Annotated in this window: 44 protein-coding genes and 2 pseudogenes; 27 read left to right on the forward strand and 19 right to left on the reverse strand. The window is 68.0% G+C overall.

The window, feature by feature from the left end:
• The 5 genes from P3H15_RS39660 to P3H15_RS39680 all read left to right on the forward strand — a co-directional run.
• The coding region (locus P3H15_RS39660) for an SDR family NAD(P)-dependent oxidoreductase (protein WP_276142274.1) at nt 1-2,549 on the forward strand (2,549 nt) is incomplete at its 5' end.
• The gene (locus P3H15_RS39665) at nt 2,546-4,564 is read left to right on the forward strand and encodes a beta-ketoacyl synthase (protein ID WP_276142275.1); all 2,019 of its coding nucleotides are present in this window, start codon (nt 2,546-2,548) and stop codon (nt 4,562-4,564) included. The genes P3H15_RS39660 and P3H15_RS39665, both read left to right, overlap by 4 nt.
• Nucleotides 4,561-6,129 (forward strand): PfaD family polyunsaturated fatty acid/polyketide biosynthesis protein, encoded by a 1,569-nt coding sequence (locus P3H15_RS39670; protein WP_276142276.1) that lies wholly within the window; start codon nt 4,561-4,563, stop codon nt 6,127-6,129. Before P3H15_RS39665 ends, P3H15_RS39670 begins: the two co-directional genes overlap by 4 nt.
• Complete coding sequence (locus tag P3H15_RS39675) at nt 6,126-7,574, forward strand: aminotransferase class V-fold PLP-dependent enzyme (RefSeq protein WP_276142277.1); 1,449 nt, start codon at nt 6,126-6,128, stop codon at nt 7,572-7,574. The genes P3H15_RS39670 and P3H15_RS39675 overlap by 4 nt, the downstream gene beginning before the upstream one ends.
• Nucleotides 7,571-8,218, forward strand: coding sequence for an N-acetyltransferase (locus P3H15_RS39680; protein ID WP_276142278.1), 648 nt, complete (start codon nt 7,571-7,573; stop codon nt 8,216-8,218). The genes P3H15_RS39675 and P3H15_RS39680 overlap by 4 nt, the downstream gene beginning before the upstream one ends.
• 67 nt (nt 8,219-8,285) lie before the next feature.
• On the opposite strand, the gene P3H15_RS39685 is transcribed toward P3H15_RS39680, so the two are convergent.
• From P3H15_RS39685 to P3H15_RS39705, 5 genes are read right to left on the reverse strand one after another with little or no spacing between them, the layout of a single operon-like run.
• Nucleotides 8,286-9,119: a carbohydrate ABC transporter permease gene (locus tag P3H15_RS39685; RefSeq protein WP_276142279.1), complete on the reverse strand. Its 834-nt coding sequence runs from the start codon at nt 9,117-9,119 to the stop codon at nt 8,286-8,288.
• Nucleotides 9,109-10,068: a carbohydrate ABC transporter permease gene (locus tag P3H15_RS39690; RefSeq protein WP_276142280.1), complete on the reverse strand. Its 960-nt coding sequence runs from the start codon at nt 10,066-10,068 to the stop codon at nt 9,109-9,111. Before P3H15_RS39690 ends, P3H15_RS39685 begins: the two co-directional genes overlap by 11 nt.
• Before the next feature lie 10 nt (nt 10,069-10,078).
• Complete coding sequence (locus tag P3H15_RS39695; RefSeq protein ID WP_276142281.1) at nt 10,079-10,963, reverse strand: metallophosphoesterase; 885 nt, start codon at nt 10,961-10,963, stop codon at nt 10,079-10,081.
• Nucleotides 10,960-12,336 carry an ABC transporter substrate-binding protein gene (locus P3H15_RS39700; protein WP_276142283.1) on the reverse strand — a complete coding sequence of 459 codons (1,377 nt, stop codon included), beginning with the start codon at nt 12,334-12,336 and terminating at the stop codon, nt 10,960-10,962. Before P3H15_RS39700 ends, P3H15_RS39695 begins: the two co-directional genes overlap by 4 nt.
• 49 nt (nt 12,337-12,385) lie before the next feature.
• Nucleotides 12,386-13,519 (reverse strand): ABC transporter ATP-binding protein, encoded by a 1,134-nt coding sequence (locus P3H15_RS39705; protein WP_276142285.1) that lies wholly within the window; start codon nt 13,517-13,519, stop codon nt 12,386-12,388.
• A 255-nt stretch (nt 13,520-13,774) separates the two neighbouring features.
• On the opposite strand from P3H15_RS39705, the gene P3H15_RS39710 reads away from it, so the two are divergent.
• Nucleotides 13,775-15,193 carry an MFS transporter gene (locus tag P3H15_RS39710; protein ID WP_276142286.1) on the forward strand — a complete coding sequence of 473 codons (1,419 nt, stop codon included), beginning with the start codon at nt 13,775-13,777 and terminating at the stop codon, nt 15,191-15,193.
• Here P3H15_RS39710 and P3H15_RS39715 read toward each other — a convergent pair.
• Genes P3H15_RS39715 through P3H15_RS39725 form a run of 3 tightly spaced genes read right to left on the reverse strand, consistent with a single transcriptional unit; the run spans nt 15,148 to nt 17,787 of the window.
• The gene (locus P3H15_RS39715; protein WP_276142287.1) at nt 15,148-16,041 is read right to left on the reverse strand and encodes an alpha/beta fold hydrolase; all 894 of its coding nucleotides are present in this window, start codon (nt 16,039-16,041) and stop codon (nt 15,148-15,150) included. The genes P3H15_RS39710 and P3H15_RS39715 overlap by 46 nt on opposite strands.
• A complete protein-coding gene (locus P3H15_RS39720) occupies nt 16,041-16,589 on the reverse strand; it encodes a YiiD C-terminal domain-containing protein (protein WP_276142288.1) in 549 nt (182 codons plus the stop codon). The genes P3H15_RS39715 and P3H15_RS39720 overlap by 1 nt, the downstream gene beginning before the upstream one ends.
• Nucleotides 16,590-16,629: 40 nt before the next feature.
• Nucleotides 16,630-17,787 (reverse strand): acyl-CoA dehydrogenase family protein, encoded by a 1,158-nt coding sequence (locus P3H15_RS39725; protein WP_276142289.1) that lies wholly within the window; start codon nt 17,785-17,787, stop codon nt 16,630-16,632.
• Between the two features lie 215 nt (nt 17,788-18,002).
• Between P3H15_RS39725 and P3H15_RS39730 the strand changes: the two genes are divergently transcribed.
• Nucleotides 18,003-18,959: a PDR/VanB family oxidoreductase gene (locus P3H15_RS39730; RefSeq protein ID WP_276142290.1), complete on the forward strand. Its 957-nt coding sequence runs from the start codon at nt 18,003-18,005 to the stop codon at nt 18,957-18,959.
• On the opposite strand, the gene P3H15_RS55885 is transcribed toward P3H15_RS39730, so the two are convergent.
• Nucleotides 18,857-19,960 carry a MurR/RpiR family transcriptional regulator gene (locus P3H15_RS55885; RefSeq protein ID WP_369426224.1) on the reverse strand — a complete coding sequence of 368 codons (1,104 nt, stop codon included), beginning with the start codon at nt 19,958-19,960 and terminating at the stop codon, nt 18,857-18,859. The two genes, P3H15_RS39730 and P3H15_RS55885, sit on opposite strands and share 103 nt — an antisense overlap.
• Nucleotides 19,961-20,370: 410 nt before the next feature.
• Here P3H15_RS55885 and P3H15_RS39735 point away from each other — a divergent pair, with 410 nt between their 5' ends.
• The 4 genes from P3H15_RS39735 (at nt 20,371) to P3H15_RS39750 (ending at nt 24,520) form a co-directional block, all read left to right on the forward strand.
• Complete coding sequence (locus P3H15_RS39735) at nt 20,371-21,270, forward strand: polysaccharide deacetylase family protein (protein ID WP_276142291.1); 900 nt, start codon at nt 20,371-20,373, stop codon at nt 21,268-21,270.
• A 547-nt stretch (nt 21,271-21,817) separates the two neighbouring features.
• Nucleotides 21,818-22,195: a phage holin family protein gene (locus tag P3H15_RS39740; RefSeq protein WP_206016282.1), complete on the forward strand. Its 378-nt coding sequence runs from the start codon at nt 21,818-21,820 to the stop codon at nt 22,193-22,195.
• Nucleotides 22,196-22,951: 756 nt separating this feature from the next.
• Nucleotides 22,952-23,338 (forward strand): hypothetical protein, encoded by a 387-nt coding sequence (locus P3H15_RS39745; RefSeq protein WP_276142292.1) that lies wholly within the window; start codon nt 22,952-22,954, stop codon nt 23,336-23,338.
• Nucleotides 23,339-23,347: 9 nt separating this feature from the next.
• Nucleotides 23,348-24,520, forward strand: coding sequence for a cation:proton antiporter (locus tag P3H15_RS39750; protein WP_276142293.1), 1,173 nt, complete (start codon nt 23,348-23,350; stop codon nt 24,518-24,520).
• Nucleotides 24,521-24,570: 50 nt separating this feature from the next.
• Here P3H15_RS39750 and P3H15_RS39755 read toward each other — a convergent pair whose 3' ends face one another.
• Together P3H15_RS39755 and P3H15_RS39760 are read right to left on the reverse strand one after the other, a co-directional pair.
• Nucleotides 24,571-24,798: a hypothetical protein gene (locus P3H15_RS39755; RefSeq protein ID WP_276142294.1), complete on the reverse strand. Its 228-nt coding sequence runs from the start codon at nt 24,796-24,798 to the stop codon at nt 24,571-24,573.
• 45 nt (nt 24,799-24,843) lie between these two features.
• Nucleotides 24,844-27,507 (reverse strand): LuxR C-terminal-related transcriptional regulator, encoded by a 2,664-nt coding sequence (locus tag P3H15_RS39760; protein WP_276142295.1) that lies wholly within the window; start codon nt 27,505-27,507, stop codon nt 24,844-24,846.
• A gap of 55 nt (nt 27,508-27,562) precedes the next feature.
• Here P3H15_RS39760 and P3H15_RS39765 point away from each other — a divergent pair, with 55 nt between their 5' ends.
• Nucleotides 27,563-27,691 carry a GNAT family N-acetyltransferase gene (locus P3H15_RS39765; RefSeq protein ID WP_276142296.1) on the forward strand — a complete coding sequence of 43 codons (129 nt, stop codon included), beginning with the start codon at nt 27,563-27,565 and terminating at the stop codon, nt 27,689-27,691.
• Nucleotides 27,692-27,765: 74 nt separating this feature from the next.
• Here the strand turns inward: P3H15_RS39765 and P3H15_RS39770 are convergent, their stop codons facing one another.
• Both P3H15_RS39770 and P3H15_RS39775 read right to left on the reverse strand, forming a co-directional pair.
• Nucleotides 27,766-27,981 (reverse strand): hypothetical protein, encoded by a 216-nt coding sequence (locus tag P3H15_RS39770; RefSeq protein ID WP_276142297.1) that lies wholly within the window; start codon nt 27,979-27,981, stop codon nt 27,766-27,768.
• Nucleotides 27,982-28,119: 138 nt separating this feature from the next.
• Nucleotides 28,120-28,860, reverse strand: coding sequence for a hemerythrin domain-containing protein (locus P3H15_RS39775; RefSeq protein ID WP_276142298.1), 741 nt, complete (start codon nt 28,858-28,860; stop codon nt 28,120-28,122).
• A gap of 505 nt (nt 28,861-29,365) precedes the next feature.
• Between P3H15_RS39775 and P3H15_RS39780 the strand changes: the two genes are divergently transcribed.
• The 3 genes and pseudogenes from P3H15_RS39780 (at nt 29,366) to P3H15_RS39785 (ending at nt 30,315) form a co-directional block, all read left to right on the forward strand.
• A complete protein-coding gene (locus tag P3H15_RS39780; protein WP_276142299.1) occupies nt 29,366-29,557 on the forward strand; it encodes a hypothetical protein in 192 nt (63 codons plus the stop codon).
• An 11-nt stretch (nt 29,558-29,568) separates the two neighbouring features.
• Nucleotides 29,569-29,625: pseudogene (locus tag P3H15_RS55580) on the forward strand (hypothetical protein); the annotation flags it as partial.
• A gap of 333 nt (nt 29,626-29,958) precedes the next feature.
• Nucleotides 29,959-30,315: a DUF732 domain-containing protein gene (locus P3H15_RS39785; protein WP_276142314.1), complete on the forward strand. Its 357-nt coding sequence runs from the start codon at nt 29,959-29,961 to the stop codon at nt 30,313-30,315.
• A 344-nt stretch (nt 30,316-30,659) separates the two neighbouring features.
• Here the strand turns inward: P3H15_RS39785 and P3H15_RS39790 are convergent, their stop codons facing one another.
• Nucleotides 30,660-31,253 (reverse strand): hypothetical protein, encoded by a 594-nt coding sequence (locus P3H15_RS39790; protein WP_276142300.1) that lies wholly within the window; start codon nt 31,251-31,253, stop codon nt 30,660-30,662.
• A gap of 626 nt (nt 31,254-31,879) precedes the next feature.
• Between P3H15_RS39790 and P3H15_RS39795 the strand changes: the two genes are divergently transcribed.
• Nucleotides 31,880-32,083: a three-helix bundle dimerization domain-containing protein gene (locus tag P3H15_RS39795; RefSeq protein ID WP_276142301.1), complete on the forward strand. Its 204-nt coding sequence runs from the start codon at nt 31,880-31,882 to the stop codon at nt 32,081-32,083.
• A gap of 557 nt (nt 32,084-32,640) precedes the next feature.
• A pseudogene (locus tag P3H15_RS39800) lies at nt 32,641-33,106 on the forward strand (histidine phosphatase family protein).
• A 709-nt stretch (nt 33,107-33,815) separates the two neighbouring features.
• On the opposite strand, the gene P3H15_RS39805 reads toward P3H15_RS39800, so the two are convergent.
• Nucleotides 33,816-33,989 carry a hypothetical protein gene (locus P3H15_RS39805; protein WP_276142302.1) on the reverse strand — a complete coding sequence of 58 codons (174 nt, stop codon included), beginning with the start codon at nt 33,987-33,989 and terminating at the stop codon, nt 33,816-33,818.
• Between the two features lie 122 nt (nt 33,990-34,111).
• Between P3H15_RS39805 and P3H15_RS39810 the strand changes: the two genes are divergently transcribed.
• Complete coding sequence (locus tag P3H15_RS39810; protein ID WP_276142303.1) at nt 34,112-34,369, forward strand: hypothetical protein; 258 nt, start codon at nt 34,112-34,114, stop codon at nt 34,367-34,369.
• 543 nt (nt 34,370-34,912) lie between these two features.
• Nucleotides 34,913-35,398 carry a hypothetical protein gene (locus tag P3H15_RS39815; RefSeq protein ID WP_276142304.1) on the forward strand — a complete coding sequence of 162 codons (486 nt, stop codon included), beginning with the start codon at nt 34,913-34,915 and terminating at the stop codon, nt 35,396-35,398.
• Nucleotides 35,399-35,824: 426 nt separating this feature from the next.
• On the opposite strand, the gene P3H15_RS39820 is transcribed toward P3H15_RS39815, so the two are convergent.
• Nucleotides 35,825-36,433 carry a hypothetical protein gene (locus P3H15_RS39820; RefSeq protein WP_276142315.1) on the reverse strand — a complete coding sequence of 203 codons (609 nt, stop codon included), beginning with the start codon at nt 36,431-36,433 and terminating at the stop codon, nt 35,825-35,827.
• Nucleotides 36,434-37,827: 1,394 nt separating this feature from the next.
• On the opposite strand from P3H15_RS39820, the gene P3H15_RS39825 reads away from it, so the two are divergent.
• Together P3H15_RS39825 and P3H15_RS39830 are read left to right on the forward strand one after the other, a co-directional pair.
• Nucleotides 37,828-38,010 (forward strand): hypothetical protein, encoded by a 183-nt coding sequence (locus P3H15_RS39825; protein WP_206015633.1) that lies wholly within the window; start codon nt 37,828-37,830, stop codon nt 38,008-38,010.
• Nucleotides 38,007-38,198, forward strand: coding sequence for a hypothetical protein (locus tag P3H15_RS39830; RefSeq protein ID WP_276142305.1), 192 nt, complete (start codon nt 38,007-38,009; stop codon nt 38,196-38,198). Before P3H15_RS39825 ends, P3H15_RS39830 begins: the two co-directional genes overlap by 4 nt.
• Before the next feature lie 232 nt (nt 38,199-38,430).
• On the opposite strand, the gene P3H15_RS39835 is transcribed toward P3H15_RS39830, so the two are convergent.
• Entirely contained in the window at nt 38,431-39,687 is a 1,257-nt protein-coding gene (locus tag P3H15_RS39835) for a hypothetical protein (RefSeq protein ID WP_276142306.1), read from the reverse strand.
• A gap of 269 nt (nt 39,688-39,956) precedes the next feature.
• Here P3H15_RS39835 and P3H15_RS39840 point away from each other — a divergent pair, with 269 nt between their 5' ends.
• The 4 genes from P3H15_RS39840 to P3H15_RS39855 are packed head-to-tail and all read left to right on the forward strand — an operon-like array spanning nt 39,957 to nt 44,585.
• Nucleotides 39,957-40,544: a hypothetical protein gene (locus tag P3H15_RS39840; protein WP_276142307.1), complete on the forward strand. Its 588-nt coding sequence runs from the start codon at nt 39,957-39,959 to the stop codon at nt 40,542-40,544.
• On the forward strand, nt 40,541-41,224 hold the full coding sequence (locus P3H15_RS39845; RefSeq protein ID WP_276142308.1) for an ABC transporter ATP-binding protein: 684 nt from the start codon (nt 40,541-40,543) through the stop codon (nt 41,222-41,224). The genes P3H15_RS39840 and P3H15_RS39845 overlap by 4 nt, the downstream gene beginning before the upstream one ends.
• On the forward strand, nt 41,221-41,934 hold the full coding sequence (locus P3H15_RS39850) for an ABC transporter ATP-binding protein (protein WP_276142309.1): 714 nt from the start codon (nt 41,221-41,223) through the stop codon (nt 41,932-41,934). The genes P3H15_RS39845 and P3H15_RS39850 overlap by 4 nt, the downstream gene beginning before the upstream one ends.
• Nucleotides 41,931-44,585, forward strand: coding sequence for an ABC transporter permease (locus P3H15_RS39855; RefSeq protein WP_276142310.1), 2,655 nt, complete (start codon nt 41,931-41,933; stop codon nt 44,583-44,585). Before P3H15_RS39850 ends, P3H15_RS39855 begins: the two co-directional genes overlap by 4 nt.
• A gap of 1,493 nt (nt 44,586-46,078) precedes the next feature.
• Here P3H15_RS39855 and P3H15_RS39860 read toward each other — a convergent pair.
• Nucleotides 46,079-46,780, reverse strand: coding sequence for an MspA family porin (locus tag P3H15_RS39860; protein ID WP_206015643.1), 702 nt, complete (start codon nt 46,778-46,780; stop codon nt 46,079-46,081).
• A 546-nt stretch (nt 46,781-47,326) separates the two neighbouring features.
• On the opposite strand from P3H15_RS39860, the gene P3H15_RS39865 reads away from it, so the two are divergent.
• Complete coding sequence (locus P3H15_RS39865; RefSeq protein WP_276142311.1) at nt 47,327-48,139, forward strand: polysaccharide deacetylase family protein; 813 nt, start codon at nt 47,327-47,329, stop codon at nt 48,137-48,139.
• A gap of 156 nt (nt 48,140-48,295) precedes the next feature.
• Here P3H15_RS39865 and P3H15_RS39870 read toward each other — a convergent pair whose 3' ends face one another.
• Entirely contained in the window at nt 48,296-49,591 is a 1,296-nt protein-coding gene (locus tag P3H15_RS39870; protein WP_276142312.1) for an esterase family protein, read from the reverse strand.
• A gap of 357 nt (nt 49,592-49,948) precedes the next feature.
• On the opposite strand from P3H15_RS39870, the gene P3H15_RS39875 reads away from it, so the two are divergent.
• Nucleotides 49,949-50,323: a hypothetical protein gene (locus P3H15_RS39875; RefSeq protein ID WP_276142313.1), complete on the forward strand. Its 375-nt coding sequence runs from the start codon at nt 49,949-49,951 to the stop codon at nt 50,321-50,323.
• The last annotated feature ends 313 nt before the right edge of the window (nt 50,324-50,636 follow it).

Genomic DNA, 50,636 nt, shown 5'->3' on the forward strand with positions numbered 1-50,636 from the left:
TTGACTCGATCAAGCGGGTGCAGGTCCTCGGCGCGGTGCAGGAGCGGTTCCCGCACTTGCCGAGCCTGGGTCCCGAGCAACTCGGCACCCTGCGCACCCTCGACCAGATCGTCGATCTCCTCGTCGAGGGGAGTGATGTCCACCCAAAAGCTGAAGCCGCGGCCACCGCGCCGCGGCACCTCGTCGAACTCGTCGCCCTGCCCCCGATCGACCACCAGGACAACACCTTCGCCGACCACCCCCACGCGGTAATCATCGAACTCGGACCCGACCAACACAACAGTGACGGCGTCGCCCTCGCCCACGCCCTCACCGACCATCACTGGACGGTCCGCCGACTCCACCTCACCGGCACCCTCGACGACATCGACACCACTCTGGCCGACGCTCTCGACGAGCCCACCGACCTGTGCATCGTCACCGTGGGCCACACCCACGACTGGACCGACGCGACCCGGGCACTCGGCGCCACGATCCTCGCCGCCAAACACACCCACCCCGCACTCGGGAACACCGCACGCACGGGCACGCGGGCCGCGTTCGTCACCGTCACCCGGATCGACGGCGCACTCGGCTTCGTCGGCGACGGCGACCCGGTCGGGGCACTGGCCGGCGGTGTCGGCGGCGTCGTCAAGACCCTCGGCGTCGAGCACCCGGAACTGTTCAGCCGCGCCCTCGACATCCACCCCGCCCTCGACGGGGACCGGTTCACTGCTGCCGTCCTCGCCGAACTCCACGACAGCGCCATCGACACCCCCGAGGTCGGAGTCGGCGAACTCGGCGACCGGCAGACCCTAGTCCCCGGTATCCACGCCTGCTCCGCCGAACCGACCAGCGTGCACCTTGACACCCCCGTCGAGATCGCCGCTCTGACCGCCGACGATGTCGTCCTCGTCACCGGCGGCGCCCGCGGCGTCACCGCCCTGTGCGTCCGGGACCTCGCCCGCCACTGCGACGCCCGCTTCATCCTGCTCGGCCGCACCGAACTGGTACCCGAACCGCAGTGGGCACACGGTGTCGAGGACCATGATCTGCGCCGGGCCGCGATCGCCGGACTCGGCGGCACCGCCACCACCCCACGGGAAATCGCCCGCACCTGCGCGGCGATCACCGCGAACCGCGAAATCCAGGACACCCTCAGAGTTTTGGGGGAGCGCGGACGCTATATCGCCGCCGATGTCACCGACACTGCCGTCATCGAGGCCGCGCTCGGCGCCGACCGCGACCAGATCACCGCCCTGGTGCACGGGGCCGGTGTCCTCGCCGACGCACTGATCATGAAGAAAACCGCCGGCGAGATCGACCGGGTGCTCAGCCCCAAGATCGGCGGGCTGGCCGCGGTCCTCGGCGCCCTCGGTGAGACGCCGCCGCTTCGACACCTGGTGTTCTTCACCTCCGTCGCCGGGCTGTACGGAAACTCCGGGCAGGCGGACTACGCGGCGGCCAACGAGGCCCTCGGCCGCTTCGCCGCCACCTGGAAACAGCGGCACCCCGACCATCATGTGACGGCCATCGACTGGGGCGCCTGGGACGGCGGCATGGTTACCCCGGAACTGCGCGGATACTTCCTCGACCGCGGCATCACCCTGCTCGACCCCGATGTCGGCGCCCGGGCCTTCACTGAACAGTTCACCACCGCACGCCGCGATGACGTCGTCATTTTGATCGGGGAAGCAAGATCTCTGGCGACCGGTCAGCCGTCGCACCGATCCGATACGCTGGTCCGCCGCAGTCTGCGGGACCTGCCTGCGCACCGCATCATCGCCGCCCACCGCATCGGTGACCACACCGTGCTGCCCGCGACATTCGGGCTCGGCGCGATGATCAACGTCGTCGAGCGAGCCCACCCCGGGCTGTGCGTGACCACGGTCCGCGACTTCCGCGTGCACAAGGGCATCGTCTTCGATCACCCGATCACCGATGTGTCGATCGAGACCACGCACACCGCCGACACCGAACCGGTGCGCGTGCACGTCCAGGTCTTCGGGACCGACAACGACAGACGGGTACCGCACTACGCGGCCACCTTCGAACTGTCCACCACTCCGGACACGGCACCGGTGATCCCGGTCACCTGGCCGGCCACCGGTGTGGACGCCGAGATCCTCTACCGGGACGCGACCCAATTCCATGCCCCACCGTTGCAGGGCATGCGGCGCATCCTGCGTGATGACACCGACGCCCTCGTCCTCGAATGCGCCCTGTCCGGTGCGCCGGTCGCGCTCGGCGCCTTCACCGGTGTCCTGCACAATCCCGTCCTCGCCGACGTGATCCTGCAGGGACCCCCGGTGGCCGGTCACCGGGCACTCGGATCGGCCTGCCTGCCCCTGGGCGTCGGCCGCATCGACTACTACGACACCCTCCCCGACGACGAACCCTTCGTCCTGATCGTCGACAACGCCCGCCCCGGGCCGGTGGACGCACTGGTCGATGCGTGCGCAGTCACCGCGAACGGCACTGTCCTGCAACGGTTCACCGACGTCGCCGTCGTCACCACCCCCGACCTGTCCGAGAAGTTCCGTGAATCAGTGAGGCAGTGGAGCGCATGAACCCCGTGCCGACGACCACCCCCGACGCCCTGTCCTTCGACGGCGTCCCGTTCAACCCGGTCCCGATCACCCCAACCATTAACCCGACGACCAGCCCCGCACCTGTGCCGAGTGCACCGGCGCGCGCACTGCCGGCCACCGCGGTGACCCCGCTGGCCGAGATCCGCGCCGGGCTCGTCGCCGCCCACCGCGCCGCTCTCGCCGCACAGACCGCGGTGCAACGGCGCCTGCTCCGCCACGCACTTACTACCACCACGCAGGTCACACCCCCCACCACGGAGGTCATCCCGCCCGCTACCGGCAGGCCGGTCCTCGCCGTGGCCGCGGCCCCGGAGGGGGCGTTCAAACCCCTCGCCCGCACCGGCGTCGACCGTCTCGACGCCGCCGCGCTCGACCTGCTCACCCGCGGGCAAATCCCCGCCGTGTTCGGGCCCGCCTATCAGCAACTCGGCGCCAACCCCGACATCCGCCTCGCCGACGACTCTCCGCTGCTCCTGCACAGTGTCAGCGAAATCGGTTTGCGCGACGGCGCACTCGGCCTCGGACGCCTGCGCGCCCGCTACACCGGCAACCCGGCGGCGGCCGCCGTCCAAGCCGGGCAGGTCTTCGCCCTCTACGCCGGACTGCACCTGTGCTTCGCCGACGCGCACCTCGACGCCGCCGCCTCCGCCACCGCAGCGACCGATGCATCGACCGAATCCGACCTCGAACTGATCGTCACCGACATCGACCTCGTCCCACGCCCGCACCTGACCGCCGAAGTCCTGTGCGGCGGATCGAGCGTGCCGGTGTCGGTCACCGTCACCGAAAACCCCGCCGCCGTGATCGGTCCCGGCGCCGGCGGCACCCTCGACACCTGGACCGGACGCATCACCGCAGCAGGAGAAAAGGCGCTGCTCAACGAATTCCACATGGCCCATCTGGCCCGCGGTGACCAGGGCATCGCACTCGGACCCGAATTCGCCCACTACACCGGGATCCGGGCCACCCGCGTGCCCACCGGCGGACTGCTCCTCGTCGACCGCATCACCGACTTCGACGGCACCCGCGGCACCCTCGACCAACAGCTCAGCTACCGCAGCGAGTACGACTCACCCGCCGACTCCTGGTACTACGCCGACACCGCGAACGAATCCATGCCGCACTTCGTGTACATGGAAACCTCGCTGCAGGCCGCCCTCCTGATGGGCTACTACCTCGGACCCACACTCACCGAACCGAACACCACCCAAAGCCTGCGCAACCTCGGCGGAACCGCCACCGTGCTCCGCCGCGTCGACCTGCGCGACAAGACCATCAGCCAGACCTCCCGGCTGCTGTCGACCACCCTGCTGCCTGGGTCCTCGCTGCAGAGCTTCGACTACACCCTCTCCGTCGACGGCGAACCGTTCTACCAGGGAGAGACCATGTTCGGCTACTTCAGCGACCAAGCACTGGCCAACCAGACCGGCCTCGACGCCGGCCGCCACCGCCCCACCTGGCTCGCCGAGCACCCCGACCAGGGGAGCACCCGCCGCATCGACCTCGACGCCCGCCGCCGCAACCCCGGCGACCGGCTGTGCAACCGCCGCACCCTGGCCCTGCTGGACTGGATCGACGTCGTCGACGGCGGGGGAGCGTTCGGCAACGGCTACCTGCACGCCCTGCGCCGCATCGACCCGCAGGACTGGTTCTTCTCCCGCCACTTCCACCTCGACCCCGTCATCCCCGGATCGCTCGGGGTGGAATCGGTGATCCAGGCCCTGCAGGAGTGGGCCGCCGACACCGGACTGGCCGACCACCTGTCCGACCCGGTGTTCTCCATCCCCGCGAACATCGCCTTCACCTGGAAATACCGCGGACAGTTCCTGCCCACCGACGGCACCTGCGAACTCGAGGTCCACATCAAGACGGTGACCCACTCGGCCACCGGAGTCGTCGTCACCGCCGACGCGTCGCTGTGGAAACCGGGTCTGCGGATCTACGAACTCGAAGACATCGCCATCGAATTGACCGAGCGGAAGGCCCCGGCATGACCATTCCCTCCGTGACCACACCGGCCCGCGACCTCACACAGGTACGAGCAACCCTGCTGGACCTGACCGCACCGTGCTGGGTGGTCCACGGTCCCGACGGTATCGACATCACCGCCGACGCCGGTCTCGCCACCCGCACCGAGGTGCTCACCGCCGTCGGACCCCTCCCGCCCCACCTGCTCGGCGATCACACCTTCGGCGCCTTCCACGGCGTCCGCTACGCCTACGCGGCAGGGGCCATGGCCAACGGCATCGCCTCCCCGGCCATGGTGACGGCGCTGGCGCGGGCCGGGTACCTCGCCTCCTACGGCGCCGCCGGAGTGGTCCCGGCACGCGTGGACGCCGCCCTCGCCGAACTTGCCACCACCCTGGGCGACCTTCCCTACGCCTGCAACCTCATTCACAGCCCGAGCGAACCCGCCCTCGAACGGGCCATCGTCGACGCGTGCCTGCGGCACCGGGTGCGCTGCGTCGAGGCCTCCGCGTTCATGGACCTGAGCCCGGAGATCGTCCGATACCGACTGACCGGACTGTCCACCGCCCCCGACGGCACGGTGATCCGGACGCACCGGGTCATCGCCAAGGTCTCCCGCGTCGAGGTCGCCGAACTCTTCCTCCGACCGGCACCGGCGGCACTGGTCCGGCAGCTCCTCGACCGCGGCGACATCACCACCGAGCAGGCACGGCTCGCCCCATCGGTACCGATGGCCGACGACATCACCGCCGAGGCCGACTCCGGCGGACACACCGACCGGCGCCCCCTGATCGTGCTGCTGCCCGACCTGATCGCCGCCCGCGACCGCATCCACCGCGAATTGCCTGCGCTGGAGCAGGTCCGCATCGGCGCCGCCGGCGGCATCGGCACCCCGGCCGCGGCGGCCGCCGCGTTCGCCCTCGGTGCCGCCTACGTCGTCACCGGCTCGATCAACCAGGCCACCGTCGAAGCCGAGCAATCCGAGGCGACCAAAACCCTGCTCGCCGGGGCCGGCGTCGCCGACTGCACGATGGCCCCGTCGTCGGACATGTTCGAACTCGGTGTCCAGGTCCAGGTCCTCCGCCGCGGCACCATGTTCGCCACCCGCGCACACCGCCTCTACGACACCTACCGGGCCTACACGGGCATCGACGCGATCCCCGCCGCGCGGCGCGAGGACCTCGAATCGGCGGTGTTCCGCCGACCGCTCACCGAAGTGTGGGACGACTGCGTCACCTACTTCACCGAGCGCGACCCCGCCCAACTCGCCGGCGCCGCCGACGACCCGAAACGCAAGATGGCACTGATCTTCCGGTGGTACCTCGGACTGTCCTCGGGGTGGAGCATCCGCGGCGCCAACGACCGGACTGCCGACTACCAGATCTGGTGCGGGCCGGCGATGGGCGCCTTCAACAACTGGGTCGCCGGCACCCACCTGGCCGCCCCCGCCCACCGCCGGGTCGCCGAGATCGCCCACCACATCCTCGAAGGCGCCGCCTACCTCACCCGCGTCGGCCAGCTCCGCACCGCCGGCGTGCGGCTGCCCTCCGAGATCGCCCGCTACCTCCCCACACCCCGGGAGGAGCGGTGACCGCCGCCGACACTCGCGGGGCGACCGCGAACCTTCTCCACACGATCAGCGACTACAGCGCGAACTACCTCCAGGATCCGCGCACCGAGCACACCGGCTCCGCCGTCGACCGGAGCGAACTGCGCCGCCGACTCGCCGCGCCGCTGCCCCGGACCGGCGCCGACGCGGAAACCGTGCTCGAGCACCTGATCGCGCACGGCGAACCGGGACTCCTGCACTCGGGGGCACCGACCTTCCTCGGCTTCGTGATGGGCGGCGCCTATCCGGTGGCGGTGGCGACCGAATGGCTCACCTCGGTATGGGATCAGTGCGGGGCACTCTACGCCACGAGCCCGACCGCGTCGGTCGTCGAAGAAGCGGTGTCCCGCTGGCTGATCACCCTGTTCGGGCTGCCGTCGCACACCTCGGTCCGCATCACCACCGGCTGCGCGATGGCGAACCTCACCGGCCTGGCCGCCGCCCGCCACCACGTGCTCGCCGGTCAGGGCTGGGACGTCGAACGCGACGGCCTGATCGGTGCCCCGGCGCCCTCGATCCTTCTCTCCCGCGGATGCCACGTCACCGTGCACCGAGCCCTACGGCTGCTGGGGCTGGCCGGCCAGGTACGCCTCATCGACACCGACGATCAGGGCCGGATGCGACTGGACGCCCTCGAGACCGCCCTCGCCGCCACCGGCGGACCGAGGATCGTCTGCGGACAGGTCGGCAACGTCGACTCCGGCGCCATCGACCCCATCGCCGATATCTGCGACCTCACCCACGACCGCGGCGGCTGGGTCCACTTGGACGCCGCCTTCGGCATGTGGGCCGCCGCCAGCCCCCATGTGCGCAACCGGGTCACCGGAATCGAACGCGCGGACTCCTGGGCCACCGATGGCCACAAATGGCTCAATGTGCCCTACGACTGCGGCATCGCGTTCTGCGCGCACCCGGTCGCGCACCGCGCCGCCCTGCGCACCAGCGCCGACTACCTCACCCCCGCATCCGAGGGCGGCCGTGACCCGGTCGACTTCACCCCCGACATGTCCCGCCGGGCCCGCAGCCTCGTTCTGTGGGCCACCCTGCGCCACCTGGGATCCGACGGCGTCGCCGAGCTGATCGAACGAAGCTGCGCCCTCGCCCGACGCCTGGCCGCGGGACTGTCCGCCGTCAGCGGGATCACCGTCGTCAACGACATCATCCTCAACCAGGTCCTCGTCGCCTTCACCCCCACCGCCGACACCACCGACGCGGCCCACCTCGAGCACGTCGTGTCCGCCCTCCAACGCGGCCCGGTGGGGTGGGCGAGCCCAACCACCTGGCACGGCCGGCCCTGCCTGCGCCTGTCGGTCTGCAACTGGCAGACCACCTCCGCCCATATCGACGCCTGCATCGACGCGATCGTCTCCGCACACCGGGGCGCGGGCGCGCCGGCGCGGACCACCACCATCGAGGAGCTGGTATGACCCTGTCCGACGCGTCGACGACCGCCCCTGTCGTCACCGCAGACCCCGATCTCGATGCCGTGGTCGACACCCTCGTCACCGCGTTCCGGGACGACCCGATCATCGAATGGGCGATCCCACCGAACACCCTCGGGCGCGACTACCACCTCGCCGCGTTCTTCGCGTCCACGACCGAATTCCTGCTGGACCACGGCGGGATCGTCGCCGCGCCGGAAGACTATTCGGCAGTCCTGGTCTGGTCACCGCCGGGTGAACCCGCCGTGTCCGACGCCGAGAACCGGATGTTCCTCGACCGGCTCGCCGCCTCTACCGGTGCGTGTGGGCCCCGGGTACGGGCGCTGATGGAGGCACTCGACGCGCACCACCCCACCGACCTTCCACCGCATTGCCACGTCATGTTCGCCGCCGTCCGGCCCGAACACCGGGGCACTGGTGTGCGGGCGGCACTGACCGACGCGCTGCGCGCGATGCGACTGCACGACGGCATCGGGGTGTACGCCGAAGCGTCCAGCACTCGCAATCTGCGGCTGTGGGAACGCCTCGGGGGCAGGCGGATCGGCGAGGAGATAGTCCTGCCGGATGGTGGACCGTCGCTGTACCCGATCTTATTCGGTCGGCCGCCCGAATCGACCGACACACCCTGAAATACGTTGTCGACCGTGGAGCCGGCGCCCGAATCGGTGGGCGCCGGCTCCGTGGTATGCCGAAATCCTATTTCAGACCGGATCGAACGAACGCATTGACAATGTGCCGCTGCAGCACGACGTAGAGCGCGAACACCGGCAGGCATGCCAGCCCGGCGACGGCCATCATCGGCCCCCAGTCGTTGCCCTCGGTCCCCATGAAACTCCGCAACCCCAACTGCACGACCGAGTTGCTGCGCTGCAAAACCACCGCCGGCCAGAAATACTCGTTCCAGGCATTGATGAACAACAGAATCGACAGCGCCGCCAGCGCGGGACGCAGATTCGGCACCACGACGGTCCACAGGATCGACCATGAGGAACGGCCGTCCAGCTTCGCCGCCGCAACCAGTTCCTTCGGGAAACTGGCCATGTGCTGGCGGAGCATCAGGACACCCAGCGCGGAGCACAGCGTCGGCACGATCACCCCGGCAAGGTTGTTGATCAGTCCCAGCTGGTACAGCAGCACGTAGTTGGGGAGCATCGTGACCTGGAACGGCACCAGCCAGGTGCCGACGAACGCGAGATAGAGCAGCCGTTGGAAGCGGAACGAATACATCGCGAACGCGTACGAGGCGAGCAGGGCCACGAGAAGCTGACCCGCCGCCGAGACCGCCGAGACGGCGAACGTGTTGGCGAGCAGCCGGATCACGTCGACCTTCTCGGTCGCGTCCACATAGTTGCCCAGTGACAGCGGCCACGGAAAGGGGGAGAGGGAGCCGACGTCCTCGGGCCGTCGCAGTGACGTCGCGAGCAGCCAGTAGATGGGAAAAATGCACACGACTGCGGTGGCAATGAGGACGGCATGTCCCCGCGCCCGCCGCCACAACGGTTCGGGTACGACTGCCTCGCTAGTCGTCATGGAACGAGATCCTTTCCGAGATCCACACGAGCACACCCGCAACGAGACCGAATCCGACGAACAGCACGATGCCCGCGGCGGCACTCAGGCCCGCGTCGAAGCTGTGGAACCCGTAGTCCCACAACAGGTAGTAGATATTGGTCGTCGCCTGCGACGGTCCGCCCTGGGTCAGGGTGTCGATGAGCGGGAACGTCCACTGCGCGCTCAGCAGCGCGGTCATGAGTCCGAGGAACACCAGCGTGGGCGACAGCAGCGGCAGCGTGATCCACCAGTCGATCTGCCGCCGCGTCGCGCCGTCGACCCGCGCCGCCTCGGCGTAATGATCGCTCACCCCGGCCATTCCGGCCGAGACCACCAGCACCGCGAAACCCATGAAATGCCACCCGGTGATCAGCACGATCACCCACTGGGCGGTGCCCGGTTCGCGGATCCAGTTGGTGTCCGAACCCAGAACACGGTTGATCACCCCCGCGCCGGGGTCCAGCAGCCACTGCCACACCGCCGCACTGGCCACCGGGGCAACCAGAAAAGGCGCGAAGATCAGGCTCTGGTAGATCGCCCGGGTGCGCCCGCGGATGCCGCGTGTCGCGAAGGCGACCACCACCGGCATCACCAGGGTGAACGGCAGCAGACCGACGATGAGAACCACGGTCCGCCAGACCGAGTCCCCGACCGCCGGCAGCTCCAGCAGCCGCTGATAATTGTCGGCACCCACGGGCACCATCGGGGTGGTCGGCAGCAGATTCCACGAATACGTGGACAGCTGGGCGGCCTGGAGCAGCGGCCGGTAGGTCCACACGATCAGCAGCGCGACCGCCGGCGTGAGATACAGGTAGGGGGCGGCCGCCCGCGCCACCCTCCGCAGAGGGTGGACACGGACGGCCGGGACCACGACCGGCGCCTGCGCGGGTACTGCCGCGTCGGCGAGATCCGGTACGGCAACAAACACGATCGCCTCCTCAGCCCGCCTCGAGCGCGAGCGCGCGCAACCGGTCGAGCATGTCCTGCTCGGGGATGTCGTAGACCACCTCGGCCGGGGTCGCCTCTACCGCGGTGGCGACCACGGCATCGCCGAGGACGTCGATCCGGGTGAATCCGTATCCGACATGGCCGCGGTGACGGCCGACCGGGGCCATTGGGTCGACCCGGTACGACAACGCCGGACCCACCCACACCGGAATCCCCGCCACCGCACCGGTACCGGTCAGGTGCGCGTGCCCGCAGAGGATCATCCGGACATCGGAGCCGGCCAGGACCGCCGCGAGCCGGTCCGGCTCCTGCAGTCGCAGGTAGTTCACCGTCGTGACCGGCGACGGAATCGGTGGATGGTGCAGGACCAGGAGCGTGCCGCGCGCGCTCGGCCGGGACAGGGTGCCTCTGAGCCAGTTCAGTTGGTTGTCGGTCAGCCAGCCCTCGTGCCGGCCGGGGGTGGTGCTGTCGAGCACCACGATCCGCAGTCCGTGTACCTCGTGCACGGCGTCGTACGGTGCGGTCAAACCACCACCGTCCTTGGTGCTGCTACGTCCGCACAGTTCGGTGCCGAACGCGGTCCGCTCGTCGTGATTGCCCATGGCGTAGACGATGCGGGCACCGAGGGCCGCCGCCGCCGGTTCGACGACCGCACGCAGCCGCCGATAGGCCTCCGGCGCTCCGTTGTCGGTGAGATCGCCGGACAGGACCAGCGCGTCGACCCGTCGACCGGATCCGACGATCCGGTCGAGCGTGTGGCGCAACGAGTCCAGGGTGTCCACGGCGTCGTGGACGAGCGTCCCGCCGGCGGTGATGTGGGTGTCGGTCAGTTGCACGATCGTCAACTGGTCGGACGGGCCTGCGGTGGTGCTCATTCGGCGGGCAGAAGCGCGGTGGCCTGCTTCTGGGCGGCCTCGAGGGTGGACTTCGGGTCGGCGTCCTGGTACACGCTCGCCTCGACGGCATCCATCATGCCGTCGCGGATCTGCAGATAATTGTTGCCGGGCATGGAGATCCACGGCTCCATCAACTTCAGCTGCGCGAGGTTGGGGGCGAGAAGCGGATTCTTCTGCGCCCAGTCCTGCAGCCCAGCCGGGTCGTCGACCAGCCCCGTCCGCAGCGGCAGGTAGCCGATACCCTGTGCGATCTTCGTGTAGGCCTGCTCGCTCGTGAGGTATTTGATCAGCTCCCACGACGCCCGCTGCTTCGCGGGGTCCGAGGCGAACGTGAACAGGGAGGCACCGGAGTTGGTCGGCACCGTGGTCTTGGCGGCAAAGGCGGGCATTGTGGTCGCGCGCAGATCCCACTTGTCCTTGGCGCCCTTGATGAATGTGCCCTGGATCGCGCTGGTTTCGAGGATCATGCCGAGGTCACCGCGGGCGAACGCCTCATAACCCTGCTGCTGGCTCAACTTCGGGGTGGCACCGGAGCGCACCAGATCCTGGGCCATCGCGGTGACCTGCACCGCCGGGTCGTCGGCAAAGCTCAGCGTGGACCGGTCGTCGGAGATCACCTGCCCGCCGTTCGAGCGGACCAGGCTCTGGAAGCACCAATCCTTGGCGGTCTTGGTCAAACAATCCAGGTACACCCCGCCCTTGCCGGTCTTCGCGGCGATGGCCGCCGCGGCATCGGCAACCTGATCCCACGTGGTCGGCGGCTGCGCGGGGTCGAGCCCGGCCTGCTCGAACAGGGTGGCGTTGTAGTAGAACACCGGGGTGGAGAAGACGAACGGAACACCGTAGGTGGTGCCCTCCCAGTCACCGAGGGTGCGGGCCGTTGGCGCGTACGGGTATTTCGCGCCGTCGAAGTTCTTCTGCACGGCCTCCGTGCCCACCAGGTCGTCGAGCGGCTTCGCACCCAGTTGATGAATCGTGAAGTCGAGGTCACTGAACCCGAGCTGCGCAACATCGGGTGGGGTTCCCGCGACCGTCTGGCTCTGGATGCTCGAGATCGTGTCGGTGGCCGGGTTCGGGCTGTTGCCCTGAGGCTTTTGCGCGGTGACCTTGATGTTGGGGTGCAACGTGGTGAAGTCGGCGATCAGCGCGTTGAAGGTGTCGGTCCACGCTCCCGCCATTCCGTAGTTGTAGCTTTCGAACACGATCGACACCTGCTGGTCCGGTCCCAGTTCCGGGACCGGACCGGAACCGCTGGCCGAGGACTCCGTGGTGGTGGTGCCCAGGCCGCCGCAGGCGGTCAGGGCCGCGGCGCTGGTCACGAGCGCGACCAGCGCGGGCAAGGTCTTCTTCACTGTTTTCTCCTGTGACGTGTGAAAGGCGAAGCGGGATCGGGTGGCCGGTTCAGGCCACTGAAAGGGCGGAGGCGCCGGGGACCGATGCCTCGTGCTCGTGTGGTGGTCGCCAGAGAAGGCGGCGTCCCGTGCCGGATTCGAACAGGTGGAGGTCGCGGGACTCGACACCCAGTCCGACGGCATCGCCGGCCCGCACCGGCACGGGCCGAGGGGCCCGCACCGCGAGGCTGGTGACGCCCACGCTGATGTGCACGATTTCCTCACCGCCGAGGTTCTCGATGGCGGTGACGACACCGCGCAGGCGGGCCTCTGGGGCGTTCAGACGCAGCCGTTCCGGCCGAATCCCGACCGTCACCGTCCGTGACCCCGAAGCCGCGCCGACAGGCAGTCCGAGCGGTGCATCCAGGCCGTCGGCCACCACATGCAGCTCGCCGGCCCGGTCGACGATCGCCGCGTCGAACAGATTCATCGGTGGGGCACCCAGGAACGCGGCGACGAACGTCGACCGCGGCGCGTCGTACAACTCGGACGGGGTTCCGACCTGCTCGACCCGGCCCCCGTTGAGGAGTGCGATCCTCGTGGCCATGGTCATCGCCTCGACCTGGTCGTGGGTGACGTACAGGAACGTGGTGCCCAATCTGCGGTGCAGCCCGGTCAGCTCGGTCCTGGTGGCACTGCGCAGCGCCGCATCGAGATTCGACAGCGGCTCGTCCATCAGAAACGCGCCCGGCTCGCGCACCATCGCCCGGGCGAGCGCGACTCGCTGACGCTGCCCGCCGGACAGGGCGCCCGGCCGCCGGTCGAGGTGCTCGTCCAGGCCGAGGGTCGCCGCCACGTCGGTGACCTTCTCGCGGATCTGCTGCCGCGAGCGGCCTCGGGCGCGCAGCGGGAAGCCGATGTTCTTCGCGACGGTCAGGTGGGGATACAGGGCGTAACTCTGGAACACCATCGCCACGTCCCGCTGCCGCGGCGGCGTCGCGGTGATATCGCGGTCGTCGAGCAGGAGTCGCCCCGCCGACGGCGACTCGAGTCCGGCGATCATCCGCAGTAGCGTCGACTTGCCGCACCCGCTGGGCCCGAGCAGGACCAGAAACTCACCGTCCGTGATGTCCAGATTCACCTCCCGCACGACCGGGGTCGTGCCGAACCGTTTCGACACCCCGTCGAGTCTTATCCGTGCCACCCACGTCTCCTCACATCCGTTGTCGTTCCGGCGGAACGACAACAGTTGCCGGTGACTGCCCGGTGAACGCCGCGCAGCCGGCTCATGTTGACCCGCACCCGCGGTAACAGCGGCCTGCACCAATAGGAGAACATCACCGGTGCGATCGACAGTTGCGATCACCCGGACTCCGGAGGCGATAGGCGATGTCTATCGCACAGACCGAAAAACAGTGCATGCGAGCGTGTTTGACGGCACCGAACTTAGCCTGATTCGGTGACTTCGCATCCAGACACCGGCCCCCGCTCGACGCTGCTGCTCCTCGGGATCTGCGCGATGACGTTCGTCGTCTACCTCGATACCAGCATCACCCCGGTCGCGCTGCCGGACATCGTCGGCGACGTGGGCGGCGGCACCGCCGCCCAGTGGATCCTCGACGCTTATACCCTCGCCTTCGCGTGCCTGCTCCTGGCCGGCGGGGTGCTCGGCGACCGGCTCGGTGCGCGGCGGGTCATGCTCACCGGGGCCCTCGTGTTCACCATCGCCTCGATCGTCTGCGCCGTCGCACCGAGTATCGGTCTGCTGGTCGCTGCCCGCGCACTCCAAGGAGTCGCCGCCGCAGCCCTCGTCCCACTCTCCGTCGCGGCACTGAGCACGCACATTCGGCAACCGCGCGCCCGAGCCCGCGCCATCGGCCTGTGGGGTGGCACCGCCGGCGTCGCGCTCGCGGTCGGACCGCTGCTCGGGGGAGTGCTGGTCACGGCGACGAGCTGGCGCGCCCTGTTCTGGATCAACATCCCGATCTGTCTCGTCGGATTCTGGTGCCTGCGGGCATCTCTCCGGCGGGACCGGGCGGGATCCGGCCAGCGGATGGACCTCCCGGGGCAGCTGCTGTTCATCGCCGCCGGCTGCGGGGCGACCCTCGCGCTGATCGAGGGCCCGCACCGCGGCTGGAGCTCGCCCTTGATCCTCGGCTGCGCGGGCGCCGCGGCGGCGGCGATCGCCGCGTTCACCCTCTGGGAGAACCGGACCTCGACACCGCTGCTGCCTCGGGGGTTGCTGCGCATTCCCGAGGTCGCCGTGGCCTGTTCGGTCAACTTCCTCGGACTGTTCGGGCTGTACGGGGTGCTGTTCGTGCTGACGCTGTACTTCCAGCGAGACCTGGGACTCTCCCCACTGCACACCGGTCTGCGGTTCCTGCCGCTTTTCGGGATGCTCGGGATCGCCTCCCTCACCGCGGCGAGCGTTGCCCGCCGACTCGGCACCCGGCCGACCATGCTCACCGGACTCGCCCTCATCGGCACCGGTCTCGTCGGGCTCGTCACCATCGAGTTATCGGCGCCGCCCGCCGTGTACCTCGGTGCCCTCGGTCTGCTCGGCGCGGGGATCCCGCTCTCGGGTGGTGTGGTGGCCATCGCGGCCATGGCGAACGCCGTACCGGAGACCACCATGGGCGCCGCATCGGGTGCGATGAACACCTTCCGCCAGTTCGGTGCCGTCTTCGGTGTCGCGGTGGCCGCTTTGCTCTCCCCACCGTCCCCGACCACCGCGGTGACCCACCTGTCGGCCACGTTCCTCGTCGCGGCCACGGGCGCAACGCTCGGCGCGGTCCTCACCGCTTTCACGCTGCGCCCGAAACCGCCCGCCCCTCAGGCGAAAGCGGAACCGGAGTCGATCCACTCCGCCACCCGCTGAGCCACCACCGGAGAATCCTTCAACCATTCGAAATGATCACGGTGCACCACCGGAGAGTCACCCTCGACATGCCACTGCGTCACCGCCGCCGCCGGCATGCGGGAGACCAGGAAGTCGACATTGGACTTGGGCCCGAGCCGGTCGTGCTCGAGGGAGACCGCCAGCACCGGCACCGTCATCTCCGCCAGTAACGTGTCGTAGTCGACGGAGGCACCCTTCGGGCGGTAGCGGCTGGTCAGCGAGTGCTTCGACCAGTCGATCATCACCCCACCCGCCATCGCACCGGGAATCAGCACACCGCCCGGCCAGTACCCCTTCACCCGTGACACCAGACCGATCCACTGGATACTGGTCAGGGCCTCCACCCAGCGGCGGGGGCCGAACGCCCGCCAGAACACCGTCCCCGTGCCGATGACCGTCACGCTGGTCGCCGCGGTCGGCCGGGCGGCCGCGAACAGCAACGCCAATTGCCCGCCGAGGCTGTGCCCGAACAGATGCAAGGGTGCGTGCGGAAACCGCTGCCGCAGCGCCGCGACGATCGCGGGCAGGTCGACCTCGAGCATCTCGCGGTACCCGAAGTCGTTACCGTCGCGCAGCGCCGGCCGACTCTCGCCCTGTGCGCGCAGATCAGTCAACGCCACCGACAGTCCCTGCGCGTGGAAAGCCTTGCCGAGCGCCAGATAGTGCTTGGCCTTCATCGCCATCGCCGGCAGGATCAGTACCAGCGGCGCGTCCGGGCGGGCCGAGGGGAGGACCCGTACCCGGAACGTCACCCCGTCGGGAGTAGTCACCGCCACCGACTCGAGGGTGGAGTACTCCGAGGGTGGCCGCGTCGAAGAGGTCGTCATCATGCGTCCTTGTCGTTCGCTCGGGCGGGGAACACGGTGTCGACCACGTAGTCGAACGTGAATTTCGCGACCACGACGTCGGCATCATCGAGCAACATCGCTTTGCCGGACAGTTCGAACCGCTCATCACGGTCGGCGGCCAAGATCGTGCGCAGTTCGCGTTCGTCGACCGTCGCGACCGCGCGGATCCGACCCAGCGCCGGCTTGCGGTACGAGGCGCCCGCGCCGCGCAACACCAGCCGCGCGATGGTATCGAGGCGGGCGGCGGCCGCGCCCACGAACGCGGCGGCACCGGCGATGTCGGCGGCGGTGAACAGTGCCCCCGCATGCACGGTGCCCATGTGGTTGGTGACGTCCGGGGTCGCGGGAATCTCCACGACCGCGCGGTCCGGTCCGAGCTCGGTGATGGTGGTGCCGGCCGTGGTGCCGAACGGCACCATGCCGTCCGACACCGAGCGCAGGTGCTCGTAGTCGAGGGCGGTGGGGTTCAGGGTTCCGTACACGGCGGCGAAGCCGGTGCGGGCCCGATCATCGGTGTGAGTGGTCATCGGGAAACTCCTCATGTCGTGGTGGGGGAGGGTGTTGTGGTCAGCGGACTGTGCGCAGGACCCGGCGGGCGATCGACCAGCGCAGCACCTCGGACGGTCCCTCGTAGATGCGGAAGGCGCGGGCCTCGACCAGGAATCGGGCGACGAGGTGGTCCTCGCACACCCCGAGCCCGCCGTGCAGCTGCACCGCGCGGTCGAGGATCCGCCAGACGGCCTCGGACACGAATGTCTTGGCGATCGACGCGTGGTGGCGCGCCGCCGACGACGCCGGCCCCTGCTCGTCGATCGACTCCGCGGCGGTGCGGATCAGTCCACGGGCGGCTGCGATGTCGATCTCGCTGTCCGCGACCAAGCCCTGGGCCATCCCGTGCTCGGCGATCGGCACCCCGAACGCCGACCGGCCGGTGATGTGCCGGGCCGCCATCTCATGTGCGCGGACCGCAAGGCCGAGCCAGTTCATGCAGAACACCAACCGGGACGGTGCCAGGCGCACCTGTGCGTACTCCATGCCCAGGCCGACCTCGCCGAGCACGGCGTCCCCGGTGATCTCACAGTCGACGAAGTCGACCTCACAGTGCCCGCCCGGAACGCTGTGATCGAGGGTGGGCATTCGGCGCCCGACCCGGAGCCCCGGATTGTTCTGGTCGACTAGAAACATGGTCGGCCCGTCCGCGGTCGCGGTGACACAGATGGTGAACCCGGCACCGTCGGCGCCGGTCGTGAAGTGCTTCTTCCCGTTGATCACCCATCCGGAGCCGGTCCGTTCGGCGACGGTACTCAGCAGCGACGGATCCGACCCGGCTCCCGGGGCGGGTTCGGTCATCGCGATCGACGACCGGATCTCCCCCGATGCGAGCGGCGCCAGGTAGCGTTCCTTCTGCTCGGGGGTGCCGGCGTGCGCGAGCAGGTGAATGTTGCCGTCGTCGGGAGCCGACCCGTTCACCGACAGCGGCCCCAGCAGACTGGCGCCCGCCGCCTCCAGGACACGTGCCTGCGCCCTGGTGTCGAGGCCGAGCCCGCCGTAGCGCACGTCGGACAGCGGACCGAAAACTCCGGCGTCCTTGGCCTTCTTCTGCAGGTCCAGGCGCAGCGCGTCGTCGACGACGCGCCCGTGGGCGACGACTTCGTACTCCACCGGAATGACGGTGTCGCGAATGAAATCCGAGGTTCTTGCGACCAGCGGTTCGAGTGCAGTCATGAATCGGTGTCACTTCCGTGTTGTTGCGGATAGTCCAGTCCTCGACGGTCAGTCTCACGCGGCGCGCGTGCACTGCAGAGTCGTGATAGCGAACGCCGATCGCCCGAGTCGATTGCTTCTCATCGCAGGCGGGCGATCCACCACTGGGCGAGTCTGGACCAGACAGCGGAACCGAACCGTCCGCGCCCGGCTCCGTCTCCCCAGGAGGTCTTCACATGCTTTCGGCCGACGGCACCTTTCCGGTCATAGTCGTTGCACGGCAGCACGAAACCCCGGACGTCGTCTCCCTCGAACTCGCGTTACCCGACGGCAGCGAACTGCCCACCTGGACACCGGGTGCACACATCGACATCGAGGTCGGTGCCGCCGGAGTCCGTCAGTACTCGCTCTGCGGCGACCTGCAGGACCGGCGACGGTGGCGAGTCGGTGTACTCCTCGAACGCGACGGGCGCGGAGGATCCCGGTACCTGCACCAGCAGGCTGCTCCGGGAAGTACCCTGACGGTGTCATTGCCACGCAACAACTTTGCCCTCGATAAGTGCCGGAACTACATCTTCGTGGCCGGTGGAATCGGGATCACCCCGATCCTGCCGATGATCGCCGCAGCCGAGAACCAGGGCGCGACCTGGTCCCTGCACTATGGCGGTCGAACCCGCCAGTCCATGGCCTACCGCGACGAAATCTCGGCATACGGCCCCCGGGCGCGCGTGCTGCCCCAGAACGAGTACGGCCTGCTCCCACTCGACGACATTCTCGCGGGCAGCGACCCGAGTGCCCAGATCTACTGCTGCGGACCCGAACCCCTACTCGCCGCGATGGAGTCCGCCCTCGGGACCGCCGAGTCGCAACGGCTCCACCTCGAGCGGTTTCGGCCGCGCACGGTCGGCGAGGACTCCGGTCCCGACCGCGACTTCACCGTCAAGATCGCGAGTACCGGTGCCACCATCCGAGTCGGCGAAGATCAATCGATCGTCGACGCCCTCGAGGACGCCGGGATCACAGTCGAGACGTCGTGCCGGGAAGGCACCTGCGCAAGCTGTGAGACCACGGTGATCGAGGGTGAGGTCTGTCATCGAGACTCGGTGCTGTCCGCCAGCGAACGCGAACAGAGTGTGTCGATCATGCTCTGTGTGTCGCGGGCCCGGTCAGACCTGCTGGTGCTCGACCTGTAGTACGGCTGGTCAGACGCCACACGAACGCAAGGCCACGAACGGACCACCCAATACTCAGGGGCCGATGGGCAGTCTTGCCCGCGCGGACAACATCGATACCGCCGGCACCGACAACGTGCAGGCGATGCCACATCATCGTCGCACCGGGCAACACCCCTCTCCCGGCCAGCGACACGGGTGTCGTCACCAACGCGTACCGCGGGCCGCACGGCCCGCGGGTGGCACACCGCAATCTGCAAGCTGATCAAGAAGGCGATCTGTATCACCGAGGACCTCGCCTCAGCTCCGCCACCCGGTCCGGTCCCGCTACCGATGACCAGGCCGATATCGGACAGCTCCAGCAACGTCGAACCGGCGTAGCCGGAGACACCGATGACCTGTGCTCCTGCCGTTCGGGCCGCCGTTACCACCGGCCGTACGGTTGCCCAGCTCATGTCGCTGTCGCTGAGCGCCAGGCACACGTCCCGAGACGTAAGGCGCCTCGCGGCGAGGTGCAGGAGGACGGCATCGGTCGGTGCGTCAGCGGGCCGACCGCCGCGGGTGAACCGTGTGGCCACTGCTGCGGGTGCCGAGCCCGAATCCCTGTTGCTGACCACCAGCACTCGATCTGCCGACCCGAGAACGTCCGTCGCTCGGCCGAGTTCGCCCTCGTTTAACGGGGCAAGAGCGCACGCACAGTCCGCGGCCGTCGCGGCGACGAAGGCTCGCAGCAACCTCGCATTGTCGGAAACTTTTGCCGACTGCTTCGGTGGGGTGTCCGTGGCGGACAGATCGCGCACCAGCAGCAGTTTTAGCTGCTCAAATCCGCTGAACCCCAGACTCTGGCAGGCCCGGATGACTGTGGCCGTTGATGTACCGGCGTGTTCGGAAACGGCCGAGGAAGTTGGCGCCGCGAGGACCACCCCGGCAACTCGCCGCTGACTCGGTCCGAGGGAAGGGGCGAGGGCGCGAACCGTCGACAGGGTTGAGCCCACTGTCTGATCTCCCCGAGGCGTACGCACGTGCAACGGATAGCCCGCAGCAATGCTGTCAGAGGGGAATTAGCCCTCAGCAGCACGGATCGCAATTGTGCGATCGGAGAGGTAAACCCGTGCAAAGCCTCGCCCAGACGGCGACGCGAATCGTGATCAGACTGGCGGAGCCGTGCTCCCCGGTGCCAGGGAGCGTCCCCCGGTCGGTCACCGATTGCGAAACCGCCGACTGGGGAGGCGAGAACAGATCACCACGCATGCCGGTAGCACCGCAAGGGTTTCGTCGGGGTCGGAGGCACGAATGCGTCACACTGGGCGAGAGTGCCCGGCGGTGGCGGTGGCAGTGGTCGTTGTGCGGGGGCACGCTGTTCGGGTTGTGTTCATAGCGTCGTTCCGAGATCGGTGAGGGATCGCTCTGGCGGCCGGTTTAGTCTCGGCGCATGTATGCGCGAGCGAATCGTCGGACGGTGTTGCTGGGGCTGCTCGGCGGTGCTGTGGCTGTTGCGATGCAGAGCTACGTCGACCTCGGCGGCCCCGTGGACGCTGAGGCGTCGCCGATTCCCGGGGTCCCGGACGGGGTGATCCCCGACGGATGGCTTCCTGCCCCGCCCCCGCCCCCGCCCCTGCTGCCGGATACGGCGGCGATCGCGGCGAAGTATGCGGGTGCCGTACCGCACGAATGGGGTGTCGCGGTCACCGGCACCGCCACCAGGCTCGCGGCGGCGGAGCATCGGATCGCGCTGACCTTCGACGCCTGCGGTGGACCTCAGGGCGATGGCGTCGATGCGGATCTGCTGGGACTGCTCGAACGCGAGAGGCTGCCGGCCACCGTGTTCGTGAACGGCCGCTGGATCGATGCGAACCCCGGGCTCACCGCGCAGCTGGCGGGAAACCCACTTGTCGAGCTGGCGAACCACGGGACCCGGCACCTGCCGCTATCGGTGACCGGGAAATCCGCGTACGGCATCGCGGGCACCAGGTCGCCGGCGGAGGTGATCGACGAGGTGTGGGTGAACCACAACCGGCTGCTCGAGATCATGGGCCGGCCGCCGCGGTGGTTCCGCCCCGGGACGGCGCATTGCGATGAGGTGGCGGCGGCGATCGTCCGGGATCTCGGCGAGCAGGTGGTGGGATTCACGGTGAACGGCGATGCGGGGGCCACCCTGCCCGCCGCGAAGGTGCAGGCCGCGGTCACCTCGACGGCGCCCGGTTCGGTGGTGATCATGCACGTCAACCGCCCGGCGGGTGCCACCGCTGAGGGTCTCGCTGCTGCGGTGCCGCAACTGCGTTCGGCGGGCGTCGAGTTCGTCACCCTCAGCGGCGCCGGAAGCCTGGCCTGATCCGGCCGAGTTCCGGGCTTCGGTGCATGGTCGGAGAACGGCGGCGGACTGCTCACCAGGGTCGCGGTTCCGAGCGATTGCTCGACGATGGCGGCGTTCCCATGGTTCGGCGTCGGATGCTCGACGACTGCCTGGGCACGGTCGCGGCCCGATCCCGGCCGAGCACGGTGCCGGCCCACCGCGTACGACCGAGGGTGTTCTTCGTCCTGATCGGAAAGTCGCCGGAGGGGTCACCGAGGCGGACATGCCGACGTTCAACGGTTACGGAGGTCATCTCGCCGTGTGGGGTGCCGCGGTGCGGATCGGTGCCGGTGTGGCGGGGTATTCGCGCGGACGATTGTGCGCCGTCAGGCGGCGGTCACCGGGCGGTGCGAGCACCGTGATTGTGGTGCGGTAGGCGTAACGTCGGAACTGGAGGCTGCGGTGAAGTCGAGGGTGTGGACGGGGCCATCCCGGGGGAGGGGGAGATGGGCATGTGGTGGATCCGCGTGCACGTTGTCGCAATCTCCAATTCGCGCTGATCATTATGGTAGAGAGGGCGTTTCGGATGATTCGTTTCCTTCTTCGGGTCGTGGTCTTTTTGGGGTCGGCGGCGATCGGTTTGCTGGTGGCGCAGTGGCTCCTGCCGGGGGTTTCGATTGCTGCGTCGGGATTTGTCACCGCGGTGGTGGTGTTTGCGGTGGCGCAAAGTGTGCTGTCTCCGTTCATCGGGAAGGTGGTGGCGCAGAACGCGTCGGCGTTTCTCGGTGGTGTCGGGCTCGTGTCGACGTTGGTGGCGTTGGTGATCGCATCGCTGGTCGGTGGTTTGAGTATCGATGGGTGGCGCACGTGGATTCTGGCGACTCTGGTGGTGTGGCTGGTGACCGCGGTGGCCACTCTGGTGCTGCCGTTGGTGGTGTTGCGTAACAAGAAGTCGGGTGCGTGAAGGGACGGCGGGGCGCGTAAGAGGCGATTTCGGGTGTCGTGGACTTCGTGCCGCGGGCGCCTTGCGGCCGTCGGTGCGGGCCTGTGGTGGTGACGGCCCGCCACCGTAGTGTGGTTAGCGCCGCGCGCTCCCATTCTCGGGCGGTCTCGACCCCGTGGGCCGGTACACATTGCGACTCGCGATCGGCCAATGGGGCAGCGGTCAGCACTGGTAAGTTGCCCCACCGGACTGGTCGTGCTGAGGATCGTCCTCATTGGCCTACTCGCGCTCACGGCCACTCGAACTACTCATCCGCCCGGCCCGCACATCCGCCCCGCCGACGGATGCTACGCCAGCGCCTTCTCCTTGATCGCCCGGAACACTTCGCTATCGAGTTTGTCTGATGGCCGTTTGATCTTGATCCGCGTCCGACCTCTGTTGTGGCGAGTGTCCGTCGCAGGGCCGATGGTACTGACTCCGCGGCTGATTGGGACGATCTAGCGGGGTGGTGTGTCGGCGGCGGTATGTTCGGCGCCGGGGTGCTGATGTTGGAGAGGCGGCGGGTGCGTTCGGATCCGTGGTGGCCGGCGAGGTGACCGGATTGTTCGAGGGCGGCGTCGACCATGGCCGGGTTGCGGGATGCGCCGCCGCGGATCAGCCGGGTGATGAGGCGGCACGCTCAGCAACGGACAACTCGCATGTGATTCATCCGCCGTTGCGTCGTTCACGCGCTCGCGAATCGCTGGGCTCGGCGCCCCGGTGAGGGACAATCTCCGCATGCCGAAAGTGCGGTGGCGCGAGGCGCCCGAGGAACACGATTACCCGGCGGCTGCCGCGTACCTGGACCTGCTCACCTCCCGGGATACCGTCGAACGTATCGTCGCGGGTTTGAGGACGGCTCCGGTCACAGTCCACAAGGCCAAGGACATCCTGCGCGCCTCGCGGCTGCGGTTGCTGCCTGCGGACAACGCGCATGTGGCCGCCGACCTGCGGAAGATCGAAGACGGCACACCCCTTTCACCCATCCTGCTCGTGCGTGGCGATCTGGCGGCAGGCACCGCACTCGAAGTGGCAGATGGTTATCACCGCGTGTGCGCGAGCTATCACACCGATGAGAACACGCAGATTCCGTGCCGGCTGACGAGTGTGCCGCCGACGAGCTGAGGTCCACCGATGTCGTTCGAGATCCTCGCCCTGATCTCGGCGGCCGCCCTGGCCGGTCCGTTGCTCGCGGTTCGTCGGGAGTGGCACCTGCCGGTGATGCTCGGCGAGTTGCTCGTAGGGATTCTTCTGGGCACGACGGGTGTCCGATGGATCCACCCGGAAGATCCCACCTTCACCTTTCTCGCGGACATCGGATTCGCGCTGATCATGTTCGTTGCCGGCACCCATGTACCCGTCCGCGATGCGACCATCCGGCCGGCTCTCACACAGGGCACCGCGCGGGCTGCGATCGTCGGGGTCCTCGCGGCGGCAGCCGGGTTCGGGATCGCCCGGGCATTCGGCACCGGCCATGCGGCCCTGTACGCGGTCCTCATCGCGTCGTCGTCGGCCGCCCTGGTGCTTCCGCTGATCGACTCGTTGCGGCTCGAGGGCACACCGGTGGTGCAGACCATGGCCCAGGTCGCGGTCGCCGACACCGCGTGCATCATCGCTCTTCCACTCGTGATCAACCCCGCCCAGGCGCCCCGCGCCGCGATAGGTGCTGCCGCCGTGGCCGCGACGGCGGCACTGTTCTACGCGTTCCTGAAGTATGCGGACGGCCGCGGCTGGCTGCACAGTCTGCACGAGGAATCGAAGGACCGCCGCTTCGCGCTGGAGCTGCGGATCAACCTCGGCGTGCTGTTCGCCCTTGCGGCGCTGGCCGTTCACACCCACGTATCGATCATGCTCGCCGGTTTCGCGCTCGGGCTGGCGGTCGCGGGCGTGGGCGAACCGCGGCGGCTGGCCAAGCAGCTGTTCTCGATCACCGAAGGGTTCCTCGGTCCCCTGTTCTTCGTGTGGCTGGGCGCCTCGCTGAACCTGCGTGACCTCCGCGCGCACCCTTCGCTGATCCTGCTCGGCGTCGCGCTCGGACTCGCAGCGGTTGCCGTTCACTGCGCGATACGACTTTTCGGGCAGCCACTGGCCCTTGCCGCATTGGCCTCGGCTCAGCTGGGTGTCCCGGTCGCGGCGGCGACCATCGGAGAGCAATCGCATATCCTGCAGCCCGGTGAACCCTCGGCGCTGATCCTCGGTGCCCTCATCACCATCGGCGGCACCACATTCGCGGGTGCAATGGCGGCACGCCACGGTTTCGCTTCGCGCTCCGCTGCGAAACCGGGCCAAGGACCAGAGCGCCGGTGATCACCACGGGGGGTGAATCGCGAGGTCCATCAGCCCGGTCTTGAAGCCGTTTATGGTTGTGCCTCCGGTTCGGTGTCTGGGTTGGTGCACAGTGCTGCGGCGAGTTTGGCGTCGGCGAGGTCGAGGAGCGTTGGGAGTGCGTGGGTGTCGATGTCGATGTCGAGGTAGGTGCATATCTGGTCGTCGGCCACGCCGGCGTCGCGTAGCCGCAGCGCGAGGGAGTAGGGGTGAGGCAGTCGCCGTAGCGCCTGCTCGCGGGGTGTCAGTGGCGTGCTCATGGTTTCAGGGTGCGTTCGTCGCGCATGGTGGGGTGGAGTAGCCGGCTACTCCAGTTGGTGACCGCGACCGGGAGGGGGCTGATCGCCGGTGACGATGGCGCCGAGGTCGTTACGGCCGGAGACACCGGTTTTGAGGGAAGCGCGGTGGAGGTGTCCTTCGACGGTGCGGACGGACAGGGTCATTTTCTCGGCGATCTGTCTGTTCGACAGTCCTTGGGCGGCGAAGGTGATGATCTCGCGTTGCCGGGCGGTCAATGGCGACGGCTGCTGCGCTTCGCGGAGGGCGGGTGTATCGGCGCCGTCGCAGGTGTCGGCCAATCGCTGGGCGCGGGCGGCGGCGGTGAGGGCGGATCCGTTGCGCTTGTGATGGCGGTAGGTGACGGCGGCGTGCGCGGCGGCGTCCATCGCGGACAGCAGATCACCCATGTCCTCGAACCGGCGTGATACATCGAGGAGACCGTCGGCGTCGTTGGCGGCCAGCGCTGTTGCGTGCCGGGCGGCCGCGGGGGCGCGGGGACCGTCTACCTGGCCGGCGAGTTCGTGGAGGCGGTGGGCGGTGGTGGTGTCGCCAAGGCGGGTGGCGGTGTGCAGGCACATCACCTCATGGGCGTGCTGGTCATGGTCGGCTGCGCAGTGGGCGCCGCGGTGCGCGAGTGCGACGGCTTCGGTGACGGCACCGGTGGCGGCGCAGACCCAGGCCCTGGTCAGGAGGTAGTCCGGCTTCAGATAGGGGACTGGTGTGGGGCACCAGACGTCGAGGGCGCGAAGGGTTTCCGTTGCGCTTGCGCCGTCTCCGGACAGCGCTTGGGTTTGGGCCAGTGCGCAGTACCACGCTGTGGGGATGTAGCCGTGGGCGATTCCCGCGGAGGTGAAGCGTTGTTCCAGGTGTTTCCGTGCCGCTCCCAGGTGTCCCGACGTGAGTTCGTCCTGCCCTTTCAGCAGGGCGGAGAAGCGTTGCGCGAAGCCGGGTGCATCGGCGCATTCGTTGCAGATGCGTGTGGTGACTGCGGTGGCATCGCGGAGGTAGCCTGCGAGCCGTAACCCCCGGGTGTGGAACTCGCTGTAGGGGAGCCGAACGGAGGAAACCAGCGGGGAGCCGGTCATGAAGTTGTAGGTGCGGTCGGCGTCGGGCGTGAGCTCGGATGCCTTTCCCATGTCCCCCTGGGCGATCAGGAGGGCACCCAACGCCCACATGCGGGCCAGCTCCGGAAGGTTCGGTGTCTGCAGCGCGGATGTTGCGGCGTCGACCGCGTCGAGGGGGCGCGCGTTGTATGCGTGGACGATCGCCAGACCCGCCACCAACTCGCCGTGCGCTTGGGGTGTCGTCGTCATTTCTCGCGTTTCGAGGAGCACAGCTTCGGCGTGCTCGGGGCGGCCGAGTATCCACAACAGATTCGAGGACCGGAGGAAGGCTGCCTCGACGCGGTCCTCGTCGGGGAGCGGCCAGGTGAGGACCTGGGTGAGGACCTGTTCGGATTCCTCGCCGCGGGAGAGGATGGTCAGGGCGACGGACAGGATGAGGTGGGTGTCGTAGTCGGCACCGTGTTCGATGGCCGCCTTACACAGGCCTACTGCGAGGTCGGCATCGAACAACGACAGTGATGCCAACGCGGCGTCGGTGAGGAAGTCGGGATCGACAGTGAGCCCGGCGTCGAGTGTGAGGACGGCGCGGCGGACAAGGTCGCGGGCATCGGAATCTTGTGTGGCGTCAAGGGCTTCGGCGATTGCACCTTGTAGCCGCCGTAGCCGTAGTGGTGTGGCCCCGGCGCGGCGAGCTTCGCCGTAAAGCGGGTGCGACAACCGCACCAGGTGCCGGTCGCTGCGGCCGACGGCGATCAGCCCGGCAGTGTGAGCATCCTCGACGGCGTCGGGATCGGTGAGGTCGGCCAGCATTTGTTCCGGCAGTGGTTCACCGACCGCCAGGACGTCGAGGACGGCGCCGACGGCGGGGGGAAGGGCGTCGAGTTGAGCGCCGACGAGGTCCGCCAGTCCCGGAGAGACGGTGGGGGGACCATCCCACCCCCACACTCCGGCATTGAGTCCTGGTTCCTGTGGTCTCGGGGCAAGTCGTCCGGTGACCAGTTCCTGTTCGACGAGGTGGCGCACGTACAGGGGGTTGCCGCGGGTGATGGTCCACAGCCGGCGGGCGGCGTCCGGGTCGAGCGGGCCGCCGACAACCCCGGTGACCAGTTCACCGGTTTCCTCCTCCGAAAGTGGTTGGAGTTCGATCCGCTGGAGGTGACCGTCCTTCCACAAAGCACTGAGTGCATCGGGCACCGGTTTACCGGTGCGAACGGTGACCACGACCGGGGCGAGGCGCCGCTCGACGAGTTGGAGCACCACGAACGCGGACAGATCGTCGAGAAGGTGTGCGTCATCGATTCCGATGACCGTCCTTGCGCCAGCGGGGTGGTCCGAAAGGTGATCGATAACACTGTGGACAACGGACATCGTGTCCGCAGTGCCGACGTCGGTCCACTCGGCAAATGCTCCGAGCGGGAGCGCCCGGGCGGAGGCGGTGGCTCGCGCCCACCGCGATGTCCAGCGTCCGGGGTGTACCTCGTTGAGCGCTCTGCGGGCCAGACGGCTCTTGCCCACACCGGCGGTGCCGGCGATTACGATTCCGCGGTAACCGTCGGCTCCGGTCACGGCGGCGTTGATCAGGCGTCGTTCCTCCGCACGCCCGACCAACGGCCAGACTCTGGCCACCTCCTGATCGTAAGCAGGGCAGCTGTGAAAAAGCGACCACCAGGTTCGATTTGTGATGGCCGAGCTCAAACGGGTGTACGTGTTTCCCGCTGTCCGTGGCACGGGTGTGGCGCGGGCGCTGCTGCGCCGACTTCTCGAGGATTCACGTAGGGTCGGCGCGGTGCTCGCGATCGCAGTGAAATAGTTCCTGGGAACGTCCTGTCCGCTTCAGGTGCGGCAGGTTATCGAGATGATTGTCGCACCTGAAGCGGGTTTCGGTCAGACAGCGCAGAGCCCCGCGATGGGGATTCCGATGAGCGGGATGAACAGCAACGGTGCGCATGCGCCACCGAACGGTCCGAGCATGACGGGATGGATTGTCTCGGGCGCCGGTGGTGTCGGGGCCGGTGCTGCTGCTGCGACACCGGAGCCAAACGCAATGAGGGGTGCGATTGCGGTTGCTGCGATCGCGGTGCGAAGTGTGTTCTTATTCATTGGTCGCTTCTTTCTATTGTTGGAGCGAGGGTGTGCTGAGGGCATTCGAAATTCCGGGGTGTGGCCGTAAGCGGCTGTGCTGAAGTCTGTTTGGGTGTGACATCGCCTCCTGTGGTGTGGGTGAGTGGCTGGGGTAGTTCAGGCGGGGGTCAGTGCGGTGTCGAGTTGGTGCGGTGCGGCGTGGATCCGTGACGAGTGCTGTCGGTTGCAGGTGGTGGTGTGGTTCTTCCAGAGCTGTCGTGTGTGGTGGCGGCAGATGAGTGTGAGCGCGTGGTGGGTGAGGGATCGATGATGCGGGTGGAGGAGCCGTGTCGTGAGCGCGCGGCGTTCGGGTTCGAGTGTGTCGGTGAGCCAATAGGTTTCCCGGGCGAGCTCGGCCGAGCGGGTGGTGCGGAAAACGTGGTGGAACCAGCTTTTCCATTCGATGTCGGTGATGGTCGCGGCCAGGATGGGTGCGAATTCGGTTTCTTCGTGGTCGAGGTGGGGGAGCAGGATGGTGCAGAGTCGTTCGAGTGCGCCGCGGAGGTCGTCGCGCACGCTGACAGCTCCTGAGCGCTGGTAGGCATGGGCGGTGTGTTTGACGGTTTCGGCGGCGTGGTGGATGCGCGCGTGGCCGAGGGTCAGCTGGTCGAGCAATGGTGCCGCGGAGGGTGTTCGCTGGCGGGCGAGCGGCCACAGGCAGGTCTGTTCGGTGGTGTGGTGGCGTTCGAGGAAGGCCAGGGTCCAGGTGAGGTGGTCGGCGAGTGCGGCGCGGCGGCGGGCGCCGAGCGGGGGCCGGCTGCTGAGGGCGTCGAAGGTGCGGCCGAGGTCGCGGCGCAGGGCGTCGTGGATGATGCCGATCAGGTGGGTGTCGACTGGGTGAGCCGGGGTGGTGGTCATGGCGAGTGCTCCTGGGCTGTGGTGCCGTACTGGGTGACGCCTCGTGTTGGTACAAGAAGCGTGCGCGCAGGCACGGGCATGGCCAGGAGTGGTGGAGTACCCCACCTGAGCGGTGGATGGTGCCGTAGATACTCCACCCGCGACGGGCTACGTGCGGGTGTACGGAAACCGGAGACGCGGCGGTTCACCGATGTGGTCGGGGTGGGTGCGTTCGGTGGGCCGGGACCGGATCGCCGTCCTCGTCGAAGAACAGGGCTCGCGCACTGCTTCTTCATGCCGTCGGTTAGGTGCTGTATCTGGCCGGTTTCCCGGAACGCGAATGCCGGAACGCGAATGCCAGGACGTGACGGGCGGGGATCGAGTCGAGGGAGGGCTGAGGGATCTTGGTTGTCGGTTCCCGCCCTGCCAGAGGGTGTGAGCCTACGGTGTACTCGGGTGTGGAATCGATGAGTGTCGGCGCGTACCGGTGCCGCTCGGCTGGTTCTGCGAGTGCGAGAGGCGGTCGATGACGGATTCGAGCGCGGATACCGCGCGGGTCTCGGTTTGGACGCTGCTGTGGCTGGCTATTGGCATCGTGGTGACGATGTTCGCGGTCTCCACTGCCTTCTCCGTGTACGGGAGGTTGGCGGTCCGGGCAGCCGTCGACGACCTGTCTCCGAGCAGCTGCTGCCCGCGCAGCAGGCGGTGGCCGAGCTGACCACGTCCTATGTGGACCAGGAAACGGGAGAACGCGGGTTCGCCCTGACCGGTGATCCGCAGTTCCTCGAACCCTATGACGCGGGCCGGCGTGACGAAACTGCACTGCTCGCGATCGGCCGGGCCCGGCTGGCCGGTGCAGGCGGCCTCGACGTGTTCGACGACTCCCGTCCTGCTCCCTGGAGTGGTCCTTCACGGTCCGAACGGCTACCCCGCCGGACTCCTCTGGATATGCGACCGAACGTCCCACCGCGTTGTGCGCGTGCTGGGGGATTGCCCCGATTGTGGTGGCGGCTGTCGGATCCTTCGCCCGGCGTTCAAGAATTCGGCAAGGATTCGATCAGGCCGATCTTCCAGGCTTTTCCTTGTCCGCTTCCCCCGACGAGACAAAGAACGCATCTCATGTCGATCACCCGCATCACCACCGTCGCCCGCACCCTCACTCTGGCCGCCGTGATCGGCGTGAGTGCCCTCGGTGCTGCCACGGCCGCCAACGCACAATCCGCCACGTCGATCTCCGCCCAGGACGTGACGTTCCTCGACGGTATGGCCGACGAGGGGATCACCTTCACCACTCCCGGCGCCGGGGTTGAACTCGCCCAACACATCTGCGGTGAGTTCGGGGATGGTGCCAGCTTCGAGGAGATTGCCGCCGAAGGTTTGGAGAACTCGTCGCTGTCCGCTTACGACGTCGGTTACCTTATCGGTAGTTCGGTGGCGGTGTATTGCCCTGGGTACACCGACGAGCTCCCGGTCTGACACCGGTGCTGTGCCCCCGCCCCGGGTCGGTGCGGGGGCGTCTGTGGTTGGTGCGTGTAAGTGGGGGTGGAGTGGTTGCTCTGTCGGGACGTCGGTACCGCCCGTGCCGGCGGCGGAATGACATGATCGCGGGCAGTAGGACCATCCACTTCGGCACCGATATTCCCGACAATGCGAGCACTGCTGGCTCGCTGCAAGGCCAGCGGTGACGGTGGGAATAGGAAGCACGTCGCATCCTCAAACGCAGACTCTCGGACCTCGTCTTCACTGGCCGCAGATCTCTCACTAATGGTCATCGCGGTGACGGGCCCGACCGGAGGCGGGAGATCGAACGCCGCTCCAGGTCATGAGTGCGGCGGAAATTGCGGCGGGTAGTGCATTGGCGGTGGCTGGTTGACGCGAGCGCGGCGGACCATGGTGACGATCACAGTGACGATGCCTGCGAGGACCAGCACGGCGCCCGTGGCGATAGCCAACAGCAGGTAGGTGAATTCGCCGGCCGTGACGTACCCGCCGATGCCGTAGCGAACGTCGGAGGGGGCCCCGGAGCAGCGGATCGTGTAGTCGCCGCTGTCTTTGACCGTGAAGGAGAACGCCGGTCGCCACTGGGTGACGGGGATGTTGAAGTGGGACCGGCTCAGGTACGGCGTGTCCTCCCGCGCGAGGAAGGGTTTCGCGGCGCTTACCGAGCACCTGATGCTGCTGTCGGACGTCGTGTTGGTGTACATCGTGTCGGTGTAGATCGTTTTCGATCCGCCGGCGTCCACGTGCACCATCGTGGCTTGGTCGTTCCCGAAGCTGTGGTCGTCGGTCGGGGCCCTGCCTGTCAGTTGAACCGCCAAGACGACGGACGCGGTGATGGTGACGAGCACGCCGATCGCGATGAGCGCCGCGCCGACTGCGTACCCGAAACGGCGCGGGCGCTGCTGAGATGACATGGCGTTAACTCCTTCCCACCGGAATGGTACTCGAGCTAGTTCACGCCATTGGTGCCTTCACAGGCGACCTGCTGCCACGGACCCCTCGACGCGGTCGCCCTATGGACCGCAGCTCCAACCACCAGCGTGACACTATCCGGCCCCTGTAGTGCGCAGGCCCGCTTGGGCCCTGGGCGTCGCCGTCTGGGTGCCGGCCGGGACCAGCTACGTCAATCGATCCGCAAAATTATTGTGGCTGTTCTTATTTGGGGATTCGGTGGTGATGCGGTATGTACACGAGGACGGCGACTGCTGCGAGGCCGACGCCAAGGACGATCAAGCCCACGGTAGGTACTTATGGGTCCTTCTTGCGTCCGGAATTGGTCGAGGCCGAGTCGACGCTCACCGTTCAATCATCGCGCGTCCGGCACCTTCATGGACGCGTTTTCAAACTCCGTTCGAGAGGCTAACCGAAGTCTTTCCGCACGAGGTGATTTCGCACCAGCTGGCGTAGACCAAGTACGGGGACGCCGCCCGCACGCACGCGCCGGTCGCGGTTAGCGTTGATGCCTTCGCCCAGGACACCCAGCCAGAGAGGCCGGGGTGACGGATTGACGCGGCGACCGGGGGAGCGCAGGCCTTGGGGTATGAACGCTGCGGAGGAAGCCCGCCAGATTTCGCAGGTCACTGTCCGGTTGCTGAATAAGTTCCCGGCCGCGTCGCGGGAGGCGGTTGGGAGCGCGGTGGGGGAGGCGGTCGCCCATTTCGCGGGGTGCCCGATTCGGGATTTCATTCCGTTGCTCGTCGAGCGTGCAGTGACCGCGAAGCTCGGCTCGTTGCTCGAGGCATGACCCGTCGACACGACGGCGGACGACTCGGACGTGGCGCAGGCGCGGATCTTCCTTTGGCCAGCTGGACGCGGAGATCACATCATCACGGTGCGCATCGAGACCGTCGACGCCCTCACCGAGTGCGCGCGGCGGGCCCACCGGCTGACCGACCGGCTGCGCGGCGAGGCCGCTGCCCGCGTGCCGAGTTGTACGAGGTGCATCGGCTGATCGATGCGATCGTGTTCCGGTTTCCCGAGGTGATGACCCGGGACGCATCAGCACGTCACTGAACTGACTACCCGGACATGGTGCTCGGGTCAGATGCCATTGGCCTTGCGGGGCCGTGCGAGGACCCCGCCACCCTGCCTTCTGTGTGCAGGGGGTTCCGTTGTTCACGGGCGCCGGCGCCGGCGCCCGCGCTCACCGCCCGCGTTCGTTCCGTTGATGCGGTGACGACAGAGTTGTCCTGGCGGCGAATTCTGTGGCGAACGACCGTCCCCGGAGCGGCGCGTCGACGATGATCACACCTGACGCCGGCCAACCGCACCGAACGGCGGGGTGGCGGAGGGGTGGTGGGCATGTTCGTCCTGGTCTGTCACGCGCACGCGGGGGAGAAGAGGAGCTGGCACGGCCCCGATGCGGGCCGCCCGCTGAGCACCCTCGGGTACTGGCAGGCCCGGAGCCTGGTCGCCGCGCTGGACGGCATCGAGCTACGGGCCCTGTTCGCCAGCCCCACGACCCGCTCGTCAGACGCTGCTGCCGCTCGCCGCGGCGCGCGGGCTGCGTATCGACGATCACCGGCTGCTGGCCGTGGACCGACCACCCGATCAGCTGTTCGCGGTGCTGGCGGCGGCGGAGGCCGACGGAGTGGTGTTCTGTACCTATGGGGAGGTCCTCGACGCCTTGGCGGATCCCGCGCGGGCACGGGACGCGGCATGGGTGCCGCCGGCGGCGTCGACTGCGAAGGGTGGTACCTGGATCGTCGACCGCCGCGACGGTCGGACCACGACATTCCAGTACATCGCGCCCGCCCCACCGAACTGACTGAGACTCGGCAACCCGGCCTGGTCGGCGGGCGTCATGGTGTTCGGAGGCTGAAGCCGACGCCACGCACGGTGCGGCTGCGGTGCGGGGCACCGTGGGAGTCGAATTTGCTGTAGGAGCTGATGCACGTCGACAGGGAGTTCCAGACGGTCTGGAGTACCCAGCCGCGGCCGACCTCCCGATCGGCGTTCTGCGAGAGAGATCCCTGGACTGGACGGTGCGACGCGGCGAAGAAAAGGCACGCACCCTCGCGTCTGCCTCCTTCGCACCCGCAGGGCGCCGAGCGCATCACCTTGTTTGTGCCCGAGTATGCCCACATCATGGGTGACCTGGGGGAGCATCATGCGGCCGTATGAGGTCGTGGCGACGGGAAACAGGCGCTCGGTGCCCGGCAACTCTCGTGCTGCAGCGGCAGTCGGGCGGGAGCGCGCCCTAGGCGATGAGCCGCGACCTGCGAGGTCAGCCGCGGCTGTGGGTCATGGTGCGGAGAAAGATGCGGAAGCTGGTGGGGAGCCGGTGGTCTCCGGCCGGGTCGCGGACGAAGAAACTCCGGCCGGCGGTGCGGGTGAGCAGGCGGGTGATGGCGAGGCCGGGGGTCCCGTCGGTGGTGAGCTTGAGCAGGGCTGTGCGGTCGGTGTCCTCGAGATGGGCCCAGAGACTGTGGTAGCTGATCTGCTGGGGGTGGACGGCGGTGGTGGCGGGAAGCCCACTAGGTGAAGGTGACGTGTCGGATCAGTGCGGTTCCGGTCGGGGCGGTGGTGCGGAGTTCGAGGTTCGTCGATCGGTGGGTGCCGCGTTCGGTGAGTTCGGTGGCCGCGATGTCGAGCAGGTCCTGTGGTGGGCATGCGGCGGGGAGGTCGAGGACCAGCCGGCAGATTCCCATGGGGCCACGATAGGTGCCGGAGGCGATCCGGCTGGGTGAGACCGGTGCACGTCGGATGCCGTAGCGTTCGATTGGTGGCGTGGGGGTTGGCATAGAAAATGTCGTGCGTCGCGGTGGGAGGGGTGAGTGTGATCAGGGCCGTGCTGGTGTCGGCGGGGGTGGGCTGTGTGGTGTTGGGTGGTGTGTCCGGTGTCGCGTTTGTAGTCGGGCTCGGCGCGATGACGGCGGCGGCGACGGCCGTGGTCGCGGTGACCACTGCCGGATTCCTCACGGCGGGTGCGGTGTTGGTTGCCCGCGGGAACGCTCATCGACCGGAGCCGCCGCAGGTGGATCCCGTTTCCGGTGTCGCTTCCAGTGTGCCCGCCGATCGGACGCCGTAGACACGGCGAGCGGGGCGCAGATCCCGATGGGCGTGGTCTGCGGCCGCTGATGGTCTCGGCGTTTCCTGTCGGGGCTTCGCTGACTGGCTGCCGGTTGCGGCTGCGGTGGGTTCTCGAGTGTGGGTGCAGCCCAGCGGCTGACTTCATTTATCCGGCTGTGTCATTCGCGCGAATGGCAGTCGGATGTCGGGGCGGTGTGGGTGCGGTGGGACCGGTTTGGCTTGCCGGGTCTCGACGACCCGGGAAATCGTGTCCTATGTGTCCGATTCGATTGCGGACGATCCGGACATATAGGGCGCGTCTGCCTTCTTCTGTTGGGGCCCGGCGATTTTGAGCAGCGGAGTGATCAGCGACACATCCATTGACAGCCGGCGGGTTCGGGGTCTGTACTTACCGAGCCCATACTTGTAGGGCAGCCTAACCTTCTTTTCGCTGGTCGCTGGTCGCTGGTCGCTGGTCGCTGGTCGCTGGTTGATGTGCGGGACGGGGGCCATCCACCGTGTGCGAGGGGGCGCGGTGACAATCGAAAAGGAACACATTCTCGTGGCTTCATCGCTCTCCCGCCGTATCGTCGGTGCCGGCGCGATCGCCGGATTCTCCGCTCTGGCCCTGGTTGCGAACCCCGCCATCGGCTCGGCCACGGTCACCGGGTCGTCGACGGTGACCAACAGCGCCACCACCATCACCGTTGTACTTCACGACATCGCGACCACCGAGGCGCTCAATCACTGTGAGGCGCAGATCTTCCCCTTCGACGCTGCGGTCTACGACAAGACCGCCCGGGTCGACGAGATCAAGTACCCCGGTTTCACCGGCGGTGAGTCAACGGGCACCTCGATCGAGCTGCCGGCGGGTACCTATGCGGTGATCACGCAGTGCAAGGAGGGTGCGAGCACCAACCCGTACGTCAAGCTCGGCCCGGTCGCGCAGGTGACCTTGACCGGGACCCCGGCCCCGAGCGGTACCGGCAGCCTCGGCGACCTGGGCCTGGATGATCTGCTCGGACTCCTCGGCGGGCTCGGCGGCTAGCAACAACCGGGTCGCCGTCGCTCGTGCGGAGACGACGACCACTTGCTCGGCCTTTCGCCGGCCGGCGGCCGCCCGCGGACTGCGCGAATGTTGTTCAGCGACGTCCCGGTTGAGTGACCGACAGTCCGGTGGGGGCGCCGGACCGTCGGTGCCCAAGGGGGGTCGGGCCGCGGCGAACGAACGACTCGGACATGGAAGAGCCGGGACAGGCAGGGCGAGGGGGCCTGGCTGGATCGGGGTGTTCGGCACGATGGACGTGAGGTGGTCGATCCAATCGGATTGCACTCCGCGCACCTGACAGTGCGTCAGGCGTCTTGATCGGGTCGAGCCAACCCGCAGGTGCCGAGGCAACGGCCTGACCGGGGACCCTGGCGGGATTTGATTGTCGATTCGCTGGTGCCGCCGATGGGTCGTTCCGGTGCGGGGTTATCGCGGTGATGTGTCGATCCGGGTCCACTCGCGGGCCCATTGCCGCATCCGGGTCCGGGTCAGTAATGCGTGTCCGAGTGCGGGGACGAGGGCGATGCCGCCGGATCCGAGGGCCCATGCTCCGCATGCGGCGGTCACGGCCACCACTGTGTCGTCTCGGTTGCTTCGGATGGGGCCGGTGAGGTTGCCGTCGGTGTCGACGCTGATGGTGATGGTCTGCCCCGCCGTCGCGTTGGCTTCGGTGGGTACGACGGCGGTGTGGTCCCCGGTGGGCGTCGACCAGCGGACTCGGGCACTGTCTTGGCGGTGGCTGGGTCGAGGTTCGTCATCGGGGGTGTCGGGTGTGGGGTGGGTGTTCTCGAGCAGGACTGCGGGTACTTGGTGCAGGCTGGTGCGCTGTGCTTGGGTTTGTTGTTCCAGCCGGCTGTGTGTAGCGGTTCCGTATGCCGCGGCGAACGGTATCAGCAGCAATATCAGCGTGGCGGCGAGTAGCACGAAGGTGGCCTCGTAGCGGTCGCTCCGGCGCATCAGGTGGTTGCGGCTCCACGGTCCGAGTCGCCACCAACGGATCGGGGTGGGTGCCGGCGCTGGTTCCTCCCGACGCATCATCCGACCTCCGGCGGGATTGCGTTTCTCCCCTTTTAATTGTGCGACGGAATCGGGTGCGGCGCATCCCCGTGTCTGGTGGTTGTGGGCACCTCCAACCCTGAGGCGGGGCTGCGGGCGGTGCACGATGAGCGAGCCACGCAATCGCGAGATCGTCCGTCGATGTCCTCGCCGCACGAAGCCATCGCTGTCCGTTGTCCCCGCTCATGTCGGGGCGGGGACAGCGGCGGCTGTTGCGAGGTTCGAGCCCCCGGCGACGGTGGGTATCGGGCGTTGAGGTGCGACGAGAGTCGTCATCTGAATACCGCATCGAGATTGTCGGAAAGTGTTGTGCGACTGATTGAATTGCCCCTGCCGTGGCCCTTTTCTGGTGGGTTACCGCACGCGACGACTCTGCTACTCCGGACGCGTCATCGCGCGCCGTGGAGGCCGAAGCGACCGCTACGAGGCCACCCTCGATACTCGCCGCGGTCACCGCGCAGTGCGCAGGAAGGTCGCAATGGTTGCCGTCGCCGCGGCGATTGTTGGACTCGGCGGCCCGCGGCGCTCGGCTGCGGCGGCGGCGGCGTTGTCGAGGACTGAGCGGCCCGAATCCGGTGTGAGGGCCCCTGCCCCTCGTGCCGCGGCCGAGACGGCGACCGGTCCAGGGCATAGATGACATGCTCCGATCATCAGGCGGTATGACTGCGGATGTCGATCGATACGATGACCGGGGCGAGGTGAGGGTGTGCCAATGTGCCAGGTCCGGCGGTGGTGGGCTGTTGGGGGCGGTGGGTCGGCATCGTCGCGGTCGCCGAGCCCCGGGAAACGCGGGCATGACTTCCAGATCCCTAACCTCGAAGTGGGCGCATGCGCGCCTCGACACGGGTGCCTGTCGGGGGAGCCGGTCGCGGCCGAGGGGCAGATGCGGGCGCGGTCCGGCGGCGGTACGGGAGATCGGCGACCGGCTCACTGACCGGATGAGAAGGTGGGTGCATCGGCACGTGCGCGGCGGTCACCGCGCCACGGCTGTTCGATATCGACGTTTGGGCGGACTCGGTGGTCTCCAGTGTCCGGCGCCGCAGGCTGCGGTGGGCGTACCGCACCGAGCGAGTGGGGGGACCGAAGGTATGTCGATCATTGCGGGCTGCGGGAAGGCCGGCTCCGCCGAGCTTTTGGTTGGACAAGCGGCGGTCGGAGTCGACGGACGGTTCGCCCGGTTCCTGAGCCATGAGCGGAAACGAGGAGGGTGCGCTGGCGTGGATCGGGATCGACTTGTCGGCCGTACCGGGGGATGTGCGCATCCTCGTCTCTGTGGGGCGGTGTCGGTACCGATCCCTCGCCCTGCACGCTCAGGTCGGCGGACACTGGACCTTGACACAATCGCGAGGCTTCCCTCTTGCAAAGGAGCACCGATGACTGACACCGCCGTCGACGCCGCAGCATCCGTCCAAGTGACCGAGTACTGGGTGGTCGAGGTGGACCGCCACGATGGGGCGTGTTGCACATTCGGGCCGTTCTCCGCCGAGGCGGCCTGGGCCAGAATGGAACACCGGACCGCGCCCACCCGGTTCGCCGCCGTAGTAGGGAAACGATGAGCATCAAGGACAGCGGCGACGACCTCCTTCGCATCGCGGACGGCCCGGATGGGAGACAACGCGTTCGGGGGCGGGGCGGGTCAAGGAAAGTGACGTTGTGTCGCGTGGTCCTGGTCGTCGTGGCACTGCTGGCGATGCTGCTCGCATATGTAGTAATTGCGATGTCCTGGGCCTCGTACCGGCGCTGACATCGTGCTTCTATGTGCCCCAGAATTCGAACGGCTGTCAGCGAAAACGGGCATTCAGGCCGCCGCTGGCGGCGGCGGACGATGGCGTCGGCCGGGTGCGCACAAAGCATGAGTGACCACGGACATCGAGACCCTGCACAGTCTGAATGCGAATGTCGCGTGCCAGGGCTCGCTTCCCTCGGTCCGTGCGTGACGACAGCCCCGACCTACGTGCATACGTTTGGCGGTTGTCTCACTGAAGTTCGGTCAACAGTGTGGTGAGGGTCTGGTTCTCGGCCGTGGGGTCGGGTGTGCTCGCCCGCATGACTTTGAGGACGTTGTCGATCCGCCCGTCGAGGACGGTCCAGGCGGTGGCGTCGAGGGGGCGTAGGGTCGCCTCGTCGTCGTCCCACGCGGTTTCGAGGTCCTTGATCCGGGCGGTCGCGCCGGTCTGGTCGCCGGCCTGCACTTTCGCGAGCGTGTCCTGGGTGATGGTGCGGAATTTCGTGATCTCTGCCGCCGGAAAATGTGCTGTCACCTGCCCGGGGGTGAGTGTCGTGGTGACGGGGTCGGTGCCGGTTTCCTCCTCGCTCGCGATGGTTTCGTGCGGCTGCCCGGCGGCCCAGATGAGCAGGGCGCCGGTGGCGACGCCGATGACGGCGTAGTACCCGAGCATGAGCCGCTCGCGGCCCGGTGTGGTGGTCACGGTGGCGGTGAAGGTCCGTTCGTGCTCTTCGATGACGTCGCCGCGGGTGAGCGTGAGGTACACGACCGTGGCGAGGATCGCGAGAAGGAAGACCACGCTGGTCAGCGCGGTACCCCAGCCGAGTCCGTGATCGGTCGACGGGGACGCGAGCCAGTCGCCGAGGTTCGCACCCAGCGGGCGAGTCAGGATGTATGCGAGCCAGAAGGAGAGCACGGCGTTCGCGCCGAGTCGCCAGCCGATCGCGATCAAGACGATCACCCCGGCCGGCAGGAGCACCGAGATGCCGGGTCCCCAGCCGGTGAGCTCGAGTACCCAGTCACCGATTGCTGTGCCCAGGGCGAAGGTGACCAGTACGGCGAGCCAGTAGAACACCTCTCGCGGCGTGGTGACGATGCTGTGGATCGACAGGGTCCGCTCACGGGCGAACCACACACCGAAGACGACGGCCAGGACCGCCGCGAAGACGCTCGTGCTCACCGCGAGCGGGACGCCCAGGGAATCGGTGAGGATGTCGGTGTAGAGGGTGCCGGTCACGCTGAGCACCACGACCGCCAGCCAGTAGACGAACGGCACGTACCGGTTCAGGCGCAGCTGCCATCCCAGCACCGCGGCGAGGACGACCGTGAAGATGAGCGCGGTGGTGTTCAGACCGAGACCCAAGGTCATGTTGATCCAGTCGGCGAAGCTCTCACCCACGGTGGTGCACAGGATCTTGATGATCCAGAACCACACCGTGATCTCGGGGACCTTGCTCAGCATCACACGCCGGGTCGTGGCGGAAGCAGACTTCGTTGACTCGGTCATGACCCCCGACCGTAGGGGGATCGTGCTGAAGACACGCTGAGAGTCGGTGACGGCGACCAGACGAAAGCGGGAGACGACAGCGGGACGAGCACGGCAACGCCATCGTGCTGTCGGCGCACGGTGATATGCCCGGCACACCGCGCCTGGCGGGTCCCCCAGCTGCTCACCCTGCTGCCACAGGGGTGGGACGTCGGTGGATGCTTCTCAGCGTGTCCACAGCATCGTCCGCGCACCCTGATGGGTAGATGCACCGCAGACGGGAGGCATCGATGAGCAGTGCACGAGATCGTTGCGTGGCCACGCTGTCGGTGGGTGCCGCCCTCTTTGTTGTCACGGCGACCCTGGTGACCGGCTGCTCGGGTGCGGGCCCGACCACTCCCGGACCGGATGCGGCTGCGCCGGGCGACATTCCGGACGATCAGGCCTTTGTCGAGGTGACCCCGTTTCCCGGGTTCGCGGTCACGGTGCCCGAGGGGTGGGCGATGACGGCGGCGGGGCCGGCGGTGACGTTCACCGACAAATTGAACGCGATTACCGTCGATTCACGGTTCGCGGCGACGGCCCCGTCCGAGACCGCGGTGCACCAGGACGTCGATCAGCAGTTCGCTTCTGCCGCCGGATATGTGGCGGGCACCGTGACGTCGGTGACCCGGCCGGCCGGCCCTGCGGTGGAGGCGACCTACCGGATCGCCGGGCCGACCAATCCCGTCTCGGGGAAGTCCGTCACGGATGAGGTGGAGCGGTACGAGTTCTTCCGCGACGGCCAGCTGGTGACCTTGACGTTGTCGGCTCCGGTCGGGGCGGACAACGTCGATCCGTGGCGCACGGTCACCGATTCCTTCCGGTGGACCCCGTGACCGTCGACCCCGGAGATGAGGTGATCACCGCCGTGGAGCTCTACCGGTTCTACCGCGCCGCAGGCGAGGAGACGCTGGCGCTGCGCGGAGTGTCGCTGGGGGTTCGCGGGGGTGAGATGGTCGCCGTGGCGGGCCCCTCGGGATCTGGTAAGTCCACGCTGCTGGCGTGTCTGGCGGGTCTGGACGAGCCCGACGGCGGGATGGTGCGCGTGCACGGCGAAGCGCTCAGCCATCGACCCGAGACCGTCCGCGCCCGACTCCGCGCCGACCACATCGGGGTGCTGTTTCAGCAGGACAACCTGGTCGAGCACCTGACCGTAGCCCAGAACGTGCGCCTGGTACGCCGACTGGTCGCTCCTCCAGGCCGAGTGCCGGCGCCGGTGCCTGATCTGCTGTCGCGGCTCGGGCTCGCAGCGGTGGCCGATTCGTATCCGTCCTCGCTGTCCGGGGGCGAGACGGCCCGTGCCGGGCTGGCGGTCGCCCTGGCGAACGATCCCGTCGTGGTCCTCGCCGACGAACCGACCGGGGAGCTCGATCCCGCGTCCGAACATGCGGTGCTCGAACTCCTGCGGGCGTGGTGCCGGCGCGGGGCAGCGGTGCTGGGCGCCAGTCACAGCCCGGCGGTGCGGGCGAGGGCGGACCGGGTGATCGAACTGGTCGACGGCCTGGTGCTGCGATGAGCACCCTGCCGGGCAGTGCCGCAGCCGGGCCGTTGCTGCGGTGCCGGGATCTGAGCAGGGTCTTCGGGTCCGGGCGCACCGCGCGGGTGGCGGTCGACTCGGTGAGCGCCGACATCGACCGCGGTGCCCGCATCGCCCTGACCGGCCCGTCCGGCTCGGGGAAATCGTCCCTGATCCACCTGTTCGCGGCCCTCGACGCCCCCAGCGCGGGGCACATTTGCTGGCCGGGGCTGGGCGCCGATCCCCGCCGCGACCGCACCCGCATCGGGGTGGTCTTTCAGGCCCCGAGCCTGATTCCGGCCCTCGATGTCACCGAAAACGTGGCGCTCCCTCAGGTTTTGGCCGGCCGCTCAGACACCGCGGCTCGGGCGCGGGCGAGGACCGCGCTGGCTCGGCTGGGGCTCGAACCGCTGGCCGGGCGGCTTCCGGAGGAACTGTCCGGTGGGCAAGCGCACCGGGTTGCGCTCGCCCGCGTGCTGGCCGGCACCGCGCGACTCGTCCTGGCGGACGAGCTGACCAGGCAACTCGACCACCGCACCGGCGCCGAGGTCCTCGACGTGCTGTTCGAGACCGTCGACATGCTCGGCGCCGCCCTGGTCGTGAGCACCCATGACGACACGGTCGCCGGGCGCTGCCCGGTCCGGTGGTCGATGCGCGGCGGCCGCCTGCAGATCCGGTCACCGACCACCCCGGTCCCTCCCACGCCATGAGCACAGGTCTGGCCCTGGCGGGGATGTGGCTGACCGGCTTGCTGCGCCGCCGCCGCGGCAGACTCCTCGGCGCCGCCGCCTGTATCGCGATCGCGGTCAGTCTCCTCGCCGCCCTCGGCGGGTTCCTCGCCGCGTCCAAGGCCACCATGACCGACCGGGCCACCCGGGCGGTCGCCGTCGACTGGTGGATCCAGGTGCAGCCCGGCGCCGATCCGGGCACCGTCCTCGATCAGATCCGGTCCTATCCGGGGGTTCGGGTGGCGGACCCGGTCCACTTCGGTGACAGCGCCGGGCTCTCCGCCGCCGCCGGGGGCGGCGCCGTGAGCACCGGGCCGGCGGTCATAGTCGGTATCCCGGATCAGTACCGGCAGCATTTTCCCGGCACGATCCGCACCCTCAGCGGAGCTGACACCGGGGTGCTGCTGGCGCAGCAGACCGCATCGAATCTGCGGGCGACGGTGGGGTCGGTGATCACCGTCCGGGTGCCCGGCGGCGCCACCGCCGCCGAGACGGTGGCCGGGGTCGTGGATCTGCCGCAGGCGGATTCACTGTTCCAGACCGTCGCCGCCCCGGCCGCCGCGCAGCCGCAGGCACCCCCCGACAATGTGCTGCTGCTGCCTATCGCGGAGTTCGACGCCCTCTTCGCCCCCGGGCAGCGGGACGACCCGGCGGTGGTGCGTGCGCAGGTGCATGTCGCCCGGGACCGGAATCTGCCCCCGGATCCGGCCGCCGCCTACGCTGCCGACACCGGCGGCGCCCGCAACCTCGAGGCAACCCTCGCCGGCGCCGCACTGGTGGGGGACAACCTCGGTGCCACCCTCGACGCGGCCCGCCAGGACGCCCTGTATTCGCAGGTGCTGTTTCTGTTCCTGGGCCTGCCCGGTGTCGCGTTGTCCGCGGTCCTTGCCGCGGTGATCACCGCCGGCGGGGCGCCGCGCCGTCGCCAGGAGTGGGGGTTGTTGCGAGCCCGCGGTGCCGGTGGCGGGCAGCTCACCGCGATGGCGGGATCCGAGGCGGTGGCGGTGGGGCTGATCGGCGGTGTGGTCGGCGCCGGGGCCGGCATCGTCGTCGACCGCGTGGTGTTGGGTTCGCCGGTGTCCCTGTCCTGGTTGTTCTCGGCCGCCGCGGCGGGTGTGGTGCTGACGGCGGTCACCGTTCTCACTCCCGCCCTGCGTGATCTGCGGTTCTCGACGGCGGCCGCGGCCCGCGCCGCGATCGGCCGCACCCGGCGTCCGCTGTGGCGGCGGGCCGGGGTCGACTTCCTCGCGCTGGCCGCGGCGTTCGCCGTCTACCGGGTCACCAGCCGCGCCGGGTACGCCCTCGTGCTCGCGCCGGAGGGGGTGACCGCGTTGTCGGTGAGCTATTGGACCTTCGCCGGACCGGCGCTGCTGTGGATCGGGACAGCTCTGCTGACACTGCGGCTGGCCGATCTCACCCTCGGTAGGGGCCGCCGCTTCGTCGGAGCCCTGTTGGGGCCGTTGGCGGGCCCGCTGTCGAGCACGGTGGCGGCGATGCTCGCCCGCAATCGCCGCGCACTCGCCCGGTCGGTCGCGGTCGTGGCGTTGGCCGGGATGTTCGCCCTCTCGATCGCGGTGTTCAACAGCACCTACCGGCAACAGGCCGAGGTCGATGCCCGGTTGACCAGCGGCGCCGACGTCACCGTCACCGAACCGCCCACCGCCACCATCGGACCCGACCTCGCGGGCGAGCTGCGCCGGGTTCCCGGCGTCCGAGATGTCGAACCGCTCCAACACCGCTTCGCCTATGTCGGCGCGGACCTGCAAGACCTCTACGGCGTCGACCCCACCACCATCACCGGAGCGGCGCTGCTGCAGGACAGCTACTTCGATGGTGGTACCGCCGCACAACTGATGGACCGCCTTGTTGCCCAACCGGACGGGGTTCTGGTCAGCGCCGAAACCGTGGCGGACTTCCAACTTTCCCCCGGCGACCCGGTGAAGCTGCGGATCCAGGACGCCGCCACGACGGCATTCGAGACCGTGCCGTTCCGCTTCATCGGGGTGGTCACGGAGTTTCCGACGGCACCGAAGGACAGCTTCCTCGTCGCCAACGCCGCCTACCTCGCCCAGGTGACCGCGAACCCGGCGGTCGGCGCGTTCCTCATCGATACCGGTGGGGCGGACACCCCGGCGGTGCGCCAGGCGGTGTCCGATGCGGTCGGTATCGGCGCCACCGTCACCGATATCACCACGGTGCGCGGCACTGTCGGATCCACGCTCACCTCCGTCGATTTGCGGGGGCTGACCCGACTCGAACTGGGTTACGCCGCGGTCCTCGCCGCGGCCGGGTCGGCGTTGATGCTGGCGTCGGGGTTCGTGGAGCGTCGGCGCACCTTCGCCATTGTCACCGCGCTCGGCGGCACGCGGCGTCACACCGCGTCGATCGTGCTCGCCGAGGCCGCCGTCGTCACCGCCGGCGGGGCAGTACTCGGGGTGATCGGTGGTGTCGTCCTGTCCCATCTGCTCGTCGCGGTGCTGTCCGGGGTCTTCGACCCACCCCCGGCGACACTCGCGGTGCCCTGGGCCTATCTGACCCTGGTGGCCGCGGCGACGGCCGCAGCCATCGCCGCCGTCACCGCCGCCGCCGCGCACACGGCCGCCCGCTATCCGATCAGCGTGCTCCGCGAATAGCCGACCCGGCTGGCAGCGCGACAGGCTGCGACCGTCTCAGGGTGTGCACGGTGCCGGACCGCCGCACCCGGTAACGAAGGTCGACCGGGGCTTTTCCCGCCCCGCGCTTGATCGAGGCCTGTTCCACCGGACGCTCACCTGCCAGGGCGAGCCCCGGGTTCCGACCCCAGCTACCGGAGCCGAAGACTTCTCCACCGGCAATTGATGGTTGATCCGCCCGACCTGGGCTGCACCACACCCGAAGCCGCCGCCGTCGTGCGCACCATCACGATCCGCCCCCTCGATGGCTCCGCCGCTCAGCCCGCCGGCATCGGCCACCGACCAACCCTGGTCCATGCCGGCATTTCGTGGCGCCCACCGCCGCGTTCGTACCGGTTCCACCCATCACCATCGAGCCGAACTGACCGCAGCCCGTTCTTGTGCCGACTGAGGTCCGCGCCGCTGGTGACCGAGACTGTCGTTGACCGGATCCGGGCTATACACCGCACCAGCGGAATTGGCGTGCACATCGCCACGGAGCGCAGTGAGACGTAAAGGGCCCCCGCCACCGATGGGGGCAGTGAACGGGGGCCGACGTGCCGCCGTATCGGTTGCAGCGACCTGCAGCACACGCGCAATCCTACGCACGTGCAATGGGCGGACAGTCACGGATTCCCTTCTTCTCAGCCACATCTCAGTTCTCAGCATTCTCTCAGTGGGGTCGGGTCATACTCCGCGCACAATTGCTGACCTCGGGTTCAGCGTGCCGATGAAATCCGCGCTCTCGCAATCCTTTGTGCCATCGCGGGGGTTCACCGTCCTGCGCCGCGATCGGGCTGCCGAACCTCCCCTTTTCTGGGACAGGGCCGGTCCAGGCGGGCGGCCGGTCATGCCGCGCTTATGTGCCGGTACGTGAGAATCCGCAGGTCATTCGACCGAACCGACGCGATGTCTTCGCCGCGCCCGAAGCGATGCGCCGACCGTTGCGGGTGTCGTGCAGTAACTGACCAGGGGTTCTGTCGATCGTCGATGGTGAACAGCCCTGACGGGCTGTGCGGATCCGGTTCGTCTGCCGTCACAACGGACGAACTGATGAAATGCGCCGTCGTTCCTTGCCTTACAACGGACAATCCGCTCTTCTCTCAGCGATTTCACAGCACTCCCGTCATACGATTGCGCGGGATCGCCCCGTTGGTCTGCCGTCGTCTCGGTGCCGCAAAAGCACGAAAGGGTCAGCGCTGCAGCGGTGTAGGTTACCCGTCAACCAACCAACCCACCTTTGCTGACGGAGATACCGATGTCAATGTGCTGATGATGTTGCTTCTCTTGGTAGTGAGCGTCGGAGGAACGGCTGTCGTTCAACGCCGCTCCAACAACCGGTGAAATCAGCGCTTACACTGGCGGCTCGACCCTTTGGGTGATTTCACGCCCCGCTCGGGCCGCCACACACACTGGCCGACGCGACCCTCAGTCGCGTCGGCCAGCTGCTTGTCGTTCTCGTGTCGTCGTCGGACCTAATTGAGCTTCTGCGGCACACCGTACGTGGTGACGGTGTCACCGCTGGAAGTCACGGCGGTGGCGTACGGCCGGATGGTGACCGCACCGAGCGCACCGGAGATGGAGCCGTGAACTCCCTGCATCCGCACCGACGCCGCCGGACCGTCGAACGACTGGTTCTCCAGCAGCGGGACGGTGGTGATGCCGCCCGGCGCCAGGTCGATGTCGAGTTCCTGCGATGGGATGATGTCACCGGCGAGTCCGACGTTGGTGCCCGCGTTCAGGCTCAGTGATGGATCGGGGAGGATCCCCAGGTTGATCCCGTTGCTCGAACCGATCACAAACCCCAGCCCGGGTGAATTGAGGACGATGGTCGCCCCGCTCAACGCGATCGGATAACCGATCTGGTAACCGACGGTGAGCTTGGTGCCCTTGAACTCCGCCGCGTTCGGGCCGGTGATATTCACCCCGGCGTAACCGTTGTGGAAGAACTCGACACTGGTGGGAACACCGTCCAGCGGCGGGACCACTTGATACTGGGTATCACCCTGCAGGACTTCGACCCGATTGCCTCTCGCATCGACGACGGAGCTGGAATTGTCGACGCCGGCCGAGGCCGTGCCGTTCCCCATGACTATGGCGAGCACGGCAATTCCTGCGACTGCGGCTGCGCGGGTGAAGGCTCTGTATCCAGAGCGAGATGTGCTGATGTCCGTCATACCGACCCCATTCAGAGTGCGTCAAATCAGAGATGAAGAAGTATGCGAAGCGTAACCACAGGGGCGCAGAGAATCTCAGTATTGATCAGAAGTTCACGACCTAGTTTCCTGCGCCCGATGGTGGCACGGCGTGCGGCCCGCTGTCGGGCAAGATGTTGATAGGCAACAGAATTCGGTCCTATCGGAGCAATGCTCGATATCGGACATCGGTGGCAACCACCCACGCAAGGGCGGAAGTGCGCATGGTCCGGGCACACGCGGATCCGACTCACCTCAACCGCTCGCACCCCAGGGTGCGGCGACGGACAGCGCGGCTTGTGTAGGTGTCCACGCGAGCTGAGGAAGCGTAGGCGTTTGTTGCTGAAAGAACGCTGAGAATTGGACTGGGCTGCAAAATTGCATCTCAGCGTGAAATGTGCCCGATGGGACTCGACTCATGCGTGCCGCCGTAACCGATACGGCGGCACGCGCGGGACCCTCAGCGCCACCCGTGGAGCCCGCGCCGCACACCATCAATGGTTCATCGCACACCCCTACAATGCGGCCGTGGATCGACGCCAATTTCTCATTCTCGCCGCGGCAACCGTCGCCGGCGCGGCCGGCTGCAGCATCAGCAGCGCCGAAACCCCGGGCACCGCCGTGCCCGACCCCACCGATCCGGGCATTGCACCCACGCCGGCGGCGTCCCCTGCGCCGGCGGCGGTGCTTCCACCACCGCCACTCGCGTCCCGTATCCGGTTGCCCGGCGGGGGCACCTTGACTGCGTTGCCCGGCAAGGGCGACCTTCTCGCGCTTACCGTCGACGACGGCGTCAGCAGCGACGTGGTCCGGCTCTACACCCAGTTCGCGAAGGACACCGGGGTCCGTTTGACCTACTTCGTCAACGGCCAGTACGACTCGTGGACCGACAACGCCGTCCTCCTGCGGCCTCTCGTCGAGAGCGGTCAGATCCAGCTGGGCAACCACACCTGGTCGCACCCGGACCTGACGACCGTGTCGAAGAGTCGGATCTCCGACGAACTCACCAAGAACCACACGTTCCTGAAGAACACCTACGGCGTCGACGCCGCACCGTACTTCCGGCCGCCGTATGGAAAACACAACGCCGCCGTCGATTCCGTGGCCGCCGACCTCGGCTACACCGTCCCGACCCTGTGGTACGGCTCGCTGTCGGATTCCTCGCTGATCACCGAGGACTACATCGTGAAGATGGCCACCCAGTACTTCACCCCGCAGGCAATCGTCATCGGGCATCTCAACTATCTGCCGGTCACCCACGTCTACCCGCAACTCGTCGAGATCATCCGGAACCGGAACCTGCGCACCGTCACCCTCAACGACGTATTTATCAAGCCCTAAGCCCGGGATCCGGCCCCATTCCGCGATTCAGGACCCCGGATCCCGACACCGCGGCGGACACTGATCTCGCCGCACCGGGTCAGGCGCCAACTCACCGGCACCTGCGCGGTGCAGTCCTGGTCCGGGGTGCGCGCCCGGCGTCCGATGCGGCAGTGGTCAGGACGTCAGCCCCAGCCGGGTGGCCAGCCAGTCCATCTCGGTGGCGAGTGCGGGTGCCCAGACGGCGAAGGTGTGGCCGCCGCGAACCTCCGCGTAGGTCACGTCCATCCCCGCCTGCCGGGCGGCGTCACAGGCCTTACGGATCGACGGCTTGAGCTCCTCGTCGTCGCTGCCGACGACGAAGACACCCGCCGAGCCGGGATAGCGGTGTTCGGCAAGCAGGTCGAGGGGATTGACCCGAGTGAACGCGGCCTGGTTGCCGCCGAACGCGGCGGCCAGGGTGCGTTGATGATCACCGAGGGTGGGTTCCGGGTCCCCGGAGAGGTCCAGGAACGTCGGATACGTCTGGGGGTAATTGGTGGCCATCTGCAGCGCGCAGGTTCCCCCCAGCGACAGTCCACCGATCGCCCACCCGCCCGGGTCGGGATCGACCTGAAGATGCGCCTTGGTCCAGGTGGGCACGTCCTCGGCGAGGTAGGTTGCGGCATGGCCGAGTGGCGAATCGACGCACAGCGGGTTCCCCCAGGTCGATCCGGTCGCGTCGGCGACCACCACGACGGGTCCGAGCCCCCCGTGGTCGCGGGCGAAGTTGTCCATGGTGGTACCGAGCCGGCCTCCGGTGAGCCAGTCTTTCGGTTGGCCGGGTTGACCGGCCAGCAGGACGAGGACCGGTAGCTGTGGTCGCGGGTTGGTGAAATAGGCGGGAGGAAGATAGATGTCGGCGCGGCGAGCGGCGAACCCGGAACGGTCCCCGGGGATGTTCGCGGAGGTCACCGCGCCCGACCGTGGCATGTCCGCCGGTGGCGTCCAGATGGATTCGAGGGGTCGGCCCGAGATCGGTGTCGGTGTGGGCGGGGGAACTGACCGGAAGTCGACGCGGGTCACATGCTCGAACCCCAGGGCTGCGCCGACCGTGGGGTAGGCCGCGAAGAACAGGTTGACCTGTACGGCGCAGGCCGCGACCACCGCGGCGGCGGCAAGAACCGACACCGTTGCCGCCCACACACGGCGGGGAGCGATGAGGATGCGGGGCACCAGCAACGTCACCGCCCACAGGGCGAGGACCGTCCACAGGTAGACGGTGAGGGGTATCGGGTCGGGGAGGGGACGCCACACTCGCTCCACCCGGAACCAGAGGCAACCGGTGAGTACGCCGGCCCCGGCGGCGCACAGCGGTATCGCCCGGTGCCGGAACCACCCCGCCCGCCCGGTCAGCAACCACACCCCGCCCGCCGCACCCGCGGCGGCGACCACGAGCGGGACCGGCCCCGACAGCAACGACAGATCGACCAATGTGTGCCCCTGCAGAATGTCCGAAATTTCTGAGATCTCGCTACCAACCGTTCTACTCGGGTCGTAGCCCCAACTTCCCCGGACCGCTTCTCCGCCAATAGTGTGAGGACATTCCAGACCGCTCGAGGGTCAAATAGGACGGGCGTCCCGGCGACCTGTGGCGTTCCTGAGAACTCGGATTCGGCTGTGAGGGCCCGGCCTACGATGAAGGTGGACCGAGCCTCGATCTGCCCTCGAACCGCCCACCGCGGATCCCGGACATCCACGCGACGGTCACGATTACGCCAGGACGACATCGGTCGAGCGGTGCTCTCTCTGACGGTTCATGGCCGTCCCGAAATGTGGGGACTGACCATCATGAACATGAACACGACCGTCAAGAGGGGCCCACGCTCCCTCCTCGAAGCAATCGTGGTGGCCGCCGCGCTTGCCGCGCTGGCAGCGGGAGCGGCATCGGCCGACGCGACGATGACCGCAGTCGGCGGACCGGGCAAGGTGACTGTGACCGCCAAGGGCGACAACACCGCGCGAGACTGTGATGTCGGCGTGCTGGATCAATCGAAAAGGTCGATCGCTTCGCAAGAGGTCAGTCTGGCGCCGAATAAGACTCACACTGTGACGCTCACCAGCCTTCCTGCAGGAAGCTCCTACACCGTCGTCATGCGCTGCGGTGGCCAGAAAGAGACTTGGGTCGACGGCGTCGCAGTCCGCCCTGCGCCCGATCCGCATTGAACCGAGATACCGTCAGCGAGGTGGTTGGGGGCATGGATTCCTCGCGGCGAGGGGTCGACCAAGAGCGGGTCGGGCGATATTGATCGGTTGATCGTTGAGTAAGCGAGAGAGCTGCACCGTCCGAGAAGCGCCCGCCCTTGTCCCACCACAGCCAGGCTCACCGCAACGCTGACGAACCACCCGCGGATCAAGAATCGGATACCGTTGCGGACGTGGACCATCGGACCCGCGGTCGCCCTGCTTGATGCTCTGGCGGTATCTAACGCGGATTTCCACGCAACTGGTTCGGGGCAACGCGGGTCAGCTGAATTCG

It is taken from the genome of Rhodococcus sp. T2V (genome assembly GCF_029269925.1).
GTDB lineage: Bacteria > Actinomycetota > Actinomycetes > Mycobacteriales > Mycobacteriaceae > Rhodococcus_F > Rhodococcus_F koreensis.

Excerpts from the sequence above, each read along its gene's own strand:
- P3H15_RS39665 (WP_276142275.1), top strand. The coding sequence starts at position 2,546 with ATGAACCCCGTGCCGACGACCACCCCCGACGCCCTGTCCTTCGACGGC.
- P3H15_RS39775 (WP_276142298.1), bottom strand. The coding sequence starts at position 28,860 with ATGACCACCACCCCGGCTCACCCAGTCGACACCCACCTGATCGGCATC.
- P3H15_RS39840 (WP_276142307.1), top strand. The coding sequence starts at position 39,957 with ATGAGCAGTGCACGAGATCGTTGCGTGGCCACGCTGTCGGTGGGTGCC.
- P3H15_RS39790 (WP_276142300.1), bottom strand. The coding sequence starts at position 31,253 with ATGTCATCTCAGCAGCGCCCGCGCCGTTTCGGGTACGCAGTCGGCGCG.
- P3H15_RS39750 (WP_276142293.1), top strand. The coding sequence starts at position 23,348 with ATGTCGTTCGAGATCCTCGCCCTGATCTCGGCGGCCGCCCTGGCCGGT.
- P3H15_RS39670 (WP_276142276.1), top strand. The coding sequence starts at position 4,561 with ATGACCATTCCCTCCGTGACCACACCGGCCCGCGACCTCACACAGGTA.
- P3H15_RS39755 (WP_276142294.1), bottom strand. The coding sequence starts at position 24,798 with ATGAGCACGCCACTGACACCCCGCGAGCAGGCGCTACGGCGACTGCCT.
- P3H15_RS39715 (WP_276142287.1), bottom strand. The coding sequence starts at position 16,041 with ATGACGACCTCTTCGACGCGGCCACCCTCGGAGTACTCCACCCTCGAG.
- P3H15_RS39830 (WP_276142305.1), top strand. The coding sequence starts at position 38,007 with ATGAGCATCAAGGACAGCGGCGACGACCTCCTTCGCATCGCGGACGGC.
- P3H15_RS39770 (WP_276142297.1), bottom strand. The coding sequence starts at position 27,981 with ATGAATAAGAACACACTTCGCACCGCGATCGCAGCAACCGCAATCGCA.
- P3H15_RS39685 (WP_276142279.1), bottom strand. The coding sequence starts at position 9,119 with ATGACGACTAGCGAGGCAGTCGTACCCGAACCGTTGTGGCGGCGGGCG.
- P3H15_RS39805 (WP_276142302.1), bottom strand. The coding sequence starts at position 33,989 with ATGGGAATCTGCCGGCTGGTCCTCGACCTCCCCGCCGCATGCCCACCA.
- P3H15_RS39745 (WP_276142292.1), top strand. The coding sequence starts at position 22,952 with ATGCCGAAAGTGCGGTGGCGCGAGGCGCCCGAGGAACACGATTACCCG.
- P3H15_RS39680 (WP_276142278.1), top strand. The coding sequence starts at position 7,571 with ATGACCCTGTCCGACGCGTCGACGACCGCCCCTGTCGTCACCGCAGAC.
- P3H15_RS39730 (WP_276142290.1), top strand. The coding sequence starts at position 18,003 with ATGCTTTCGGCCGACGGCACCTTTCCGGTCATAGTCGTTGCACGGCAG.
- P3H15_RS39735 (WP_276142291.1), top strand. The coding sequence starts at position 20,371 with ATGTATGCGCGAGCGAATCGTCGGACGGTGTTGCTGGGGCTGCTCGGC.
- P3H15_RS39695 (WP_276142281.1), bottom strand. The coding sequence starts at position 10,963 with ATGAGCACCACCGCAGGCCCGTCCGACCAGTTGACGATCGTGCAACTG.
- P3H15_RS39820 (WP_276142315.1), bottom strand. The coding sequence starts at position 36,433 with ATGCGTCGGGAGGAACCAGCGCCGGCACCCACCCCGATCCGTTGGTGG.
- P3H15_RS39860 (WP_206015643.1), bottom strand. The coding sequence starts at position 46,780 with ATGACGGACATCAGCACATCTCGCTCTGGATACAGAGCCTTCACCCGC.
- P3H15_RS39850 (WP_276142309.1), top strand. The coding sequence starts at position 41,221 with ATGAGCACCCTGCCGGGCAGTGCCGCAGCCGGGCCGTTGCTGCGGTGC.
- P3H15_RS39725 (WP_276142289.1), bottom strand. The coding sequence starts at position 17,787 with ATGACTGCACTCGAACCGCTGGTCGCAAGAACCTCGGATTTCATTCGC.
- P3H15_RS39720 (WP_276142288.1), bottom strand. The coding sequence starts at position 16,589 with ATGACCACTCACACCGATGATCGGGCCCGCACCGGCTTCGCCGCCGTG.
- P3H15_RS39875 (WP_276142313.1), top strand. The coding sequence starts at position 49,949 with ATGAACATGAACACGACCGTCAAGAGGGGCCCACGCTCCCTCCTCGAA.
- P3H15_RS39780 (WP_276142299.1), top strand. The coding sequence starts at position 29,366 with ATGACGGATTCGAGCGCGGATACCGCGCGGGTCTCGGTTTGGACGCTG.
- P3H15_RS39785 (WP_276142314.1), top strand. The coding sequence starts at position 29,959 with ATGTCGATCACCCGCATCACCACCGTCGCCCGCACCCTCACTCTGGCC.
- P3H15_RS39855 (WP_276142310.1), top strand. The coding sequence starts at position 41,931 with ATGAGCACAGGTCTGGCCCTGGCGGGGATGTGGCTGACCGGCTTGCTG.
- P3H15_RS39740 (WP_206016282.1), top strand. The coding sequence starts at position 21,818 with ATGATTCGTTTCCTTCTTCGGGTCGTGGTCTTTTTGGGGTCGGCGGCG.
- P3H15_RS39825 (WP_206015633.1), top strand. The coding sequence starts at position 37,828 with ATGACTGACACCGCCGTCGACGCCGCAGCATCCGTCCAAGTGACCGAG.
- P3H15_RS39765 (WP_276142296.1), top strand. The coding sequence starts at position 27,563 with ATGGCCGAGCTCAAACGGGTGTACGTGTTTCCCGCTGTCCGTGGCACG.
- P3H15_RS39835 (WP_276142306.1), bottom strand. The coding sequence starts at position 39,687 with ATGACCGAGTCAACGAAGTCTGCTTCCGCCACGACCCGGCGTGTGATG.
- P3H15_RS39795 (WP_276142301.1), top strand. The coding sequence starts at position 31,880 with ATGAACGCTGCGGAGGAAGCCCGCCAGATTTCGCAGGTCACTGTCCGG.